This window comes from Litorivivens sp. (assembly GCF_041624475.1).
Taxonomy (GTDB): Bacteria; Pseudomonadota; Gammaproteobacteria; order Pseudomonadales; family Spongiibacteraceae; genus Litorivivens.
On the sequence record NZ_JBFJUX010000016.1, the window covers coordinates 1 to 57671 of the forward strand.

Annotated in this window: 47 protein-coding genes (1 of these 47 running past the window's edge); 25 read left to right on the plus strand and 22 right to left on the minus strand. The window is 54.9% G+C overall.

Annotated features, from left to right (window positions below; genetic code table 11):
• Positions 1-163 precede the first annotated feature (163 nt).
• Genes ABY734_RS14255 through ABY734_RS14265 form a run of 3 tightly spaced genes read left to right on the plus strand, consistent with a single transcriptional unit; the run spans position 164 to position 3221 of the window.
• Complete coding sequence (locus ABY734_RS14255; protein ID WP_372779977.1) at positions 164-1042, plus strand: type II secretion system F family protein; 879 nt, start codon at positions 164-166, stop codon at positions 1040-1042.
• Positions 1039-1884, plus strand: a complete 846-nt coding sequence (locus tag ABY734_RS14260) for a type II secretion system F family protein (protein WP_372779978.1) — start codon at positions 1039-1041, stop codon at positions 1882-1884. The genes ABY734_RS14255 and ABY734_RS14260 overlap by 4 nt, the downstream gene beginning before the upstream one ends.
• Positions 1885-1928: 44 nt before the next feature.
• Positions 1929-3221 (plus strand): hypothetical protein, encoded by a 1293-nt coding sequence (locus ABY734_RS14265; protein WP_372779979.1) that lies wholly within the window; start codon positions 1929-1931, stop codon positions 3219-3221.
• Between the two features lie 22 nt (positions 3222-3243).
• On the opposite strand, the gene ABY734_RS14270 is transcribed toward ABY734_RS14265, so the two are convergent.
• Positions 3244-4107, minus strand: a complete 864-nt coding sequence (locus tag ABY734_RS14270; protein ID WP_372779980.1) for an LLM class F420-dependent oxidoreductase — start codon at positions 4105-4107, stop codon at positions 3244-3246.
• A gap of 303 nt (positions 4108-4410) precedes the next feature.
• Here ABY734_RS14270 and ABY734_RS14275 point away from each other — a divergent pair, with 303 nt between their 5' ends.
• The gene (locus ABY734_RS14275; RefSeq protein WP_372779982.1) at positions 4411-5352 is read left to right on the plus strand and encodes a transglutaminase domain-containing protein; all 942 of its coding nucleotides are present in this window, start codon (positions 4411-4413) and stop codon (positions 5350-5352) included.
• Here the strand turns inward: ABY734_RS14275 and ABY734_RS14280 are convergent, their stop codons facing one another.
• Positions 5353-6792, minus strand: coding sequence for a sigma-54-dependent transcriptional regulator (locus ABY734_RS14280; RefSeq protein WP_372779983.1), 1440 nt, complete (start codon positions 6790-6792; stop codon positions 5353-5355).
• Positions 6789-7496 (minus strand): response regulator, encoded by a 708-nt coding sequence (locus tag ABY734_RS14285; RefSeq protein ID WP_372779984.1) that lies wholly within the window; start codon positions 7494-7496, stop codon positions 6789-6791. Before ABY734_RS14285 ends, ABY734_RS14280 begins: the two co-directional genes overlap by 4 nt.
• A 248-nt stretch (positions 7497-7744) precedes the next feature.
• Between ABY734_RS14285 and ABY734_RS14290 the strand changes: the two genes are divergently transcribed.
• On the plus strand, positions 7745-10360 hold the full coding sequence (locus ABY734_RS14290) for an ATP-binding protein (protein ID WP_372779985.1): 2616 nt from the start codon (positions 7745-7747) through the stop codon (positions 10358-10360).
• Here ABY734_RS14290 and ABY734_RS14295 read toward each other — a convergent pair.
• Positions 10357-11130 carry a putative bifunctional diguanylate cyclase/phosphodiesterase gene (locus tag ABY734_RS14295; protein WP_372779986.1) on the minus strand — a complete coding sequence of 258 codons (774 nt, stop codon included), beginning with the start codon at positions 11128-11130 and terminating at the stop codon, positions 10357-10359. The genes ABY734_RS14290 and ABY734_RS14295 overlap by 4 nt on opposite strands.
• 388 nt (positions 11131-11518) lie before the next feature.
• Between ABY734_RS14295 and ABY734_RS14300 the strand changes: the two genes are divergently transcribed.
• From ABY734_RS14300 to ABY734_RS14335, 8 genes are all read left to right on the plus strand, one after another.
• Positions 11519-12115 (plus strand): cysteine hydrolase family protein, encoded by a 597-nt coding sequence (locus ABY734_RS14300; RefSeq protein ID WP_372779987.1) that lies wholly within the window; start codon positions 11519-11521, stop codon positions 12113-12115.
• 17 nt (positions 12116-12132) lie between these two features.
• A complete protein-coding gene (locus tag ABY734_RS14305) occupies positions 12133-14682 on the plus strand; it encodes a PAS domain S-box protein (protein WP_372779988.1) in 2550 nt (849 codons plus the stop codon).
• Between the two features lie 230 nt (positions 14683-14912).
• Positions 14913-16145 (plus strand): WecB/TagA/CpsF family glycosyltransferase, encoded by a 1233-nt coding sequence (locus tag ABY734_RS14310; RefSeq protein ID WP_372779989.1) that lies wholly within the window; start codon positions 14913-14915, stop codon positions 16143-16145.
• A gap of 219 nt (positions 16146-16364) precedes the next feature.
• Positions 16365-17672, plus strand: coding sequence for a polysaccharide biosynthesis/export family protein (locus ABY734_RS14315; protein ID WP_372779990.1), 1308 nt, complete (start codon positions 16365-16367; stop codon positions 17670-17672).
• Between the two features lie 11 nt (positions 17673-17683).
• Positions 17684-19096, plus strand: a complete 1413-nt coding sequence (locus tag ABY734_RS14320) for a GumC family protein (RefSeq protein ID WP_372779991.1) — start codon at positions 17684-17686, stop codon at positions 19094-19096.
• Positions 19036-20328: an O-antigen ligase domain-containing protein gene (locus ABY734_RS14325; RefSeq protein WP_372779992.1), complete on the plus strand. Its 1293-nt coding sequence runs from the start codon at positions 19036-19038 to the stop codon at positions 20326-20328. The genes ABY734_RS14320 and ABY734_RS14325 overlap by 61 nt, the downstream gene beginning before the upstream one ends.
• A gap of 7 nt (positions 20329-20335) precedes the next feature.
• Positions 20336-21409 carry a polysaccharide pyruvyl transferase family protein gene (locus ABY734_RS14330; protein ID WP_372779993.1) on the plus strand — a complete coding sequence of 358 codons (1074 nt, stop codon included), beginning with the start codon at positions 20336-20338 and terminating at the stop codon, positions 21407-21409.
• Positions 21406-22344 carry a glycosyltransferase family 2 protein gene (locus ABY734_RS14335; protein WP_372779994.1) on the plus strand — a complete coding sequence of 313 codons (939 nt, stop codon included), beginning with the start codon at positions 21406-21408 and terminating at the stop codon, positions 22342-22344. Before ABY734_RS14330 ends, ABY734_RS14335 begins: the two co-directional genes overlap by 4 nt.
• A 76-nt stretch (positions 22345-22420) precedes the next feature.
• Here the strand turns inward: ABY734_RS14335 and ABY734_RS14340 are convergent, their stop codons facing one another.
• The 8 genes from ABY734_RS14340 to ABY734_RS14375 all read right to left on the minus strand — a co-directional run bounded on the left by ABY734_RS14340 (position 22421) and on the right by ABY734_RS14375 (position 30751).
• On the minus strand, positions 22421-23110 hold the full coding sequence (locus ABY734_RS14340; RefSeq protein ID WP_372779995.1) for a hypothetical protein: 690 nt from the start codon (positions 23108-23110) through the stop codon (positions 22421-22423).
• 2 nt (positions 23111-23112) lie between these two features.
• The gene (locus tag ABY734_RS14345) at positions 23113-24159 is read right to left on the minus strand and encodes a glycosyltransferase family 2 protein (protein WP_372779996.1); all 1047 of its coding nucleotides are present in this window, start codon (positions 24157-24159) and stop codon (positions 23113-23115) included.
• Between the two features lie 45 nt (positions 24160-24204).
• Positions 24205-24894: a sugar transferase gene (locus ABY734_RS14350; protein WP_372779997.1), complete on the minus strand. Its 690-nt coding sequence runs from the start codon at positions 24892-24894 to the stop codon at positions 24205-24207.
• A 288-nt stretch (positions 24895-25182) separates the two neighbouring features.
• Complete coding sequence (locus ABY734_RS14355; RefSeq protein ID WP_372779998.1) at positions 25183-26436, minus strand: oligosaccharide flippase family protein; 1254 nt, start codon at positions 26434-26436, stop codon at positions 25183-25185.
• Between the two features lie 164 nt (positions 26437-26600).
• Positions 26601-27098, minus strand: coding sequence for a hypothetical protein (locus tag ABY734_RS14360; RefSeq protein WP_372779999.1), 498 nt, complete (start codon positions 27096-27098; stop codon positions 26601-26603).
• Positions 27099-27219: 121 nt separating this feature from the next.
• The gene (locus ABY734_RS14365) at positions 27220-27711 is read right to left on the minus strand and encodes a hypothetical protein (protein WP_372780000.1); all 492 of its coding nucleotides are present in this window, start codon (positions 27709-27711) and stop codon (positions 27220-27222) included.
• A gap of 13 nt (positions 27712-27724) precedes the next feature.
• A complete protein-coding gene (locus ABY734_RS14370) occupies positions 27725-29818 on the minus strand; it encodes an LruC domain-containing protein (RefSeq protein WP_372780001.1) in 2094 nt (697 codons plus the stop codon).
• A gap of 171 nt (positions 29819-29989) precedes the next feature.
• The gene (locus ABY734_RS14375; RefSeq protein WP_372780002.1) at positions 29990-30751 is read right to left on the minus strand and encodes a hypothetical protein; all 762 of its coding nucleotides are present in this window, start codon (positions 30749-30751) and stop codon (positions 29990-29992) included.
• 107 nt (positions 30752-30858) lie between these two features.
• Here ABY734_RS14375 and ABY734_RS14380 point away from each other — a divergent pair, with 107 nt between their 5' ends.
• On the plus strand, positions 30859-31395 hold the full coding sequence (locus ABY734_RS14380; protein WP_372780003.1) for a DUF2058 domain-containing protein: 537 nt from the start codon (positions 30859-30861) through the stop codon (positions 31393-31395).
• Between the two features lie 27 nt (positions 31396-31422).
• Here the strand turns inward: ABY734_RS14380 and ABY734_RS14385 are convergent, their stop codons facing one another.
• The 7 genes from ABY734_RS14385 to ABY734_RS14415 form a co-directional block, all read right to left on the minus strand.
• Complete coding sequence (locus ABY734_RS14385) at positions 31423-33165, minus strand: potassium/proton antiporter (protein WP_372780004.1); 1743 nt, start codon at positions 33163-33165, stop codon at positions 31423-31425.
• A 48-nt stretch (positions 33166-33213) separates the two neighbouring features.
• A complete protein-coding gene (gene secD / locus ABY734_RS14390; RefSeq protein WP_372780005.1) occupies positions 33214-35733 on the minus strand; it encodes a protein translocase subunit SecD in 2520 nt (839 codons plus the stop codon).
• Positions 35734-35785: 52 nt separating this feature from the next.
• Complete coding sequence (locus ABY734_RS14395; protein WP_372780006.1) at positions 35786-36133, minus strand: hypothetical protein; 348 nt, start codon at positions 36131-36133, stop codon at positions 35786-35788.
• A 142-nt stretch (positions 36134-36275) separates the two neighbouring features.
• Positions 36276-37493, minus strand: coding sequence for an acetyl-CoA acetyltransferase (locus ABY734_RS14400; protein ID WP_372780007.1), 1218 nt, complete (start codon positions 37491-37493; stop codon positions 36276-36278).
• A 28-nt stretch (positions 37494-37521) separates the two neighbouring features.
• Positions 37522-39978, minus strand: coding sequence for a TonB-dependent receptor (locus ABY734_RS14405; RefSeq protein WP_372780008.1), 2457 nt, complete (start codon positions 39976-39978; stop codon positions 37522-37524).
• Positions 39979-39980: 2 nt separating this feature from the next.
• Complete coding sequence (locus ABY734_RS14410; protein ID WP_372780009.1) at positions 39981-40901, minus strand: NAD(P)H-dependent flavin oxidoreductase; 921 nt, start codon at positions 40899-40901, stop codon at positions 39981-39983.
• Positions 40898-42517 carry a class I adenylate-forming enzyme family protein gene (locus ABY734_RS14415; protein WP_372780010.1) on the minus strand — a complete coding sequence of 540 codons (1620 nt, stop codon included), beginning with the start codon at positions 42515-42517 and terminating at the stop codon, positions 40898-40900. Before ABY734_RS14415 ends, ABY734_RS14410 begins: the two co-directional genes overlap by 4 nt.
• 123 nt (positions 42518-42640) lie before the next feature.
• Between ABY734_RS14415 and ABY734_RS14420 the strand changes: the two genes are divergently transcribed.
• The 6 genes from ABY734_RS14420 (at position 42641) to ABY734_RS14445 (ending at position 49311) form a co-directional block, all read left to right on the plus strand.
• A complete protein-coding gene (locus ABY734_RS14420) occupies positions 42641-44080 on the plus strand; it encodes a carotenoid oxygenase family protein (protein ID WP_372780011.1) in 1440 nt (479 codons plus the stop codon).
• A 13-nt stretch (positions 44081-44093) separates the two neighbouring features.
• On the plus strand, positions 44094-45254 hold the full coding sequence (locus ABY734_RS14425) for an acetyl-CoA C-acyltransferase (RefSeq protein ID WP_372780012.1): 1161 nt from the start codon (positions 44094-44096) through the stop codon (positions 45252-45254).
• A complete protein-coding gene (locus ABY734_RS14430; protein WP_372780013.1) occupies positions 45251-45673 on the plus strand; it encodes a lipocalin-like domain-containing protein in 423 nt (140 codons plus the stop codon). Before ABY734_RS14425 ends, ABY734_RS14430 begins: the two co-directional genes overlap by 4 nt.
• Entirely contained in the window at positions 45673-47340 is a 1668-nt protein-coding gene (gene paaN / locus ABY734_RS14435; protein ID WP_372780014.1) for a phenylacetic acid degradation protein PaaN, read from the plus strand. Before ABY734_RS14430 ends, paaN begins: the two co-directional genes overlap by 1 nt.
• 33 nt (positions 47341-47373) lie before the next feature.
• Positions 47374-48312, plus strand: coding sequence for a winged helix-turn-helix transcriptional regulator (locus ABY734_RS14440; protein ID WP_372780015.1), 939 nt, complete (start codon positions 47374-47376; stop codon positions 48310-48312).
• Between the two features lie 180 nt (positions 48313-48492).
• Positions 48493-49311 (plus strand): lysophospholipase, encoded by an 819-nt coding sequence (locus tag ABY734_RS14445; RefSeq protein WP_372780016.1) that lies wholly within the window; start codon positions 48493-48495, stop codon positions 49309-49311.
• A gap of 95 nt (positions 49312-49406) precedes the next feature.
• On the opposite strand, the gene ABY734_RS14450 is transcribed toward ABY734_RS14445, so the two are convergent.
• Positions 49407-50804 (minus strand): nitrogen regulation protein NR(II), encoded by a 1398-nt coding sequence (locus tag ABY734_RS14450; RefSeq protein WP_372780017.1) that lies wholly within the window; start codon positions 50802-50804, stop codon positions 49407-49409.
• Between the two features lie 246 nt (positions 50805-51050).
• Here ABY734_RS14450 and ABY734_RS14455 point away from each other — a divergent pair, with 246 nt between their 5' ends.
• Genes ABY734_RS14455 through ABY734_RS14465 form a run of 3 tightly spaced genes read left to right on the plus strand, consistent with a single transcriptional unit; the run spans position 51051 to position 53647 of the window.
• Positions 51051-52550, plus strand: a complete 1500-nt coding sequence (locus tag ABY734_RS14455) for a wax ester/triacylglycerol synthase family O-acyltransferase (RefSeq protein WP_372780018.1) — start codon at positions 51051-51053, stop codon at positions 52548-52550.
• Between the two features lie 31 nt (positions 52551-52581).
• Positions 52582-52872, plus strand: a complete 291-nt coding sequence (locus ABY734_RS14460; RefSeq protein ID WP_372780019.1) for a hypothetical protein — start codon at positions 52582-52584, stop codon at positions 52870-52872.
• A gap of 55 nt (positions 52873-52927) precedes the next feature.
• Positions 52928-53647 (plus strand): spermidine synthase, encoded by a 720-nt coding sequence (locus ABY734_RS14465; RefSeq protein ID WP_372780020.1) that lies wholly within the window; start codon positions 52928-52930, stop codon positions 53645-53647.
• Between the two features lie 24 nt (positions 53648-53671).
• Here ABY734_RS14465 and ABY734_RS14470 read toward each other — a convergent pair whose 3' ends face one another.
• A complete protein-coding gene (locus tag ABY734_RS14470; RefSeq protein ID WP_372780021.1) occupies positions 53672-54703 on the minus strand; it encodes an SDR family NAD(P)-dependent oxidoreductase in 1032 nt (343 codons plus the stop codon).
• Between the two features lie 354 nt (positions 54704-55057).
• On the opposite strand from ABY734_RS14470, the gene ABY734_RS14475 reads away from it, so the two are divergent.
• Positions 55058-55264 carry a cold-shock protein gene (locus tag ABY734_RS14475; protein WP_372780022.1) on the plus strand — a complete coding sequence of 69 codons (207 nt, stop codon included), beginning with the start codon at positions 55058-55060 and terminating at the stop codon, positions 55262-55264.
• Between the two features lie 151 nt (positions 55265-55415).
• Positions 55416-57548 (plus strand): DNA helicase RecQ, encoded by a 2133-nt coding sequence (gene recQ / locus ABY734_RS14480; protein WP_372780023.1) that lies wholly within the window; start codon positions 55416-55418, stop codon positions 57546-57548.
• Here the strand turns inward: recQ and ABY734_RS14485 are convergent.
• A protein-coding gene (locus ABY734_RS14485) for a hypothetical protein (RefSeq protein WP_372780024.1) crosses the window boundary here: on the minus strand, positions 57509-57671 show its 3' end. Its footprint extends 1124 nt past the window's final position; only the last 163 of its 1287 coding nucleotides appear in the window; its start codon lies off the right edge, out of view; it ends in the stop codon at positions 57509-57511. The genes recQ and ABY734_RS14485 overlap by 40 nt on opposite strands.

Consider the following 57671-nt stretch of genomic DNA (forward strand, 5'->3'; position numbering starts at 1 on the left):
GTCCCGCGCAGACCTACCGCGAAGTGGAAATGGTGCAGGGCTTGTCTCGCACCAAAGTTAAAGTACGAATTTAAGATTACATACAATAACGGCCACGTTACAGGAGAGCCGACATGCAACTTGCTGCCAGGAAAGATGGAGCAAAAATACAAGGAGGTTCGGAATGTTAGACATTGCACTCCTTGCAGGCTGTGCGATTCTTGTATGCGCAGGAATTCTTTTGCTGAGGGGTGGGCAGCAGAAAGAAGCGTCTGAGGCGCCCCTGCAGATTGTGGAATCAGAGGTGCCTGAATATCGTGTGTCCTCGCTCAGGCAGTCTCTGCAAACACTGAACTGGCGCGTCGAGCCCTTGTTGCTGCTTGGTATACTCGGCGGGTCAAGCCTCTGCGTCGTCTTGGTGTTTCTGGAATTCTTCCCGGAGTCTTACCACCTTGCGTCGTTAGCCGGGTTGGCTGCTTTGGTTATGACCTATTTTCTGATAAATGATGTCAGCCGCATGATCCGGCACAAGTTTGAAGAAAAGCTTGTTGATGCGTTGGATCTTATTCACGCCGCGGTGGCCGGTGGTGTTTCTCCCCAGCGTGCTTTGCTGGTAGCTGCTAACGCCAGTAAGGGGGCTATTGCACGGGAATTGCGTGAAGTCGCGTCACGTCTGGATTATGGCCTGCCTATTGACCGGGCCGTCGAAAGGATGCAGTACCGCTACAATTCTGACGGTGTCAGGCTATTCAAGCAGGCATTACTTGCGAAATGGCAGTCAGGCACCGGATTTGCCCCACTTTTACAGTCTTTAAGTACGCTGCTGCGGGAGCGGACCAAGCTCAGAATCCAGATTGCCGCGCAGCTTTCTGGTTCGCGTTATGCGGCGATTTTTACGGGCGCTTTACCATATCTTCTAGTACCCCTTTTCCTCTGGAAGCAGCCCGAGTGGTTCGAGCCACTTAAAGCAAGTGAGCATGGTCCAATGTATCTGCTTGCGGCGGTAGTTTCCCAGGTGCTGGGCTACCTTTGGCTGCGTCGTCTATTAAGGGTTGAGTTATGAACGATTGGTGGTTTGATTTCATACTGGTTGGCCTTCTGGTAGCAATGGGCATCCTTGCCCTGGTGCTGCGAAGGTCTGACGCCCGTGCTAATGCCAGTGAGGATTTTTCTTCGAAGCTGGATTCGCTGCCGGCCCGCTCTAATCGCTGGAGCCTATATCCGAAGAACCTTGTTCGTCAGTGTGGTTTTTCAATAGAAAAGACCCGTTGGGTGTACTGGCCTTTAAAGGCGGGTATCGCGTTGCTCATTCCCATGGTTGCATTAGAAGCAACTAACGGAATGATCTCGATGATGTGGTTGTGTGGCCTTTCGCTGGCTTCCTTTCTTCTGGTGGATGCTTACTTGTTACTTCGCCGCAAACGCCGGCAGTCCCAAATCTCAGCGACCCTAAGTTTTTTTGTAAGCCTCCTAGTCGTTTATTTGCGATCAGGCCAAGGCCTGCGGTATGCCTTTGACAGTGCTGCCCGGTATGGTCTAGCTCAGGGCAATCCGCTTGCCAAGGAAGTTTCGCTGCTATTACAGGAGATTGCGGCAGGCCGCGAGCGTGATGAGGCCTTTACCTGTCTGGCAGAGCGAACTGGGGTAGACGATCTTCAAAAAATCGCAGCGGTAATGTCGGTGGGATTCAGTGTCGGCTCTCCTGTAGCTCAAACGCTTGAAGCGCAGGCCGATCTGCTATTGTCCAAGCAGCGTCAGCGTGGCGCACAAATCGCTAACCGAAAGACGATGGAAGCGATGCTACCGATGATTATGGTATGCTTTCCTATGTTTCTGGTACTGGTTTTTTACCCGGCGGGTGCGCAGATTTATGAGGTTCTTAACTTGTTAAAAGAACTCTTTTAACCAGATGAGTTTGCTGGAAAGCAATCATAACGGGGTCAATATATATGCGTGGTGTTTCGTTCTGCTCGGTAGATAGCCGACCACAGCGCCAGCGTGGATTTATTATAACTGTTGAGCTGATTCTGATAACAACCGTGCTGATCATCGGTACTCTGGTCGGTGTTGTTGCGATTCGTGATGCCCTCGTCAAACACTACGCCCAAAAGCAATCCAGAGAGGTGTACGTTAGTGATGCTAACGGGAGTGTGCTGGGTAAAGCGCTGGACTTTGATGAGCACGATGCTCCAAGAATTCCCTACATCGATCGAACCGCACCGGCGGGCAGTGACGGCGTTCAAAGAAATTTCCGGGCACTGATCGGTGTGCGCGATGACCGGTTTACCAGCCGCGAGCCGGTTTACTATCCAACAGCAAACTGCACAGGCACTCCCTGTATAAAATCCTCCAGCAATGAATTGTCGGACAGCTATGATATTGCAGGAGATGGCGCCGCTGGCGCGGTTAGTTATCTCAGTGCGCTGCAGGCAGGTCCGAATTACGCTATCGGTAACTCAGGGACAGACCTCAAGGGGTTCCTCTTTAGGGAGACTTCGGCAGCCTGCCCCTATACTCCCGAGATGGTCGGGTCGCGCTACGTATCGCAGAAGGTGGTGCCGGGTTTGCCGTGTGAAACGGTTGCGCCAGCCCGTGGTACCGCTGGGACAAGCGGCGGTGGCCAAACCGGTGCGTCGGGCCCAGACATAACAGATGCCTATACCGATTGTATTGTAGGAACGGATATTACCGGCGCGATTATCCCGTGCAGCTGTCCCTCTGGCTATAGTTCCCAGGGAGATGTAATAAGCGCGATTGATGCGGAAATCCAGAATTCTGTAAATGTGGGTATCGATGCAACACGAGGCTATGTAAAAAATCTGGTAGCCTTGGAAATCGGTACAATATGCTGTCAGGATGGCTATTCTCTGGCACCTTCCAATCTTGCCGATACGGTGGCTTTCGCTATTCTTGTTCCCAGTATTGAACTTGCCATGGGAAGCGTCGGGGGTGTAGACAGAAAAGTCCAGCAGACAATCGAATCGGTGGATGCTGTATTGTTTAACGAACCCACCCTGCAATGTGTCCGGGATGGCGGTTCTGGTACAACGGACCCCATTGCTCCGGTCATTGACGCATCGGTTGAACGGACCTTAGAGCTGCGTCTGGCAGAGCCAGTGCCTTCGGCCAACGATGTGTCACAGAATGCGCTGGCGCCTTTTGCCGCGCCTTTTCAGGTGAATTTACCGGAAAATGTCGCAAGCGAAGATTGGGTCTATATTCCACCGGATGGCGAGGGCTAAAGTCACCCGGTAGCGCAGAACGTCAGGTCGCGAGTTCAGGAATTACATCGGCAAAGCGTTCGATCATGGGAATGAACTGGTCCGGTTTGTCCCACATGTCCATGGACACTCCGATATTGCAGCGGTCAAACCCCAGATCGCGGTAGCGCTTGAGCTTGTCGGGGGTGGGCGAGTCCATCACCTGCAGGGTAATTTCCACGCTGTTCGGATCGCGCCCATTTTCCTCAACCATCTGCTTGAACTCGCTCACGGCGGTTTCGATATTGGGCAGGGCCACATCCACTGGGAACCAGCCGTCAGCCCACTTGGCCGCGTGCTTGACCCCAAGCGGGCCCATTGCCCCGAAAATGATTTTGGGGCCGCCGGCTTGAACCGGCTTGGGTGCGCTCCATACCGGCTCAAATTTCACGTACTCGCCTTGGTAGCTGGCTTCGTCCTCGGTCCATAGTTCACGCATGGCCTCGACGGTTTCCCGCATTACCGTGTAGCGTTTATTCCAGGGATGAGGGTTCACGTTGACGAATTCCTCCTGATTCCAGCCTACCCCGGTTCCAATGATGACCCGCCCATTGGATAGGTGATCCAGCGTGGCGATGGTCTTGGCTTGAGAGAACACGTCGCGTTCCATGAGCAGGGCAATACCGGTACCGATCTTCAGTTTACTGGTCACCGCGGCGGCGGCCATTAAAGACACATAGGGGTCCATCATCTGGCGATAGGGAGCCGGCATGTCACCGCCCGCTGGATAGGGCGTTTTCCGGGAGCAGGGGATGTGGCTGTGCTCGCCGTACCAGAGCGAGTCGTAACCCAGCTCCTCAAGGCGTTTTGCTAGGGTGATAGGGTCCGGGTCGTGAGCCGTGTTCATGGAACTGAAACCGAGATGCATGAGCGTGTCCTGTTATCGTCAAAACATTTCATTTGGAATGTAATATAGCCTGCTGCGCCAGCGGGCGTCAAAAGCCTGTCCAGCATCGCAGCCGCGGTCGCTCCAGGCTACACCCAAATGGCTTAGCTGAAGGGCAATTTCGTTAAGCTCGCTGCCGGGTGGCGTGAGTAGTATACTGAGGGGTACCCCGTTTTACCGGATTGAACCATGCGTCGACTTTTGGTTCTACTACCTCTACTTTTCTGCGTGGCTTGTGCCACGGGACCTGCTTCGTTGCCTGCCCCTGCCTTAGAGGCCGACCAATTGCTGGCCCGTCGAACCATTGGCCTAGACCCGCGCCCCTACCGCGACGAAGAGTTCTGGCTGAACCCCGATATGGTGATGCGTCACTTTGTCGACTTCAGCACTCGCGACGCCGACAGCGAAGATACCGCATTGGCGTTGATACGCTCTCTGCGCGAGGAATGGCCTTTGCTGAAGTATCGACGCGATGCCAACTACTCAGCTGCTGTGGCCTTTCACCAGGAACAGGCCAATTGTCTGAGTTACAGCGCGATGGTGGTCAGTCTGATGCGGCACGCGGGTGTCCAAGCCAGATTCCAACGCGTTGAGGCTGCTCCGGAGTGGGACCTCGAGGGTAGCTCGGTTGTCGCTTCGCTGCATATAAACGCTATCATCTTTCAAGAGGGCAAGCAGCTTGAAGTGGACTGGTTGCCACGGCGAAACCCTTCGGATTACGAGCGCCGCTTTGTGTTGAGCGACGACGAAGCTCTGGCAGAATGGCATAACAACCTCGGTGCCGAAGCCCTGTTAAATAATGATCTGCCGCTGGCTTTTGCGGAACTAAGTCGTGCTTTGAGGCTATCACCCAAAGCCGCACACATCTGGGTGAATCTGGGCGTGCTGTACCGCCGCGTTGGGCTGGACGAGCATGCGGAGGCGTCCTGGCTAATTGCCATTGAGTACAATCAAAGGCAGTTGCAGGCACTCAGCAATTTGCAGCGGCTCTATTTGGCTCAGGGTAGGGCGCAGCTCGCAGATGAGCTGAGCGCTGTGATTGCTTACTACCGTCAAAAGAATCCCTACTATTTCTACTTTTTGGCACGACAGGCTGAGAAAGAAAATCATCTTGAGGAAGCCCTGCGCCACATAAAGCGGGCTCGTCGAATGCACAGCGACGACCGCTTCGATCGCTTGCACGTTCGCCTGCGAGAGCGAGTTATGGAAGCGCGCGAATCCTCTTGATCAGTTCCAGCCCTTGAGTTTGCGATAGATGGTTGATGCGCTGACGCCAAGGCAAGCCGCCGCCAGTGGAATATTGCCATCACATTGTTCAATAGCCTGCTCGATAGCTTCTTTTTCTACCTGCCAAAGAGGTCTTATGCCCTGAGTTCCGTTCGGTACTGGGGGCGCACTCGCTGCCGTCGTCGCAGCGGCCGTTGAGATCTGGGCGGGAGTCGAAGCGGAAGGGGGCTGAGGACGGCTTTCACCAAAAACCGGCAACATATCCGCCGTTACTTCTGTGCCTTCGTTGATGACTACCGCGTTCTCGATAACATTTTGCATTTCCCGGATGTTACCGGGCCAGTCATAGTGTGTGATTTTTTTGATCGCGTCAGCAGCAAAACCGGTGAACTGTTTGTTGTTCGCTTTAGATTTGTCCTGAAGAAAATGATTGGCGAGCAAAAGAATGTCGTCGCCGCGATCACGCAGCGGCGGCAGCGAGACAGGAATAACGTTCAAACGATAGTAGAGGTCTTCTCGAAAACGTCCTTCTCCGACCTCTCTGGCGGGATCCCGGTTTGTAGCACAAACTATGCGGACATCGGCGGTCATGGCCTTCTGGCCACCAACGCGGCTGAAGGTACCGGTTTGCAAAAAACGCAATAGTTTGGCTTGCAGGTTCAAGTCCATCTCGCAGATTTCGTCGAGAAACAGTGTGCCGCCATCGGCCTGTTCAGCAGCACCCTTGCGCTGATTGACGGCACCGCTGAAGGAACCTTTCTCGTGGCCAAAGATCTCGGATTCGAACAGCTCGGCCGGTATCGCTGCGCAGTTGATTGCGATGAAGGGGCCTGAGCGTCGGGCGCTGGCGTTATGCAGTGACTGTGCGCAGACTTCCTTGCCGGTTCCACTCTCGCCCGTAACAAAAACACTGGCCTTGCTCTTGGCCGCGCTGTCCAGAAGCCTGAACACGGTGGACATAGACAGAGATTGGCCAACAAAATACTGTGCTACCGAATGGTCGCCGACATCTGGGGGCGCTACAGATGTGACGGCGGCAGCTGGCGCAGCGATTTCATCTTGTTTCTGGTCCAGTGCGCTTTTCACCGCCGACAACAAACGGTCTTTCGGAAAGGGTTTTTCGATAAAGTCAAAACCACCCAGACGCATGGCGTCAACGGCGGTATCAATTGTACTGTTTGCCGTAACGATGACCACGTTGGCTGGCGAGGGCTGTCGGTTTACAAACTCAAGCACTTCGAGCCCTGTAATATCCGGCAGGCAAACGTCCTGTACAATCACAGCCGGCATGCGGTTTTTAATGGCAACGAGTGCCGAGTGTCCATCAAGGAAATGCTCTGTTTTATAGCCCGCTTGTTCCAAATAGCCGCAGTACAGCGCACCGCTGGACTCACTGTCTTCTACAACATATACCAGTGGTTTGATTTCTGAATCGGTCATTCACTTGCCTCCGTGGCCAAGATTTGTCTTACGCCGTCTGCTGTACTTTGGCACAGAGCGAGGAGGCGCTGAGCTGCAGAGGTGGCATTTTCGGTTGTCAGGTCTGTGTTTTCGTTGAGCTCGCGCGCTACCTCGGCCAGTTCTAACGCTCCGTAGAGTGTTGCAGAGTTCTTGAGGATATGGCTCGCCGCGAGGGTCTCGGCGACAAGGTCGTCGGCCTCATCAAGCCGGGTTGATAAGTCGGACAATTCTTTCTCAAATAACGCCAGAAGCCGCCTAGCAGTCTCGTGCCCAAGATCGTCGGTGAGTGTGTCGATGGTTTGCTTGTCCAAAACAGCTGAGTTGCTCTTCAGGACGCCTTGCAGTTTTTTCAAAGACACGGGTTTCTCTATCAACTGGTTGATACCCGCCGCGAGAATCTTGCTTTTCTCACGGATGTCACTTTCACCGGTAATCGAAATTAGATAGGTGTCGGAATTGATTGTCTGGTTTTGCCGCAGGTATTGCGCGACTTCGCTGCCACGTTTTCCGGGGAGATGCTCATCGAGCAGAATAAGGTCATAGACTGCCTCGCAGGCCAGAGCCAAGGCTTTGTCGCCATTCTCTGCTGTTGTAACGTGATACCCAAGTTTTTCCAGCATGGCTTTGGTGGCAAATAAACTGGGCAGGCTATCGTCTGCGAGCAGGAGCTTTTCGCTTGTCATTCCCATTGCGTCCCGTAGTGTAGTAAAACTGTTCGTGGCGAAAGCTCGATCCTCGCTTACCACCTAAACAAAACTGCAAATTACGAACCATTTCGCCTTGTTTTTGAAAAAACCAGTTAAATCAGCTGGTTGTGTTCACAGACGAGTCGCTAAGCAGCTATATTGAGGCTGTACGACTAAGTTTATATGGAGATTTGCAAATTGCAAACCACAATGCAATGCAAACTGATCATCAGGGAGCTGATCTGATGGATCTGCCCACCCGTTCTCTTATCGTCCAATGTGTGGTGGACCAACATCGCCGGGTAAGAAAAATACTGTCTTGGCATGACAGATTGCCGGTCTCTAATCGTGCCGATGTCATTGAAGGGTGGTTGTCGCACCTTCTCGCTGATGTCGGGAGCGACCACGCTGAGCATTTGCTTCTCACCACAAGCCTGCCGGCCTTAATGAGCGGTAAGGAAGTGGACGTTCAACTGGAGCCCTTAGAGTCGGGAGCCCGGATTTCTATCTATTGCGACCTGTCGCAGGGCAGTTTCAGTTCGCGGTCTACGGATCGACTGGCTGCTGTTTTTGATTCGCTGTACCGGTCAAGCCTGGATGCACTGGTAACAATCGATACCCACGGAAATATTATTGAGTTTAATCAGTCGGCTGAAGCGATGTTCGGGTATCGGCGTGATGAGGTACACGGAACATCTGTGGCCGACGTGGTGATTCCACACGCGATGCGTGATGCCCATAATGCCGGGATGGATAATTATCTAAAAACGGGCGAAGGTCCTGTGATCAATAACCGGATTGAGGTGGAGGCCATTCGCCGCGACGGCTCGCTGTTTCCCTGTGAGTTAACGGTGGTGCCGGCAGAAATAAATGGCGAGACCGCATTCTTTACGGCATTTATTCGTGATATTTCAGAGCGCAAAGCGAATGAGACCGCTCTAACACGGGCCAAAGAAGCGGCAGAGGCTGCGAGTGAAGCCAAATCCCGCTTTCTGGCGCATATGAGTCACGAAATACGCACGCCAGCCAGCGCCGTCATTGGCTGTCTTGAGCTGCTTTCAGAGGCCGGGTTGGAGCATGAACAGCGTATTCTGGTGCAGACGGCCGATGATGCCGGCCGTAATCTGCTGGATATTATTGAAGACATATTGAGCTTCTCTAAAATTGAGTCCGGTACTTATCAGCTCCATTCCCAAGCCTTTAACCCGGTAAGACTGTTAGAGCAAGTCGTAGAGTCGGCTGCGGTGCGCAATAGTTCAAAGGACATTCACATTGGTTGCTGTGTGGCGCCCGATGTTCCTCTGAGCGTTGTGTCAGATCCGGTGGCGATACGGCAGGTCGTAAGCAATCTTGTTGAAAACGCCATGAAGTTTACGCAACAAGGAGGAGTCAGCGTTCGTGTCTACCTGCAGGAAGGTGTGACGGGGGCTGATCACGTTGATTTGCGTATCGTAGTGCAAGACTCCGGCGCGGGAATAGACGTCAGCCAGCAGGACAAGATATTCGATGAGTTTGGACAGGTTGATAGTAGCGACCAGACGACCGCTGGTGGCACGGGTCTTGGGCTGGCAATTTGCAAACGCCTGCTGGACGCTCTGGGTGGGCACATTACCGTAGACAGTGAATTGGGCAAGGGGAGTCGTTTTCAGGTGCTGCTTCCCTGTGACCTGACGGATACTCATGAGACTTTCATGGCGTCGGGTCAGCGCATCCCTGCATTGGTGGGTGTGGAAAGCTGCAATGCCAAATTTACAGAAGATGTGACTGAACAGTTGACGCTGCTAGGTGGCAAAGTCTGCCCCGCTATTGAGGTAGCAAAGGCGACCGCCGTCCCGTTGGTCGTAGAGGTTCCGGCCAATCTGAAACTGAACCAGGTTATTGCCCAGTGGGCAGAGCGTGGCGTCGAAGCTGAACGTTTGATTTTGGGCTTACAGAGTGCCTTTTCCGAGGAGGCCATCGAAGCGCGAAAGGCGGGCGTAAAAGGGGTGATTGCGCGGCCTTTCACCGGGTCTGCGCTGATTGGCGCCCTGACTGCTGAAGGCCCGGGACCTGACGTCAACACGGCGCAGGGAGAGCCGGAGGATGCTGCTTTAGAGGGGTGTCGCATTCTGCTGGCAGAAGACAGTAAAGCCAATCAACTGATTGCATCTGCGATGCTGCAACAAGAAGGCTGTCTCGTCGATGTTGTGGAGAATGGAAGTGAGGCCATTGCGGCCGTTGCCCAGCATCACTATGCGGCGGTATTGATGGACCTTCGAATGCCGGTGGTTGATGGTTTGGCAGCAACCCGGGAAATCCGTAAAACCCACAGTAAAGAACAACTTCCTATTATTGCGCTTACAGCTAACGTGTTTGGTAGCGATGTTGATCGCTGCCTGGATGCGGGAATGAATGATTTTATGGGCAAGCCAGTCAATCGGAGAAAATTGTCCTCCATCCTGTCTCACTGGATATACGGAGCTTCTGAGCAGAGTGAGGGTGCTGACCCGCACAGTGAAACTGAGGTGGGTGACTTTATAGACAGGTCGTTATTAGAGCAACTTCGACAGGATACTTCTGACGAGGCCGTCGAGATCATTCTAAAAGCCTTTGAGGCGGAATTGACGGGCTTTGTGGCGCAATTGCAATCGTTTGATGGTTCAGCTACTCCAACCGCAGCGGAATTAGGTCATCTCCGGGAATATGCTCATCGCTGCAAAAGCAGCGCGGGTTACTGCGGTGCTACACACATTCAGGCGCTCGCTGCCTCGTTGGAAAAGGCGTGTTCCGATAATGCGCTTGATCGCGTCACCGAGTTGTTACCGCAATTAGTTGTCTGCGCCGAAAAAACGCAGGTAGCGATTGACGAACTGCAACCCTAAGCGCACTGCTTTTTGCTGGCAGGGTTCCAGAATTGGCTGCAGTCTTCGAGAGTGGCTGGTTTGCCGGTCAGATAGCCCTGAACGCTATCGCAACCTAGCTGAGAGAGTATTTGCAGCTGTGGGTCTGATTCTACGCCCTCGGCTACCGTGCTTAGCCCTAGCCTTTGCGCCATTGCCAGAATCGCGCTGCAAATTGTAAAGTCGTCTTCGCTGCTGTGGAGCCCATCGACAAAACTTTTGTCGATTTTTAGTCCGTCAATCTTGAATTCGCGCAGCAAATTGAGAGAAGCGAAGCCCGTACCAAAGTCGTCCAGCCAAATTTTTATTCCGTCTCCCTGAAACGCCTTGAACGTTCGCGCGATAAGCCCTGGATTTTGAATCAGCGCCGTTTCGGTCAACTCCAGTTTGACGGCTTGTGGGGGTACATTCAGGTCCATAAGGGCTTTCATAAATGTCTCATAAATGTCGCCGGCCTGAACTTGCCGTGGAGATACGTTTATTGACATATAGAGAGGCATCCCAGAATGCTTTCTCATTTTTGCCAGATCATGAATGGCTTGCCGCGTAATCCAGCGCCCCAGCTCCACAATATCTCCACTTTCTTCAGCAAAGGGAATGAAGTCGGCGGGTGAGATCAGGCCGAAGTGCGGTGACTGGCAGCGGACAAGAGCCTCAAACCCTTTGAGCTCACCGTCGCCAAGCCCAAATTGCGGCTGGTAAACGAGGTAACAATGCCGCTCAGCTATGGCCTCTGTGATGATTGCCTGCATGGGCAAGTTTGAGGTGCCGGGCATTTTTGGGTGGTTCATGTCATTACTCCAAACGTGAATACTGCGTTGGTAGCTTCCTCGCAACTATCGGGCCACGATGGGTAAATCGTCTGGGAAAACAGGTAACTGATTGTAAAAAAAGATAATTTTAAAGATTGATGGCAGCGCACCGTATCGCATTGGTCTATGTAGATCGCTGAACGAAGCAATTGCAATGCATATTGCCTTTCATATTGGTTTTCAAAATGCGAAAAACGTTGCGGTTTTGTGAAGGGAAATAAAAAAACATATTAAAAACAAAGACATAAGTTTCTAGTTGAATTTGGTATGGCCTTTGCATTTTAGGATTCAAGCACTTTGAAGATGAAATGTAAGCGGAGTTAAACCGATGAACGACCTTTCGAAAACAGCTTTGATACTTATTGGTTTCCAAAATGACTACTTTGCGGAAGATGGGATTCTGCACTCAGTCATTGAGGAGTCATCTCGGGTAAGCGGTGTCCTGGCGAATACCTTGTCTTTGCTGGATGAGCGCGGCAGGGATTTTGGCTTAGTAGTGGCTACCCCGATTCACTTCACCCCAAATTACGATGAATTGACGGAGCCCGTGGGAATTCTGCAGACGATTCGACAGGTCGGCGCTTTTAAAGCCGGGTCTCGGGGGGCTGAAACCATTGCGGAACTTAAGCCCTATGAGTCCATTATTCGCGAGGTGCCCGGTAAACGGGGCCTAAATGCCTTCTCCAATACGGACCTTGAGGAAATGTTGCGCGATAACGGTATCGAGCGGATTGTGTTGGCCGGCACTGTGACCTCCATATGTATTGATTCGACCGGGCGCCATGCGGCGGAACTCGGTTTCAAAGTCATGGTGCTTAGCGACTGTACCTCGGGAAGAACGGTATTTGAGCAGGAATTTTATTGTGACACAGTATTTCCGCTCTATGGTGAAGTCGCGACATCCCGCGTGTTGAAAGCGGCCTAATTAGGGAGGGCACTGTTGTGGCGGCCACAGATCAGGAATTGCAGCTTCAGATTCAGGCGAAAATGTTCGAAGCACTTCATCTGCGCGAGAAGGAGTTTTCCACACTCACGTCATTGCTGGAAGATATTGTCTTTAGATGCGACAGCTCCGGTAAAATCCTTCTGGTAAACGAGGCATGGGAACGGCTTCTTGGGTGGAACATCAAGGAGTCGGTGGGTAAAAAACTCACGGACTTCTTTTGTGAGTCTGGGGCGCCGCTACTGCTTCCTGATCAAGCGGCACAGGATGCTTACACCGATGAGGTCTGTCTGCTCGACCGGAAAGGACTAAAGCTTATTTTCAATATGAAAGCGACCTATTCGGGCGGCAGTTGGTATGGCTCTCTGACCGATGTTACCGCCTACCGCAGTGCTTTATCAGAACTTGAAATTGTCAGGGAAAATGAGCGCAAGTTGTCACTGGTTGCAAGCCGGACCGACAATATTGTCATCATTACTGATGCTCTTGGCTGTATTGAATGGGTTAACGGCAGCTTTGAGAAAGAAACAGGGTATACATCTGAGGAGGTATTGAGAAAGTCACCGGGTGATCTTTTGCAGGGCCCAGAAACCTCGACTGAAACTATTGCGGTGATGCGTGAGGGGGTGAGTAAGGGCGAGGGTTTTAATGTTGAGGTGATTAACTACAACAAGGACGGCATTCCTTATTGGGTCGGTGTCGATTGCACCCCCGTATTTGACGACAATGGAACTATCCGCAATTTTATAGCGATTGAACGCGTTATTACCGAGCGAAAAAATACAGAACAACGTTTACGCGAAAGTGAACAACACTTTCGGAGCATACTGGACACAGTCAGCGAAGCCATATTCTACTGCGATTCTTCACTGCAAATTCGCTACGTCAACCCAGCCTGGAGCGGCATGACCGGCCATGAACTCGGCGCCGGCGAATTCATAGAGCTTACCGAATTTGTTCATTGTGACGATGCAGAGTTGCTCGAAGGTATGCGTAAACAGATACATCATCAACCGGGGCAAATCAGGCGGGAAATGCGAGTGATCAGTCGGGACGGCGGGTGGCGCCATGTCGAGGTCATCCTTTCCAACAATGGGTCGCAGGGGAATCTCGCCTATACCGGTGCGCTGATTGATATAGACGAACGCTGGCACGCAACGCAGGCGATGATGCAGGCGAAAGAGAAGGCCGAGCAGTTGTCTGAGGCTCGAACCCAGTTTGTTGCCAATATGTCGCACGAGATTCGCACTCCGCTCAATGCGATCATTGGTATGAGTAATGTGCTGAGGCACACCACTCTCGATGGCGAGCAATCCGCCTACGTGGATACCTTGCTTAATGGCGGGAAGGCGCTGTTGGCGCTGGTTAACGATATCCTTGATCTGGCGAAGCTTGACTCAGGTGAAATGGAGCTTGAGAGGAAACCCTTTGATCTCTGTTCTCTCGCTGAAGAATGTGTCGACGTTATGGCGAACAGTGTTATGGAGAAAAACCTTAGGCTGACGTTGGAAGTAGGCGCAGAACTAAGCCGCGAACATATAGGCGACGCGCATCGAATACGACAAATCCTGCTTAACCTGTTATCCAACGCGATAAAATTTACTGAACAAGGTGAAGTCCAGATATCTCTAGATGAGGAACGACAGGGAGATGAACGGTTGCTTAAACTACGTGTCGAGGATAGCGGTATCGGCATAGCGCCGGAGAAACTGACTAACCTGTTCGATGCTTTCAGTCAGGCTGACCCTTCCATTACACGCCAGTTTGGCGGAACGGGCCTTGGCCTCTCGATCTGCAAGCAAATTGTCGATCATATTGGAGGCCGAATATGGGCTGAAAGCACTCAGGGGGTGGGTGCCGTATTTCACTGTGAACTGCCGACCCGAACGGTAATCGCCTCTCAGTCCGGGGACACTATTCACGCCTACAATCTCGATGATCATGCCTTGGACTACGTTAAAAATGTGGCTCATGTCTACGGTTTCTGCTTCAAGTCGCACGAGATTGACGGGCATGCTGGCTTTGCGCTGCAATTAGCCGGATCGGCGGTTTCGCCGCGCTGTGCCTATCCTGAAAGCAAGATTCTCAGTCCGAGGCGCTTGCTCGATCTGCTCCGTCATCGCTCCAATGCGGCCGCTCCGCAGAGCGATAAAGGACTGCGCAGAGAACAGAAGATCCTTCTTGCTGAAGACGTCGTTGCAAACCAGCTGGTTGCAAAAGCCATGTTAAATCAACTCGGGTACCATGATCTGACCGTTGTTGAAAATGGCCAGCTTGCGCTTGAGAAGGCCCGGGAAGAACATTTTGATATCGCGTTGCTCGATATTCATATGCCGGTAATGGATGGCTTTACTGCAGCTTCAGGCTTGCGCAAGGAAAGTCTGGCGTCGGTCATCATAGCGGTGTCTGCGGATGTCACCACTGCTGCCAAAGCCCAGGCCACGGAGGCGGGCTTCGATAATATGCTGCCCAAGCCGTTTACTCGCGATAGCCTGTCAGACATGCTTGACCACTACTGCAACCAGAGCGCGGTTGCGGCGGCAGGTTGATGGCGTCGCAGCCCGTGCTGTCATTCTCTTCACGACTCAGTAAATCCCCCTTGAGCTGAAAGCTTGGGAAGTAGGTCATCTCGCGACTCAACCTGCGTTGCAATTTGCGAATGATTGCCCGGGTGTGAGTGTGGAGTTTCTTGAAAGTATAACAAAAACAACATGTTAGGTTGATTTTTCGGGTTGGCATGTTCGTCGCAATAGCTCCTGTAACTGAAAGGAGAATGGCGATGAAAGCAACTAACAAAAACAACGTTCCGGTCAGCGATAGAGTTATCGCGAGTCTGTTGCTGGTATTTACAGGGCCAGTTTTACTGGCCCGGGTGCTGCTTCAGGCGCTCGGACTGTCTGTTTACCTCGAAGACAAAGCGTACCACCTGGGGCTCTACAAAGTGCGCAGTTTGCGGGTTTATCGCGACGGCACTGAACGTAAAGCACCATTGCTGCTTGAGGTAGTGAAGGGTCGTATCGCACTTGTCGGTTCGCGGCTGGTAGCGGCTGACGAAATCGCCGATGCGAATGACATCGCCTTCGCCGATATGCATTTCGCCGCTACGCCGGGTGTTTTCAGCCTGTTTGAACTGCGTCGTCATACCGGGCTCGATTTTCTCACCGAGCAGGAATGTAACCTGGAATATCTGGAAAACTGCGGACTGGCCGCTCGCTTGAAAATTGTTGTGCGCAGCGTGCTGGCCAGTGTTTTGTACCGTGGTGGACAGGTGCTGCGTGACGTTGCCCAGTTTGAAGTGCTTGGCGTACGCATCGATAACTGGTCGATGACCGACTCGCTGACTGATATCGGTCGCGCCATCGAGAGCAAATCGCAGAGAACAATTTTCTTCGCCAACGCGCACACGCTCAATCTCAGCTATGAAGACGCTGCTTTTCGAAAGATTTTGAATGATGTCGATGTGCTTTTGCCCGATGGTTCGGGAATTGAAGTGGCGTGTCGCCGTGACGGAATCCGCCGCAAGGGCAATGTAAACGGGACCGACATGCTGCCGCTGCTTTGCGAAGCTCTCGGGAATAGCGGTGGTTCGGTGTACTTGCTGGGGGGAGAAGAGGGGATTGCTGAAACCGCCGCTGGCAACCTGCGCTCGCGTGTACCAAGCCTGCGCGTGGCGGGTACTCGCAACGGATTTTTCAATCAGGCCAATTGCGATGATGTTATCGCACAGATTAATGAGGCGAAGCCGGATGTGCTGTTGGTAGGTATGGGGCAGCCCCTGCAAGAGCGCTGGGTTGCTGCTAACCGCCATCGTCTCGACGTGCCGGTCGTGATGGCTGTAGGTGGCTTGTTCGACTTCTACGCCGAAAAGGTGTCTCGGGCGCCAGTATGGCTGCGTGAATTGGGGCTGGAGTGGATCTGGCGTCTGCTGCAGGAACCTGGCCGTATGTGGAAGCGCTATGTTATTGGCAATCCGCTGTTCCTTTTGAGAATTCGCAGAGCCGCGCCGCGCTAAGATTGCGAAAAGCTTTGCAAAATGCGAAAAGCGCTGATTGCAAAATGCAAAACTTCCTTCAATAACTCCTGCCCGGTATGCCGGGCTTTATCTCAAGTATATGATTTTAAATAACTAATAAGAGATTTCTCGGGTTGGCATCGCCTGTGCATTAGTCCATATAGAAACTACAAAGGTGGATGCGAAATGCCTCCACATTTACCTACTCGGGACAAGACAATGAGCATTAACCAGGTCATCAAAGGCGCTTCTCGAACTCTACTGGTCGCCTCATCCATTATTGTGATGAGTGGCTGTGCGGTACACAGCGGAGTGAAAAACCCGGAAGCCGGCGTGAAACGGGATTTTTATGTACCTGCGAAACGCGAACAATCCAGCGTTGACGCACGGGCCGACGCGGCTAACGAGATTCTGGCACGCAATCAGAGCCTGGCGCGCAACGATGAATGTCTGGGTGGTGTGTCAGGCTTTAGCAATACGCAGCGTAATTTTTGGGTAGATCAACCCCTGCCGGTGCAGCTTCGAAGCGCAGGTGCCAAGCGCTCCGACACCGGGATGAACCGACGCTTGCTGCCGCTGTCCCCCGGCGATCGTATTGAGGTGCTCATCCATGAAGGTGAAGAGTTCTCCGGACAGTATGTGGTCAACCACGATGGGACGCTGGAGCTGCCATACCTGCCGCCGATTACCGTTTCAGGTCTGGACACCGAGGAGATCGAAAACCGCTTGGAACTGCTGCTGGTTCGGGAGAACTTCTTTTTGGCTCATAACCTGCGCATCAGTGTTCGCCCACTCCAGTGGGCGCCGGTGATGGTTTCTGTCAGTGGTGCAGTCTTTAATCCGGGCCGGATATTGATTAACGAGCGTCTGCCGGAGCAAATCGAAGAGTCCAAAACGCGTATCGCAGGAGACTATCCGACCCGCCGCTATCTGAGCGAAGCTATTCGCGCAGCCGCCGGCGTACGTCCGGATGCTCGCATCGATAAGGTTGTGTTGATTCGCGACGGCTGGCATCAGGAAATTGATCTGAGTGGCATTTTTACCGGAGCCGAAACCGGGGATGTGCCCTTGATTGCTGGTGACAAGGTGGTTGTACCGACGGCGGGTTGCTTCCAGCGAGAGCTGGCCCGGCCTTCACAGATAACCCCAAAAGGTATTCGGGTGTTTATTTCCAACCTGGCTTCCGGTAAAGATAATGCGGCGGCTGCGGTGGGCAACTACGCGACGAGCATGCCTTACGGGACCCGACTGCTGCAGGCGGTGGTGTCCGGTAACTGCGCGGGTGGCACACAATTGACTAATGCCTCGCGATTTGCGGTACTTGTCAGTGAAAATCCGATTACTGGTCAGTCAGAAGTGGTGGAACGCAGTATTGAAGAGTTGATGCGCAATCCTGAGCGCGATAGCTTTAACCCATACTTGCAGCCCAATGACTCTGTGGCCTGCTATGACTCTTCGGTAACGAACATTCGCGACATAGCGCGCACGGTTATCGATATCGTCAGCCCAATCAAACTGCTGCGCTAAGGGGACTCGAGATGTCAGATTACACGCCGATTCCCGACGAGCTGGCGCCGGTTCCCTACCGTCGCCCCGTGGACAAGCCCCGGTGGGCGCGCTACATCTTTGTTGGCCTCGCGGGGTTTATGCTGATCTGGGCGATGGTGGCAGCCTACGTGCTCTCTTCACCGACTTACAGCAGCAAATTCTCCTTCGTGCTGCCCGGTAAAGGGGTGAATACCAAAGTTAACCTGCAAAGCATTGGGGAGGCGAGCACCAGTAGTAGTTCCCCGTTCGGTAACAGCGGTATTAATCCTCGGGTGAACTATAAAGAGATACTGGTTTCCGATCTGGTTGTTCGCCGTGCGGCTGACGTCTTGGATATTGAAATTCAAGATTTTGGCAAACCCACGGTCAAGCTGGTCGATCAAACGGCGATAATCCATGTTGAGAATAAGGCCGGCTCGCCTGAAGCCGCACGCAACAAAGCTCAAGCGCTGGTTGAAGCTTTCGACAGTCGTATTGAAGAGCTGCGCAAAGATGAAATGGCTCGACGTGAAGAGGGTATCCGTCGTGCGCTATCGGTCTACCAGCAAAGATTGGACGATGCTCAGGATGCTTTGCTTGAGCATAAGCAGAACTCACAGTACGTGTCAGCGCGACAGTATGAAGAGCTGACTATGCGTCTGGAGCGCCTGAAGGAAGAGCAAGTCAGGACTAGCGGTGAGCGAGACAATATCTCCGGCTATGTACAACAGTTATCAATGAATCTTGGGATCACCCCGCGGATGGCGGCGAATGCCTTTATGCTGCAAGCCGATGCCCAGTTTTCACGTAATCTTGACGATTATCAGGAAGCCAGTGCGAATCTCGCCGTCTACCGTTCAAAGTGGGGAGGAGCGCACCCTGCCATCGTGAAGGAGGAGGCAAAGCAAGAGTCCACACTGGACGCAATGCGCCAGCGCAGCCTGGAGCTTATCGGCGAGCAGGATCTCAATATACTGCGTCTGATTAATATCAGTAGTTCCAACGAGCGTGGAACCCTGTTTCAGGACCTGCTCGTAAACTTTGCAAAAGCCAAAGGCCTGAACGATAAGATTGATCAGCTGGGCAAAGCCATTGATCGTCACGTCGACAACCTCAAGCGTTATGCCCGTGAGGCTGCTGAACTGGAAAACCTTGAACGCAACTACGAAATTGCCGAGGCTGTGTATACGTCTGCCGTCACCCAGATAGATACCAGCAAAACCGACGTTTTCGCGTCCTACCCGCTGGTACAGGTATTGGCCGCGCCTTCGCTTCCGACCAAGCCCGTTTCACCGAATAAGCCGCTGGCGATTATCGGCGGGGTACTCGGTAGTATGATGACTATGTTTGGACTCTTTCTGCTATGGAAGCGCAAACAATTAATCCAGAAAATATTATCGAAAAGTGGATTTGGTACGCTTTAATACTCACCTATCCGTTTTATGTTATCGGCGCAGTCTACATCGTTGCGCCGGTATTGGGCTGGATCCTGATTTTATACTGGGCCTACAACCTGTGGCTGCCCGAGCCGTTGCGGATAAAATCTTTTCAGCTGGAGATACCCGCGATTGCCTGGCTGTGGATCGCCGGCATGGTGGTGATGGAGGTGGCGCTGATCGCCGGTCACGTCGACTTCCAGCTGGGACTTCCCGCAATTATAAAATCCAGTATTGGTTGGGCAAAGGGCTGGGCTCTGCTGGCGGTCTTTGTCATGGTCGGCGCAACGCTGCCGGTTCGTCCCGAATTGATTTACCGGGCATGCTGCATTATCTGTCTGCACACCCTGATTCTGATTCCGATTTTCGTCGGTGCCTACTATATCGGTTTGCCCGGCAAAATATTTGTCTCGCCACTGAAAGCGATTGGCGGTCCGGGGCCGGAGTTTTTTGAGTTTCAGCTCTATGGCATTAACCCCGAGTCTCATGGGCCGCGCTGGCGTTTTTTTACGCCCTGGGCACCAGCGGCTGGATTGTTGGCTAACTTCTATCTGGTTTTTGCCTTGCAGGAGCGGGAGAAGTTCTGGCGCTGGTGTGGCATTGTCGGCAGTATTGCAATGGTGTTGATGTGTCAGTCACGAGCGGGCCTTGTCGCCATGCTGTTTGTTTCACCTGCCGTGTATTTTGTCTCGCGCCTGAACAATCCGGTTTTATGGATGACCGGTGGCGTGGGAATGGCCGGCGTGGGCGTGGCCTTCACGAATTTGTTGGAACTGGCGGATATCACGGTGACCGAGTTCAAGCAGGCACGGGCTGGATCCAGTCGGGTCAGGGCTGCTCTGGCGAGAATTGCCATTCAGCGCTGGCGCGATGAGGCGCCTGTCTGGGGGCATGGCGTGGTAGAGCGTGGTCCGCATTTGGTGGAGTATATGCCAATCGGCTCGCATCACAGCTGGTATGGCTTGTTGTTTGTTAAAGGGGCGGTAGGTTTCGTTGCTTTGTTTTTGCCTATGGCGGTGACGCTGGTCGCGCTCTTTATTCAGGCGCAGCGTTGTGTCACGTCGCGTGCAGGCCTGGCCTGTATGCTGATTTTGATTATGTTCAGTTTCGGTGAAAACCTGGAAATTCTTGCCTACCTTTTCTGGCCTGCGCTGGTCATTATCGGTGCGGCTTTTCGCAATGACATAGTAGAGAAGTCTTATAATGCCAAAAAAATATGATGCCCTGTTGGTCGGCTACTACGGCATGCTCAACACCGGCGATGATATGTTGATGGCGGCGACGGCGGAGGGCGCGAAAAAGCTGTTTTCTGCAGCTGCGCTAGCAGCGACTTGTCCTGTGGGTAGTGGCGTGAGTCAGTGGTTGCAATGTACTCCCGTTCAAAGTCGGCAGCAGCGCTTTCGGGCACAGGATCGTATCCTTAAATATGTTGCTGCCTGGCGCAGTCGTCATATTTTGATCGGTGGAGGCTCGGTGTTTCACACCGCCAAGGATATTGCCCAGAAACGCCATTACTTAAAACTGGCTGGCGATGCCGAGCATCGTGCAGTTGGTGTAGGTTTGGGCCCCTTTGTTGATACGGAAGCAGAGCAGCAATGCGCCGCCTTTCTCAATGAAGTAGCGTTTACGGGAGTGCGCGATAAAGAGAGCTTCGATATAGCCCGCAGTATCGCGCCGAATGCTCGTGTTGCACTGACCTACGATTTGGCTCCCGGATTAGTCGATAGTGAAGCCTTTCAGGCATCACTTGCCAGAGAGCGGGACAATGCTATTGGCTTTGCCTTGTGCCCGAAAGAGCGGTTTGCGAATGATAGCGAATCTGAAAACAAGCGTTTGCAGAAATTGGCCGTGGCGGTAAAACGCTGGCATCAGGAGACCGGTGCCGAGATCCGCTTGTTTGATTTTAATGGTCACCCCAACCTGGGTGACGAACAGGTGCACCGGGAGTTTCGCACAATGTTGGATGGCGTTCCGGTCGAGCATATCTCTTACCACGCCAACCCTTATCATTGCATAGCCGCAATAAGCCAAACTCGAATGATGGTTGCAATGCGTTTACATGCCGCTATATTTTCGTTCCTGACCCAAACTCCCTATCTCAGTCTCAATTATCACCCTAAATGTGAAAACTGGTGTCGTGACAGCGGGCACGATACGCGGTATGCGTTTGACAGTACAAATTTCGATCCCGATGACCTTGCGCAGGTGGGGGGCGAAATCTTGGGGGGCAGCTATCGCCAGCCGACACTGCCAATAGCAGCGGCGCGCGATGAGGCATTAAAGAACTGGGAGGCGCTGTGACAATACCTGAATTTTCAGTCATTGTTCCCCTTTATAACAAGGCTGCCCACATCGTGGACACGCTTAACTCTGTTCGCGCGCAGACACTGCCGCCCAAAGAAGTGATTGTGGTTGACGATGGTTCGACTGATCAGGGAGCGGACCGTGTTGAGACTTTGATTCAGGAGGGTTTTCCAGGATTAAAGTTGATCCGGCAGGTTAACGGCGGTGTCTCGGTTGCGCGCAATACTGGCATTGCCGCCAGTTCAAGCGATTACGTTGCCTTTCTGGATGGTGATGACCTTTGGTTGCCCGAACTTCTGGCCGAAATGGCCCAGTTGATCAAGGATTTTCCCGAGGCAGGTGGCTTTTCAACGGCCTTTGCACATTTCACTCCAGCGGGTAGCATCACGCCTATTCAGCCGCACTTTCCAGCCCGCTACCAAAAGCAGACGCGTTTTCTATACGACTACTTTGAAGCCGCAGCGACCGGGGAACTGCCCGCGATGACATCGGCAACCTGCATACCCAAGCGGGTGTTGAATGAGGTAGGGGGGTTTCCGCCAAGGGAAAAAATTGGTGAGGATCAGGATGTCTGGATTCGCGTGGGGCAGCGGTATTCCTTTGCCTACAGCCGCCGTGTTTGCATGCATTATCTAATTGAGGCTGAAAATAGAGCTTCCGTTATGCACGTTCCGGAATGCGAATGTCCTTTCAGTTTGCGTTTGAAAAACTATGCCGAATCATCCGGTGATCCACGTCGGGAGCTTATGCTCAAGTTGACGGCCAACCATCTTCTGCATTTGGCTCAATTGAATATCAGGGCCCGAAAGTTTCCTGTAGCTCGACGTCTGTTAGCTGAACAGAGAACCTGGATGCTACCGCTAAGACGAATCAAATGGGAGGTGGCTTTCTGGTTTGCTCGGTGTGGCTTGATGTTTCGTCGTTCGGCGTAGCGCTAAGCTGTTGCTCGTAACATCAGGTAGCTGCAGGTGAGTGTCACTGCAGCTACCGAAGGGTTTCTTTTCTTGTCTAATAGCGTTTTGCCGCCTGTGCTGTTATCGAGCGGGCCGAAATCACATCGACAAAATAGCGATTGGCCAGATCGAGGATAAAGGCGAACCACAAAATGATACCGAGAAACTTGCTTCCGTCCTCAATCAGAAGAATGGCAGGCATTGATTCGCTTGACAGCATATCGGCGCTAACCGATACGGTCCAGGCGACCAGTGCCGGTGCTGCGTAAATAAACGATGGGCCTATCGCGCGGAAAAACACCAGTAGTGTTGCGATTATTATCAGGCCCACTATTGCCTGAATGACCGCCTCTGGAATGATGGGCAGCGTTTGGGCAACGGTTTCGTGAATCATCAGTGAGTCGTCGGCAAGTAGCATAAGGCTGCAAACTGATAGCCACATAAGAGCACTGTTTTTTCTCGGCCCACCGTGAATCTTCTTGCGGAAATTGCCTGCGAAAAATGCGATGCCCGCCGCTGCGGCCAGCAGGCAAATTCCCGCGGTAGAGATTAACCCTAAAAACCAGGCGTTTCCTTGGAGCGAGCTTGCGTCCTCGGTCAGCATCTCCAGGCTTATTCCCTTGGATTGCTGAACTGCCAGCGCAACCATAAAGACAAGCAAAGTAACGATTATCGGCATCATAAGTGCCGACGCATTGAGGTCTGGCCATGAACGCTTGCGTCGTACCACAAGTTTGGTATGCATGGTTATGCCGCCAGCAGGCCAACGACCTGTCTCTCAAGGTTGTCGTAGCGCTGTGGACGCAAAACGTTGAGCAGGACTGCCGCGCCCAGAGTTGCCGTGGTGCGCCCGAATTCACGCAGCACAATGCTGGCGTCTGAGTTTAATGCGCGTTTTAACAGTTCGGCGGCAGCTTGCGCATCGCGAGACTGAACAGCGCGACGGGCCAAATATCGGTACTGATAGGCGCGAGCCAAGTTTTCCCACTTGACGATGAAATCTACGTTGATGCGTGCGTTGTTGCTAACCGAGCGCTCCCAGGAGGCCAGCTGGTTCTTCCAGTTTGCTGACAGGCCCTCTCCGTTGACGCGATAGTTGGTCAGCGCGGCACTTAGCCCTTCAAACTTCCACTGAGTCGACAGAGCTATCCGGAGCCAGCACTCTACATCTTCAGACTGACGGAAGGTCTCGTCGAAATACTGGTGGCCGTAGTGACCGCTGGTTTCGGGGCGAATAAATTTAATCGCGTCGAGTACTTCACGGCGAATCACCGGTGCAGAACCGTTGCCGACCGGGTTTCGGCAGAAAATATCCTGGGCTTTGACAGCGCGGGTTTTGGGCGTCTGAAACAGGCCCAGAGGTTGGCTGTCCTCACTGATAAAAGCAGAGGCGCTGTAGCTTACGCCAACATCTTTACGGTGGTCGAGGTGACCGACGTGGCGCTCCAGCTTTTCAGGGTGCCAGCTATCATCGGAGTCAAGAAACGCGACATAGCGACCGCGCGACTGGCGAATTCCGGTGTTGCGGGCTCCTGCGAGACCGCGATTCTGTTGCCGCACCAGGCGGATACGCGGATCGTCGTAGCTCTCGATGATGGCAGCACAGTTGTCGGGAGAACCGTCATCGACTGCGATGATTTCGAAGTCTTTGTAGGTTTGAGCCAGAACTGAATCAACGCACTCATTAAGGTATTTGGCGGCGTTGTACATCGGGATGACAACACTCACTGCCGGGCGCTTGCTGAAGGGGGTGTCGGTTTTACGGGTCTTAGTGTCTGTGTCGTAGAAGTTCATGGCTATGTCTCCGGTTTTGGTTCTATCGGTTAATAAACAGTCTTGTTAGTAAGCGCCTTTGCCCATCAGGACGGCAGGAACGGTCATGATCGTGATGTACAGGTCCATCCAAAGGTTGCGTTGCTGGTTGTATCGGATGTCCAGTTCCACTTGCTGTTCGAAATCGAGATCAGCGCGACCGGACACCTGCCACAGGCCTGAAATGCCGGGTAAACCCTCAAGACGCTTGCGGTCGTAGTCGCTGTACTGCTCAACTTCACTGATCAGGGCCGGGCGCGGTCCGATCAGTGACATCTCGCCTTTCAGTACGTTGATCAGCTGCGGTAACTCATCGATCGAGAATTTGCGGATGAAATTGCCGACGCGGGTTACGCGAGGGTCGTTAACAAACTTTTTGCAGACGCCGTCACGATCACTCTTCATGGCCGCGACCTGGGCGTGCAGCTTGGGGTCATTGCTCATTGATCGGAACTTGATCATTTTGAAAGTTTCACCGTTCAGCCCTACGCGAACTTGGCGAAAGAACACGCCACCCCGGCTTTCCATCACAATGGCCAGCGCGGTGATCAGCAGCAGGGGGGACAGTGCTGCGAGCAGTGCAAGTGACAGGGTAATGTCGTAAGCGCGTTTGTAGCCGCGCTCAATGAAGTAGCGGTAGCTTCCCAGTGGCGCGTTGTAGAGCGCGTTAAGCTGGGCGGCGATTGAAGTAATCAGTGTGTTGGCGATTGTTTGCATGATGTTTCCTCCTAAGTTTCAGAGGTAATTGCAGCCGCCGTGCCAAACCAGTTAAAAATTTATAAGCTATTGAAAAATAAGGGTAAAAATGATTTTTCTTAGTTTTTTGAAGCCGGGGTTTGCTGTGCTATTTGCATTTTGCAAATCACGTTGAAGGGGTGGTTTGCAAAATGCAAATCGAAAGAGCGGCGGTGGAGACTTTCGGAAATCGTGGGTGCCGCGGGCACGCTTTGTGGCAGTGAAAGAAACAGGGAAGCGCCGGCAAACCCGGCGCAAGGGAGAGTTAAATCAGGCAAGGGCGAGTTGGCGATTGCGGGCCGTCCAGATCTCAATCATGGCACCTGTGCTGGCAGCGCTGTAGGCAGCGATCATGGCCAGCGCTACCGTGTTTGCACCCCATTGCGCGGTCAGGGCGATCATCAGGCTAAAGCCCAATGTGAACACGAGGGCAAGGCGGCTTTCCGCGGCAATCCTGTCGCTGGCTCGGTAGTAAACACTCGTGGCCTCAAACAGCATGCGTGGCAGGGCTGACAGGCACAGCAAGGTGACAAGCCAGCTGGCTTCGCGCCATTGCTCGCCAAAGACGATGGGGACGTAAAACGGCGCGGTGAGTGCCTGCACCAGCAGGGCTGGTGCGATGAAGGACATCCCCATCTTGAGGCTCTCGGCGTAAGTTGCTACCACATCTTTGCCCTCGCGCATGGCATCGCAGAGGCGCGGAAACAGGGCCATATTGAAACCGTTGGTAATTGAGAGGCTGATACCCAGGCCAGCATTGCGGGCAAAGGCATAAAGCCCAAAGGCCTCGGCACCAAGCACCCGTCCCAGAATGAGCAGGTCTATCTGGTTACGGCCGTTTTTCAGCACTTCAGAAAACATGACATGACGCGAGTAGTCGCGCATGGTGCGCAGATCTTCACGGGAGAAGTGTAGCGCTGGCAGCCAGGTTTTACGCAGGTTCAGCCCGACCACCCACAGTACGGCTGCCGCAATCTTGGCGTAGACCACACCCCATACGCCAAAGCCTGCAATAACCAAGGCTGCCGAGATCAGGTTGTCTGCGCCAACAGTCATTGCCATCAGCAGGCTGGTTTCCCGCATCCGGCTGGCCCGTTGCAGCAGGTTGAACTGCACCATCGCAAAGGGGTAAATCAGGTGGGTTACCGCCAACACGGTCAGCATCTCTGTCAGCATGGGCGAGTCATAAAACGTGCCTATCCAGCCAGCGCCAAAATACTGTAGGGCGAACATGATCAGCCCCACCCCCAAGTTGGCCCAGAACACAGAGCTGCAAATGGAATCCAGACGTTCCGGTGTGGTTTTTACAATCAGGTTGCCGATGCCATTACTGGCAAGAATGCGAACGAGCTCGGCGCTGGCGATGGCCAGGGCGGCGAGGCCGTAGTCTGCTTGCGTCAGAAAGCGGGCCAGAATCAGCGTGGTGACCAGGCGTGATATACGAACCACCAATTCGCCGGCAGCCATCCAGCTGAAGTTGCGCATAAAGGGGTGATTCAGAAGATATTGTAATTTCGTTTTCACTGTATTGCTCTCATAGCTGCAGCTTGTTGATCAGGCGGTTGATGTGTTTGCTTGCCAGAACAAGAGCAAGATTGATGCCAGAAAAAAACCTTTAAATTCAATGGCTGGCATGGCCTGGTAGCGCTGCTTTTTGCAAGGTGCTTTGCAAAATGCAATTTAAGTTGCTATTCGATCATCAAGGTCCACGCCCCGGTTGCACGTTCCCACACGGAATACTGGGGTTCGAGTGTTTCTGTATACCGCCAATTGACGGCGATGAGGCGGTCGGTGTCGTCAGGGATCATCAGGCGATAATTAGCCACACCGCTGGTCGATGTATTTAGAAGACAGCCGTCATAGTTCACCTCAAATCCGTTGCTGAGTCGCTCAAATTCCGAACAAACAGACAGGTAGCTGTCCTGGTCGGGTCTTTGCTTGATCACGATTTCCAGTACCCGGTCTGGCGTTTGGTCACCCTCGGGTAGAACGGTCATTGTCGACTCTGTTGAGTACTCAAGCCTCGGTTGCACGTTGAGGCGGCTGTTGTCGACAGGGGAGGTGTAGGGAAGGGTCTGGTCGATAGCGTAATTCACGTCAACTTTATCGTTGATATTTTCATTGCCGCCAACGGCTGCGAAAGCAAAAGCCAGTGGCAGCAGGGCCAGATGTTGCCGTGTTGTCATGACCAGTCACTCCATTACTCTGTCTTACACTTGTTGCGTTGCGTGTATGGTCGTTTAATTCTATTAACTGACGGTGGAGATGCGCACTGCGCGGGAAGCTCCACCATCACGACGTGAATCATCATTCAACAATCCAGCTCTGTGCGGGTTCTCCGCTACTTTGTCTGGTGCGATAGATAGGTTCAGCGGGGGTGTCAAGGAGAAGGATAACTGCCACCAGCGATTCAACGTCACCGGGTACGGCCACTGTTGCTGTTACGTCAGGTGCGATGTTGGTTTTAACCAGGCAGCTTGAGAAGTCTACGGCGATTTCGCCGTTTTCCTCTGTATAGTCAGTGCAGATCGACAAATGTGCTGAGCTGGCGCCAAAAGAGCTGGTGCTGGCTGTAACGGTAAGGTCGTAGTCCTGTTCGAGGTTGTAATTTGAGGGGACGACAAGCTCAGCTGTCGTGGCCGCCTCTTTGGGTATTGTCGGCGTTTCCTCAACTACGGTGGTTGTGACTGTCGGCTGCTCAGCCGCGGGGGCACTGGCTTCTCCGCCGCCGCCGCCACCGCCACCGCAGGCTGCCAATATCAGGGTTAGTGAGCTAATCATTAAATGTTGAGTTTTCATTGTCATGTCCTTTTTACTTGCGGAAGATATTTTTTGAGCGAGCGTTGCTTTTCTTGTACCAACCTTTATTGCTGGTGCCGCTGCTGGTTACGTGTTCATGGAATTGTGGATAGGCCCACTTGATGTCCATGTATTCAAGGGGATGGTTCCAGTCGTAGGGGATATTCAACGCCCAGGGCATACCGTTTTCGTTGACGAAGTACTCGTCGCGAGCCGGATCAGAGGCGTCGTCGCCGCGCCCAAAGAAGTTTTGTTGAAAGGCTTCAGTTGGAGCTTTGTCTTTCAGGTGAATCTCAAAGCGGCGTCCAGGAGCCTCTCCGAAAACGTAGTTTCTCTCATAGCCTTCGGTCGCGAACAAAAAGGGGTCAAAGGGGAATTCATCGATGTCATCGGCCTTAATGGCTCCGCTGACAGGGATGTTAATTTCGAAGCTCATTTGAATCCCGGAGCCACAGCCATCTTCGGTGCGGTAGTATTTACAGGCTTCACCAGACGTTACGTAGTCTTGCAAATCCTGCGCAATAATCACGGTGGCATCTCGGCGTTCCGGCTCTACCGGGGAGTAGGGCTGCAGGAAGCCGTTCACGGTCAATGTGGTAGCGAGCGAATTAATTCCACTGGTAGGCAGGCCCGGAATGCGGAATGCAAAACCGTTGTGGTAGCTCGCCCCCATGGCAGCCACATGGCCGCTGATTTTGATGCTGGCGATATTATCCGCAACAGTGACAGTCTTGATGTTGTATTTAATAACGACATCATTCATGTCGTAGTCACCGGTGAGCGGCCAGTTGTCTTCAAACGCGAGTGTTGCGTAGCGATTGGCGCCCGGGTAAAAGGTCGTCAGCGTGTCTGCAGCCTCTACCGTCACTTTGTAATCTTCCACTTCCCCGTCTGCGACACCACCCGTCGCGGTCACGTGGTCGGGTGAGCTCAATCTAACCCGAAGCCAGGTCTCGCCAAGCAGTGTTTCTTTGGGTGCTTTGAAATGAATCAGGTGTTTACCGGCATCAATGGTCTTATCGCTGATGACCTGTTCGTCGTCATCGAAAACACCGTTCTGATTCCAGTCTCCCCAGATGTTCAGCTCGCCCTTGGCGGAAGCTGTGACCTCAAAGTACGTATAGCGGTAGGGGGCGATGTTATTGATCAGGGCAACACCATCGTTTTGTTCGGTGGCTGACGCGCCGCCCTCCAGGTAGGCGTCAGGTTCGTAATTTACAGCCTCACCCAGGTACAGCGTGCCGTCACCGCGCCCGTGACGTGCGCCATTATTAGCGAATGAGGTGCCGTAGCTGTCTGGCGCACTGCCAAAGTCTGTGTCGGGCACTTCACTGACGTTAACCGGAGCAAGTGGGCATCGGGCGCCATCGTTGTTGCTGGATGACGGGCCATAGGAAAAAAGTTCTGCTTTGGGGGTGGGCTGTTGAGTGTCGATGCGATAGATATAGCCATCGCTATTGTTAGCAATGTAAAGGTTGCCGTTGATATCGAAATAGGTGCCACCGAAGTAGCCGTTAACGCCGGTATTGCCAACGTTGATTGCCGTTGCGGTCGCCACATTGATTTTCCAAAGATCACCATCCTTGTCGACGGTGTAAGCCATTCCATCATAGGGGTGGAAAGACAGGTCAAAAATATCCAGCTCGAAGGCTTTTCCGGTGATAACCTGCGATGCCTTTAAAAAATCGGCTGCCGTGGGGTCGAGACTGATACGGTAAAGGCCCTTGTCGCTGCCTTTGCGATAAACGTAATAAGCATTTTCTGCGACAGCAATGTCGCCAGCGATGAAGTCGTGATCCGGTAAATCGCTGGGGAATAACAGCTCAGTGCGGTATTCAGCGTCGATTTTCACAATGGCCCGCAGTTTGTCGTTGTACGCATACAGATATTGGTCGTGGGTGTTGAACGCCAGTGCATTCAGCTCCATGTCCGTCCACTCGGTTGGTGCAACATTCTGATAGAAGCCAGTCGACAGCTGAATGCCGTAGAGTTGGGCGTATTTGTCTTGAATCAGGAAGGCTTCGTCTGGGCAGGACGAAAAGGGCGTTGCCAGTGTCGGAAGGGCGCTAGCCAGTAGAAGCGCCGGTATCAGTTTTTTTGGTTTCATTGCAGCCTCACAGTTAAGTGTGTGTTTCGATTTGAGCACTTGTTTGCACGAGGCGTGCCAGAGAATAAAAAACTAGTTATATCAGTTGGTTGCGATATTTTTGGGTGGTGTTTATTTGCAATTTGCAAATGCACAGGGGGAGAAATACCCTCGGGAATTGCAATTTGCGAATCATTTTGCGTTGGTGGGGTTTGTTAACAGGGGAAAGTGGCTCAATGCACAATCGGTGAGTCGGGGCAGTTGTTGCTTAATGGTCCTGCGATTATTTTCCAATCGCTTCACTCGTCTGAGCAGGTTCGCCAATTTGCCGAACAGGACTGCAGGTATCTGGCGGGAGGGTGGCACCGGGAATTCTGCGCGCAGCGGGCCTGCGCTGTAATGGCGAATATAATCCGCGAGTTCTGCACTGTGGTTATTGTTCCACAAGGGTGGGAGTTCCTGGAAGCCGTCCCAGCGGGTTAGAAAATGAATGATGTGGCCGTTTTCGCCCCAGCCAACGTCATCGGCTTCTGGCAGGGTGCAATCGATGTTGTCGAGAATCTGACTAAGCATAAGCTTGGCGGGCCCTGCCGACGTAAACAGCAGCACACCTGAATTAATTCGTCCGCTGAAGCCCTGCGCCGCGTAGATATACTTTCCGGGCTTGATCAGGGTGTCGAGCGATGGAGTGTTTTCACGAATTCGGGCATCGGCGTCTACATAGAAAACGCGATCGTAGCCTGCTTCCAGTGCGTTCAGCGCCAGGCTGAGTTTAAGCCAGGCCGTTTCCAGGCCAAGTGCATTGATTCGGGGGCGGTTTACGCATACGTATTGATAGCCATGGCGTTGGGCGTAGCGTCGCTGGCTGCGGATCAATTCTCCATAGCGCCAGTGATAGCCATTCAGGGCTACCGTAAAAACCAGAGTTTTGCTGGCTACCGGCGTATTCATCATTTAATCATTGCTGATTTGTCAGGTTGCGGCAAGTAACGCTTCGGCTTTTAACCGATAAATGCAGTAGAATTTAACTTTCTAAATCAGTTTTAGCGCGGGTAGTTCATATGGCAACGCTTCAGGAGCAGTTACTCAAGGCCGGTATCGTTGACGAAAAAAAGGCCAAGCAGCTCAAGAAAGAAAAACGCAAGGCCGCCAAGCAGCCTAAGGGGCAGGTTCAGATCGATGAAAGTAAAGCTGCGGCCGCACGCGCTTTGGCAGAGAAAGCGGAGCGTGACCGCGAGCTGAACCGGAAGCGTCAGGCCGAGGTCGAGAAAAAGGCGATTCAGGCACAGATCACGCAATTGATAAGCACCCACAAACTTGATCGCAGAGGCGGCGAGCTGTCCTATCAGTTTGTGGACGGTAAAAAGATCAAAAAGCTCTATGTCACCAATGACCTACAGACCCAGTTGACGCGCGGTCAGATAGCCATCGTCAAACAAGGCGAGACCTACGAGCTGGTGCCGGCAACTGTGGCGGAAAAGATCAAGCAGCGCGATGAAAGCCGGGTGCTGGTGTTGCATGACAAGTCTGCCAGTCAGACGGTGGACGAAGACGATCCCTATGCGGATTACCAGATTCCCGACGACCTGATGTGGTGAGTTTGCGTTTGGGTGCCGGCCGCTGAACTATTGCTGATCCGGTGGCGGCGAGAGTTTCAGGCCCACCGCGCTGATGCCACTCGCGTCCAGCTTTCTGACCACAAAACGCAGGTGCCCCATCGACAGCCTGTCGCCTACCACCGGGCGATTATGGAAATGCCGGCTCAGGTAGTGCCCTATGGTTTCCTGTCGATCCTGTGCCGCCACGCGCACGCCGTATATCTCGGCCAGATCGCCCAGCGTTGCCTGGGGTGAGATAACAAATTCCCCGAAGAACGAGGTTTGGGCCTGCTGTTGGCTTTCCAGTGTCTCGAGCGGCGCAAACAGGGCGCCGATGGCGCTGATTGGCTCACTGGCGAGTATCATCACATGATCCTCGGGCTCCAAAGTGGCTTTCTGCGCGGCACTTTGAAAAACACCATCGCGAACAATGCCTATCGTCTGGGTACCTTCACCGGCGGGCAGACGATTAATCGCCATGCCATTGGCCTTGCAGCCGGAAATGACCTGGTAGAGATGCAGTGTCTTACCCTGTTCACTGGGCAACACCACCTGAAAATGGGCCGGATCATTGTTCTGCTCTGGCACCAGAATACGCAGGGATCTAGCCACAGCGGCGATCGACCAGCCCTGCAGAATCAGCGACACCAGTACCACCACAAACACCAGCTCAAACACGAGATCAGTGCTTTCCAGCCCGGCCAGTGAGGGATAGAGGGCGAGAATGATGGGCACCGCACCGCGCAAACCACACCAGCTGATAAACAGTTGCTCGCGCACTGGAAAGTGAAACGGTAGCAGCGACAGGGCCACGCTGAGGGGGCGGGCGATAAAAATCAGCACCAGCGCAATGGCAATCGCCGGCGCAATAACCGGCGTCATATGGCTGGGTGTAATCAGCAGGCCCAGCATAAGGAACATGCCTATCTGACTGAGCCAGGCAATGCCGTCGTGAAAACGGTGAATATCCTTGCTGAAGGGTAGCGAGCTGTTGCCGATGATCACTCCAAATACGTATACCGCGAGAAACCCACTGCCGTTGATCAGGCTGGTCAAACCGAACACGCTCAAGCCTGCGGCCAGCACGGCAAGTGGGTAGAGAGAGCTGGGCAGTTCCAATCTGAGCAGTAACCAGCGGAAGCAAAATCCACCGGCCAGCCCCAGAACCATGCCCAGGCCCATTTGCTGAATAAAAAAGGTGACGAGCGCGCTGAAGTTCAGTGCGCCACCTTTTGACAGCAGCTGCACAAGAATGACGGTCAGAAAGATAGCCATCGGGTCGTTGGTGCCCGATTCAACCTCCAGTGTGGCACTGGTTCGCTCTTTCAGGTGAATACCTGCAGAACCTAACAGGCCAAAAACTGCCGCCGCGTCGGTTGAGCCGACAATGGCGCCCACCAGAAAGGACTCCGGCCAGGGCAGGCCCAGAATCCAGTGCACGGCGAGGCCGGTGATGGCGGCAGTACCGATTACCCCCACGGTGGCCAGCGACAGGGCGGGTTTCAGGCTGACCCGAAAGGCTTCGCGGCGTGTGCCGAGGCCGCCGTCCAGGAGAATAATAGCCAGCGCCAGGTTGCCCAGCACAAAGGCCAGACCAACGTCATTAAAGTGAATGCCGCCGGGGCCGTCTTCGCCGGCGAGCATACCCAGCACCAGAAAGACCAGCAGAATCGGCGCACCCAGTTTGCGCGACACCACGCTGGCAAAAATGCTCAATAGGGCCAGCAGGGCACCGACAAAAATAATCTGGCTGGAAAACTCAAGTGTCATGCCGGGACAAATCCAAAAGCGGGCACCGCCGGGCGGCGGTGCGCAAAATCAGGGTAGCAGATCGAGCTCGCTTTGTATTTGCTCGCGCGTGGCGCGGAGCTGGGAGCGCCCTTGCTTGATACGGCGCTGTCCAAGCAGATAGACAATGGGCGCGGCAATCAATACAGAGGAGCTGGTTCCGACCACAATGCCAAACAGCATGGGCTGGGCGAAGCTCGCGACTGCGTGTCCGCCGGCTATGGCCATTGGCAGCAGAGCGACAAAGGTCGTAAGCGACGTAAACACCGTGCGTGTAAGAGTGGCGCTTATGCTGCTATTGAGGAGTTCCAGCAGGGCTTGATCGGGTTCCGCACGAAGGTTTTCCCGAATGCGGTCAAACACAACTACCTTGTCGTTGATGGAGTAACCGATCAATGCCAGCAGGGCGGCCACTGCGGTCAGGTTGAACTCAATACCAAACAGGGCGAAAAAGCCCAGGGTTTTGGTCAGGTCGAGGGCAATGGTCAGCGTTGCAGCGAGCGCAAAATGCGATTCAAAGCGCAGCCACAGATACAGCAGCAGACCGCCGCAGGCAAGGATAATGGCCAGCACGGTGTCTTCGCCAAAACTGGCGCTGATCTTGGGACCGACCTGATCAACCCGATCGATACTGGCCGCCGAATGCGTATCGCTAAGCAGAGAACGGATCTGCTCCACGGTGTTGCCGCTGGTCAGTTCAGTCTCGCTGGCGCTATGGCTTGGCAGCCGCAGCAGATAGCGGTCGCTGCTGTCATCACTGCCAATGCCCTGAACAGCTGCAGAAGCAATGCCGTTGTCGGTGAGCAGTTGGCGTAGCTCGCCCTGAGTGGAATTAGGTAATTGCAGTTCGATAACCGTGCCACCGCTGAAGTCCACGCCGTAATTGAGGCCGGGGTTTATCACCAGCAGGATGGAGGCCAGCGATAACACCGCCGAGCCGATTAATCCGGCGCGACGACCTTTCATTAGATTTAACGGTTGGCGCGTTAACCGATCAAGCAAATGCTCTTTTGGCAGCGGCAAGGGTCTTCTGGGCCTTCCCGCAACTACCGCCTGCATAATCTGGCGTGTAACCGCCACTGAGGTAAACAGCGAGGTCAGCAAACCGATGGCGATGGTTACCGCAAAACCACGAACTGGTCCGCTGCCGAACAGGAACAGCAGGCTGACGGCGATCAGGGTGGTCAGGTTGGAATCGAGTATGGTTGCGTAGGCGCGGTCAAAGCCTTCCTGCAGGGCCAGTTGTGCGGATTTACCACGCCGAGTTTCCTCGCGAATGCGCTCGTTGATCAGGATGTTCGCGTCTACCGCCATACCGATGGTAAGGATCAGACCGGCAATGCCCGGCAGAGTCAGGGTGGCCCCTAGCAGACTGAGGATGCCGAAGATCAGCACCACGTTGATACCGAGGGCGGTACAGGCAATCAGGCCCCAGCTGCGGTAGCTCAGTAACATGAAGGCAATCACCAGTCCGGCGCCCAGCAGGCCAGTGCTCAGGCCCATGGCAATGGAGTCGCTGCCTAGGTCGGGCCCGACTGTACGTTCTTCAATCACATGCAGTTTTGCAGGCAGAGCGCCGGCGCGCAGCATCAGGGCCAGATTGCTGGCTTCGGGCACGGTGAAATTGCCGCTGATCTCGCCGTTCGCGCCAATCATTGAGCGAATGACCGGAGCCGTTAAAACGCGATCATCCAGCACAATGGCCAGTGCGCGACCGATATTGTCGCCGGTGAGTTTACTGAAAATATTGGCGCCGCGAGAATCCAGTCGAAAGTTGATAACCGGCTGGCCGGATTCGGGGTTAAAGCCGAGCCGGGCATCACTGATGTGTTCGCCGCTGAGTACCTGTTCCTGTTCCAGTCGGAAACGCTGGCCATCCTCACCCGGCAGGTTTTTGGTCAGCGTGCTGCCGCGCCCGTCAGCAACCCAGTGAAAGGACATTTTGGCTGTTGTACCCAGAAGCTTTCGAATGGACTGCGGGTTATCCACGCCGGGCAGCTGCACCAGTATGGCGTCGCTGCCCTGTCGGGTAATGCTCGGTTCCACCAGCCCACTTTCATCCAGGCGCTTGCGCAGAATATCCAGACTGCGTTCGATGGCATCGTCGAGTAACTGGGCTCTGTGTTCGGGTTTTAAGGTCACCGTTACCTGCGCTGTTTCGCGGTGCACGCGGTAAAATGCTTCCTGTCCCGGTTCTTTAAGGCTGCCAGCCACAACTTGAGCCACACTGGCCAGCTCCGATTCAGTGTGAATGACAACGCTCTGCTCGCTGGCCGTAATGCGGTCAACGCGTAGCTTGTTTTCGCGCAGGGTGCGGCGCAGTGAATCCGCCAATTGCTGGTGGTGTTCGCCCAGTAACTGGCGTTGATCTATTTCCAGCAAGAGGTGAGAGCCGCCGCGCAAATCCAGGCCGAGCTGGAACGTGTTATTGCGGTACCAGGAGGGCAGTTCATTGCTCAGGCGGTCGGGTATTACATTGGGCAGGGCGCATAACAGGCCCAGCACAACAATCAGGCTGTAGACGACAGCCCGCATTCGTGACGTTTTCATAGATTTTCCTCTGTCGGCGCGCCAAATGCAGGCCGGTTAATCGATGGTGTGCTTATATCGATCGCGAGGTTGGGGGGGCGCGACTGGCCGGGCGCCAATGATGCCGGCTGGTGGCAAAGGCCCGAAAAGCCTTGCTGGAGGCGTGGCCAATCTGGCTTGCGGGTGAATACGAAACCTCAGAAACGGCTAAAGCGTCGGAGTCATCCTGCTCATCCACACTTGCGGGACGAACCTCGCTGAGCCGGTTGTACAGGCCATCTGCCAGATCATGCAGCGTCAGCAGTTGTGAAGGCTGGTCAGGTGCAGTAAAAGGCGCTACAGAATTACCCGCTAAACCGCAGCAAAGCAGCAGTACCAGCGTCAGGCCGGTTAAACTCCATCGGTGGGCGGGGACAGTCATTGCGAACCTGGTAGCTTGGCTGGCACGGGCGCGATTATAGCACCGCGCCCGTGCCAGCCACTGCGACATTTGTGTTGCTTTTAACGAAACGAAGTCGCTCACACAGCTCTCTCGGGAGCAGGGCGGCGTTTGGATGTAATGGCTAATAGCCCACCACAAAACTCGCAATGGTTGTCGCGCTGCCGCCCAGGTTCAAAGTCTGCGCTCGCTTTACCCCTTCAATCTGCGCGGCGCCGGCTGTCCCGGTCACCTGTCGCGCGGCATCGGCCAGCATACGAATACCGGTTGCCCCTACTGGGTGTCCCTGTCCCATCAAACCGCCGCCGGGATTGATCGGTATGCTGCCGTTGCGGGTAATACGGCCATCTTCTATTGCCTGCCAGCTCTGGCCCGGGGCGGTAATGCCAAAGTGATCGATGGCCATGTATTCCGTGATCGTGAAGCAGTCGTGGGTTTCGATGATATCGATCAGGCCGGTATTGGGCAGGCCGGCGCGGTGCTGTGCGTCGGAGATGGCTTTGGCGACGTGGGGAAAAATCAGGGGTTCATCGGCGCTTAGAGCCAGTTTGTCTTTCTGGCGTAAGGTGGCGGTGGTGTGGCCCCAGCCGAGAATACGTGGCAGCGTTTCCGGATCGGCCCCCAGCTCTCTGGCCTTGTCGGCGCTGACGAGTAAGACCGCGGCAGCGCCGTCAGTAAAGCCGGCGCAGTCGTTGCGCCGCAGTCGTCCCTCTACTAAGGGGTTGCGCGCGTCGTCGGCGTCGAAGCTGCCTTCGGCGAATTGCCAGTCGCGGGTTTGGGCACGGGGATTGTCTTTGGCGTTGCTGAAATTGATTTTGCCGATCTCGCGCATGGCGGCTTCGTTCAAACCGTAGCGCCGCTCATATTCGCCCGCGAGACCTTCGAACATCCACGGCCAGCAGAAAGTGGCGGCTTCGGATTCCTCACCCGCCAGGGCCGCGACGGCCATATGTTTGGCGGCCTGTTCGCCGCTCAAGTGGCGTTCCTGTTCCACACCCAGCGCCAGCACACAGTCGTAGCGGCCGGCTTCGATCTCCGTCATGGCTGCCAATACAGCCATGCTGCCCGAGGCGCAGGCGGCCTCGTGGCGGGAAATGGGCAGGCCGTGCAGGGCAGGGTCAACGGAAGCCAGCACGCCCCCCAGTTGTCCCTGACCATTGGTCAGCTCCGCCATAAAATTGCCGACGTGAGCTGACTGAATTGCCGATGCAGGAATGCGCGCGTGCTCAAGCACTTCTTCCAGTGCTGCGCCCATGATGGCCGAGAGGCCTTTGTCTTCGCGGCCCCAGTGCCGGGCAAAGTCGGTTTGCGACCAGCCGAGAATAAATACGTCCTTGCTCATTCTGTTCTCCGTCTTTCCCAAGCAGCCCTTACCAGCGATAGGTAAACTGCGCTGCTATATTGCGTGGCCTTTCGATAAAGGCGTAGTGGCCGATGGCACCAAACACACTGTTGGCCAGTGACATGCTGTTGGCGTAGGTGATGATCACCTCGTCGGTCAGGTTCTTGCCAATCAGCGCAAACTCCCAGCCTGCTGCTTCGTCGGCAAGGGCCGCCCGCAGATTCAGTTTGTAGTAGGCATCCTGCAGCAAACGCGGGTCAAGATCCTGTGTCGGATTGTATTCCCCGGAAAACACCACATCAAAGGCGCCGCGCACAGTGAGCCCGTTAGCTAGCGGATTTTCATAGGCCAGCGACAGATTGCCGGAGTAGTCCGCTACGTACTGGTTGGTTTTGCCGGTAAAGTCGCACAGACCGTCGCCGTCCGGATCAGGCTGCTGCTGAAAGCACTGGCCGTTCTCAAATTTGGTGAATTCAAAATCCAGTAGGGCCAAGGCTCCGCTCAGGGTGAGGCTGTCGGTCAGAGCGACGCGCCCGTCGACTTCGATGCCCATGGTGCGGGCAGCACCGGCATTGCCCACGTTAAAACCCAGAGTGCCATCAAAAATACTGACCTGCAGATCGTCATACTCGGTTATAAAGGCAGTAGCGTTCAGGTCGGCGCGGCCATCCCACAGGGTACTTTTGCTGCCAAGCTCCAGGGTAATGGCTTCTTCCTCTTCGAACTCAAAGGAACCGATAAACTGCTCGCTGGGATCGTCGCCGTAGTTGGGGTTGTGCGGCGCCGGGTCATCGGCGGCGGGAGATTGGTTGGATCGCGCATCAAAACCGCCCGACTTGAAGCCCTGACTCAGAGTCGCGAAGAGCATGGTGCTGTCGAATTCGTATTGCAGAGTAAACAAGGGTGAGATATTGGTCGAAGAGCGGCTGCCTTCGAGATCCTGCTCTTCAACCGAGAGCACCTTTGCCAATACGGTGCGAACTTCCTGCGGGTCCAGCTGGCTGCCGTCGTTGGTCAGTTTAATGGAGCGACTGCCGTCCTTGGTTTCGTACGACAGCCGCGCGCCGAAGGTGGCACGCAGGTTGTGGCTCCAGTGCCAGGTTCCCTGAAAGAAAACAGACCACAGCTCGGTGTCGGTCGTAAATTCACGTGGGGTGCGCAACTTGCGCAAGTGTTCACCGGCATCGCCCACGCCCGCTGCACCGCCAAACACATCTCCATCGGCTGGCCGGTCGCCTAGATCGCCACCAGCTGCGGCGTCGGCCACGTTCAGAAGTTCGGGTAAAATGGTGCTGTCTATGCGCACGGAATCAAAATAATCCAGATCGCTTTTTTGAAAGTAACCGCCGGCGATGTATTCAAAATTGTCGCCCAACGGAGATACCCAGCGGAATTCCTGGCTGAACTGTGAATACTCCTCCTGCAGCAAGGCATCAAAAACTTCGGCGCCGGTAAAATCCACATCGGCTACTTCTTCAAATTCGTAGGCCATAAACCCCGTGATAAACGTCAGTACGTGGCCGTTGAGGTCGTAGTCCGCCTTGAGGGTGAGGTTGCGGGTATCGTTGTGGCTGTAATCGCCGTTGGAAGAGCGTTTGTAGTCCTGAAAGTTGTTTAGCACCGACTCATCGGCGTCGATATTCAGCACGCCGGGTATCTGTGTATCGTTGAGTATTTCAGCATAGGTGCGACCGGCGAACAGCAGGTTGGAGGAGTTCGATGGCACATCCGTTACCACCTCTACTTGCCGGCCGGTGACGTCGAACTTGCCGGCCTCAAGTTTGGTCAGGATTTGCAGCCGGTCGGATGCGGCCCAGTCAATCAGCAAGCGGGCCGTGACTTCATCGCGAGCCGGCTCATCGCGATTCAGGGTCAGATTTTCAATATAGCCGTCCAGCTGGCGATAGCGTCCGGCAAAGCGCACGCCTACGGTATCACTGAGCGGCCCGGACAGAACCAGATCGATCACTTCCTCACCGTGATCCGGTTCATAGAGCAGAGAGACCTTGCCCTCGCTTTCCTCGCCGGGGCGCCGCGAGTGCAGGCTGACAGCGCCGGCAATGCTATTTTTGCCGTACAGAATATTCTGCGGGCCGCGCAGCACCTCCACCCGTTCGAGGTCGAGAAAGGGAGCCCGGGAAAGCTGTGCGCGGCCGTAGTAGATACCATCGAAGTACATGCCCACGGATTGCTCAAAACCCTGATTAATCCCACTGCCCAAACCGCGAATGTAAATGTTGGTGCCGATCCCGGTTTCCGACATGGTGAAATTGGGGATGTAGGCCTGCAGGTTTTCGATCTTGTCGATACCGGCTTCCTGTATTTTGTTGCCGCCCATGGCGCTCACCGATACCGGCACATCCTGCAGGCTTTGGGTGCGCAGCTGGGCAGTAACAATTACTTCCTCCAGGATTGGAGAGTTGGCGTGCACAGTGGCACTGCCCAGCAGAACCAAAAGGGTGGCAGTAGTTTGGCGACGGTTCATTATTATTTTCCTCCGCGACCTGTTGTGTACTGTTCTGACAATTCGTCAACGATTTCCTGTATGGACTGCAGCTGCTTGACTGGTCCGACAGACTGCCCTGCAGCCCAGATATCTTTCCAGCGCTTGGCGTCTACACTGGCGCTTACATCCATCTGTGCCTTTTGGGGCATGTTGCTCGGATCAAGCCCGGCGCTCTGCAGGGAGGCGCGCAACCAGTTGGCAGCTACGCCGGTAATGGCGTCTGAGCAGACAATGTCATCCACACTGCTGTCGATAACCATCTGCTTGTAGCCATCGGCCGCCATGCTTTCGCGGCTGGCCAGAAAACGCGTACCTAAATAGGCAAGATCTACCCCGAGCGCCTGTGTGGCGCGAATGCCGCGACCGCTGGCTATGCCGCCGCCGAGAATCAAAGGGCCACCCCAGAACTCTCTCACGGCATCTACAAAGGCAAAGGGACTGAGCGGGCCCGTGTGGCCGCCGGCCCCGGAGCAGACCAGTACCAGCCCATCGACGCCGGCATCCACCGCCTTGCGGGCAAAGGTTGGGCTGATGACATCGGCGAATACCAGCGAGCCGGCTTTATGGGCCTGTTCGATAATATGTTTGGGGCTACCCAGTGCGGTCACGATCAGGTCAGGCTGGTAGTGCAGCAGCAATTCCAGGTCCGCATCCCGGCGCTGGAAGGTAGGGTGCACGATCAGGTTGGCTGCCCAAGGTTTTTCCCCACAGCCCTTTTTTATGGTGTCCAGCCAGTCTTTAAGCTGCTCGCCGGTGCGTGCATTCTGAGTGGGAAAAGAGCCCATAATGCCGGCATTGGCTGCGGCAATAACCATCTCCGGCCCGGAGATCAGGAACATCGGTGCCTGTACAACAGGTAGAGTGAGGCGCGAGCACAGCGCTTCAAAACGGGACGGGCTCATCCTTCGCTACACTCCAAATCTTTAGCCAATTCGTGGCGCAATACTTTACCGAGTGGGTTGCGGGGCAGAGCCTCGATCGCGACCACTTTTTCCGGCCATTTGAACTTTGCCAGCCCGCAGTTTTCCAGATGCGAGCTGAGATCTTCTACCGAGACGGGTTGGTCACTGACGACGAATGCGGCGATACGCTGGCCGAGATGTTCATCGGGGTAGGGCGCAACGGCGGCTTCCTGTATCGACGGGTGCCCCGCCAGCAGCTGATCGATTTCTTCCGGTGAGATTTTCATACCGCCGCGCACGATCAGGTCTTTGCAACGGCCAACGAAACGGTAAAAGGCATCGTTTTCACCGGTTATTTCAAACAGGTCGCCGGTGCGGAAATAGCCCTCGCTGTCAAACAGTGCGGCATTGGCCTCGCTACTGTGCCAGTAACCTTCAAATACGGTATCGCCTTTGATCACCAGCTCCCCCGGTTGACCGGCTCGATCGATAACCTCGCCGCTGTCCACATCGAGCAGGCGGGTATGAAAAACCTCGGCAATGCGGTTGTGCCACTTAAGGTTGGGTGCGCCAAAGCGTGGAAACAGACTGGCGCGCGCCTGTGGGTCTGGAACATCTATGACGTCTGAAACCAGGCAGCAGCCCTCGTTGGAGCCGAACATATTTACCACGTCTACGCCGAGCTTTTCCTTGAAACCGGAAATCATGGAGGGCGCCAGTGGTGCACTGCCGGACCCGATGACCTTAAGACTGGACAGGTCGCGACTGTTCATCAGCTCCGGCTTGGCCAGCAGGAGGGAAAGCAGGGCCGGCGGCGCTACGGTGTAGAGCGCCTTTTCCTCTTCAATCTGTTGCAGGAAAACCGGTAGGTCCAGCGGGTGGTGCAAGGCGAGTTTGCCGTGTACCGAAAGCCAGTACACCAGAAACACGCTGATGGCTGCCATGTTCACCATGGGGAAGGGCGCAACCATCGCCGCGCCTTTCGGCAGCGCGGTCGCGTCTTCAAAGGCAGGAATCATGGCCAGCCAGTGGCGGTGGCGGCGGGGCACGCCCTTGGGGGTGCCGGTGGTGCCCGAGGTCCAGCACAGTGTGAACAGGGCTTCGCGGTCGGGTACAGGAAGCTCTGTCAGCTCACCGCTTGCCAGCGATGTATCAAGCGCAATCCAGCCGTCGGTGTTGCTATCAATACTGAATTTCAGGGTGCTCTTTGGTGTTAAGCCTTCAAAATGCGCCTGCAGGTTTTCGTCTTTAAAGCGACTGCAACTCACCACCGCCCGGGGGTGGGTGCTGTCGATAATCATGCGCAATTCGTGGGATTGGTACTGCACTGGCGCGGGGGAAATGATTAAACCAAGTCGCGCTGCCGCGAGATACAGAAGGGGCAGCTCCACGATGTTAGGTAATTGCACCAACACAATATCGCCGGCGCGCAGACCGCTGTCGTGAAATTGCGCGGCGATACCCAGCGCAGCCTGCTGTGCCTCGCTGAAGTTGAGGCGCTGTGCCGGTGTGCCGCAGAGAGCCGCCCGGTTGGGTGGGTCCAACAGGGCTTCCTGCTGCGGAGCGGCGCTAACAGCCTGCTGAAACAGTTGCCAGAGTGAAGAGACCTCGGCCATTGTCTTTATTCTCCCTGCATTACAGGTGGCTATTGACAGTTGTCTTTTGGGTTCTACAATGAAATCCTACGCTTGCATTACAGAACCTGTCAACAGAAGCTGCTTAACGCACCGGAGAATGCCATGAGCGCGGTCGACCCCCTTCAAGATTCCAGAACCAAACCCCTGCCGGGGCCTAATAATAAAAACCCCTACCTGCAAGGGCTTTACGCGCCGGTTACCGAAGAAAGCACCTGCGTGGACTTAAAAGTTACGGGTGAGATACCGAAAGACCTCTGCGGCAGCTATCTGCGCAATGGCCCCAATCCCCTGAACACGCCGGTCGGCATGCATCACTGGTTTGATGGTGACGGCATGATGCACGGCGTCTATCTGGAAAATGGTAGAGCGGAGTATCGAAATCGCTACGTGCGCTCAACAGATTTTATCGACGACGCCAACGGACACTGTCCGGTCGCCGGGGTAATGGAGCCGGCGACCATGAAGCGGGAGCCCAAGGTCTATAAAGACACCGCCAACACCGACGTGATACTGCACAATGGGGAGCTGATGGCCCTGTGGTATATCAGCGGCAACCCGGTGCGCCTTGATCCACGGAGCCTCGATACCCTGCGCGAGGAAAGTTTTGGCGGAGCCCTGCCACGCCATGTTTCCGCCCATTCCAAAACCGACCCGCGTACCGGCGAGTTCCTGTTTTTCGACTACGCCTTGTACGAGCCGTGGATGAGCTGCGGTGTGGTGAATGCTGATAATGAACTGACCGGTTTTCAGACTATTGAATTACCCGGGCCGCGTCTGCCTCATGATATGGCCTTTACCGAAAACTATTTTGTCTTGCACGACCTGCCGGTGGTGTTTACCGAGCAGGCTTTGCGGCAGCGCCAGTGGTCGATCGAAATAGCTAACCAGCCCACCCGCTTTGGTGTAGTGCCGCGCAACTGCAAGGGTGAGGTGCGCTGGTTTGAAACCGACCCCTGTTATATCTATCACGTCATCAATGCCTGGGAAGAGGGCGACGAGATTGTGATGCTCGGTTGCAAAATGGTGCCTAACCCGCATGTGAATGGCACGGCCTTTGGCCCCTATCGCGCCATGGTGGAAGTATTGGCACTCAATGCCATACCCAGCGAATGGCGTATGAACCTGAAAACCGGCAAATGCACTACCCGCGATCTCGATGATGCGATTGGTGAGTTTCCGAGTATTAATCTGGGTGTAAGTGGTCAGCCCAATCGCTATGCCTATGTGCAGGCCATTGCCAAAACCGACACGCTGAAATTCGAAGGGTTTTATCGCTACGATTTTCAGCAGGGCAATAAAACGGCGTATTTTTACGAGCCCGGTATGTGTGGCTCGGAAGTGGCCTTTGCCCCGCGCATCGGCGCCACGGAAGAAGACGATGGCTATGTGGTGGGGCTGTGCAGCCACGAAGGCACGGGGGAATCGGAGTTCAGAATCTGGGATGCGCGGGCCATCGATAGCGGTCCACTGGCCCGGGTGCACCTGCCGGTGCGCGTACCCGCCGGTTTTCACGCCACCTGGGCCGATGCCCACGACTGGTAAGGAATAAAACATAATGGAAGCTTACGTAATTGACTGTCTGCGAACCCCGCGCACGAAAGCTCGTGAAGGCGGCAGCCTGGCGGAAATGCCCCCCGCAAAGCTGGTCAGTCGTTTGGTCGATGCGCTGCGCGAAAATCAGACGCTGGACAAGGTGGCGGCCTTAACCCTTGGCTGTGTTGGTCAAATTGGAGCCCAAGGCGGCAACCTTGCGCTGCAGAGTAAACTGCATGCGCGCCTGCCCGAACACTGTACTGCCATGACACTGAACCATTTTTGCGCCTCTGGGCTGAGCAGTATCGGCCTTGCCGCGAACGCCTGCGCGCTGGGTCAGTATCCACAGGTGTTGGCGGGCGGCGTGGAATGTATGTCGCAGGTGCCCTTTATGGCTGACAAGGCCCGCTACTATCGGGATGCGGAGCTAGCGTTAGAGGAGCGTTATATTCCCGTTGCCCTGTCTGCCGATATTCTCGCGACCAAAGAACAGGTAACGCGCGACGAACTTAACGCAGTCACCCTGCGTTCTCATCAGCGCGCGGCGCAGGCAGAGGGCTATCAGCAATCGCGAATAGCCGTGCGCGACGCCGACGGCAAACTGCTCGCAGAGCAGGATGAATGCATTCGCGCGAATACCACCGCAGCCAGTCTGGCAGAAATGCCGGCCGGCTTTGAAGCCATGGCTAAACCCTTTCAGGCCATACTGAGCCAGCGTGAAATTGACTATCGCCACAGTTTTGCCAATGCCCCACCCATGGTCGACGGCGCAGCGCTGGGCTTGATTGGCGGGGCGGCGGAAAAAACGAGGGCGCGCGCTCGCATCCTGGGTTGGTTGGACGCCGCTGCCAGCCCCGCCGATTCACTTACCGGGGGCATGGCGGCGATGGATGCCCTGTTAACGCAATTGGGTTTGTCATTGAGAGATATTGATCGCATTGAATTTATGGAGGCCTTTGCGGTGGTGCCCGTGTTGTTCGAGCGGCGCTACAGTGTTGATCCACAGCAGGTAAATGTGAGCGGCGGGCATCTGGCCAAGGGCCATCCGATGGGAGCCACTGGCGCCGTGTTGCTTTCAACACTGTGTGATGTGCTCGAGCGGGATGACCAAACCCTCGGCCTGGTGGTCGCAACCGGCGCCGGTGGGGTGGGTTCGGCCATGGTGGTGGAGCGCATGAAATGAAGCATCCCATTTTAGGCGGCTGGAAACTGGAAAGCTGGACGATCAGTCTCAATAGCCATGTCACTTATCCCTTCGGTGAAGCCCCGGTGGGCCGCATTCTGTACACGGTAGACGGTCAAATGAGCGCGACGATTGCCCGCGCTGAGCGGCCGGCACTGTCCCATCCTGTTCCCGCGAAAGCGCCTGTGGAAGAAAAGCTCGCTGCGTTTGACAGCTACTTTTCCTATGGCGGATCGTTTCACATTGATGGCGAAGAAGTAGTGCACCGGGTCGAGCTGTCGTTGAACCCCAATTTTGTCGGCAGCGAACAGCGCCGGCGTATGCGTTTTGATGGCGACACATTGACGCTGTCGGCCGATGAGGAAACGCCCAAAGGCAAAAAACATCACAGCATTCGCTGGAGGAGGGCACAGAACTGATGGAACTGTTTGAAAAGCACGAGGCGCGTTTCAATGCTGCGCGTAAAGCCTGCAAAGGGCGCTTCCACTGGTCGCCCTTTCCGGAAGCGGCGGCCCAGGTTGCCGATGGCGAGGCCTTGAATGCAGAGGCTGAACAAGTCTTCGCGGCGCTGTGTAACAAACACTTCGAGCTGGATCTGCCCGGTGTTGTGGGGCAGGTCGGTGATGAGGTCTCGCCCTATACCTGCAAACCTTTGGGTATCAGCTACCCGCGCTGTGATCCCGACGAGCTGTTTAATGCCGCTGAGGCAGCCATGCCGGAATGGGCTGCGCTGACGCCGGAGCAGCGCATCGGGCTTTTACTGGAAGTGATCGATGCACTGGAAAAACAGTTATTTCTTGTTTCAAAAGCGGTGATGCACACCGCCGGGCAGAGCCCGAATATGAGCTTTACCGGTAGCGGCGCCAATGCACTGGATCGGGCGATCGAAGCGCTGGTCTATGCCTATGAGGCCATGCGCTTTACGCCGAGTACGGCGCACTGGGAGCGACAGTTCGGCAAGGCCACCATTTCGCTTGATAAAACCTACCGCCTGGTACCGCGGGGTGTGGCGGTGTGCTTTACCTGTGCCAGTTTTCCTACCTGGAATGCCTGGCCGTCGATGATGGCCAGCCTTGCCACAGGTAACCCGGTAATCGTAAAACCCCATCCCGGTTCAGTATTGCCCATGGCACTCAGTGTAAAATGCTTTCGCGAGGTGCTGGCAGCCAATGGCCAGAACCCGGATCTGGTAACCTTGCAGCTGGATACCCGCGACCAGCCCCTAGGCAAGATACTGGTCAAGCACCCGCAAACTGCGATTGTGGATTTTACAGGCAGTGCCCAGTTTGGCAGCTGGGTCGAGCAGAATGCTCATCCGGCCCTGTGCTTTACCGAGACGGCCGGGGTCAATACGGTGGTGCTCGATTCCTGTAAGGATCTGGACGCGGTGATTCGCGCGTTGGCCACCACCCTGTGCATGTTCTCTGCGCAAATGTGTACCAGTCCCCAGAACATCTACCTGCCCAAACAGGGTGTACGTGAGGGCGATACCTGGATACCGGGCGGCGAGGTACGTCAGCGTCTGGCAGATGCCGTGCAGGCTATCGCCTCCAATCCGCGCAAGGCGGCCATGATACTGGCGACGATCCAGTCGCCCGAGACCGAAACCCTGCTGGACCATCTGGCCGGGCAGGCCGAAGTGATGCTTGCCAGCACTCGCTACGAACACCCAGACTACCCGAATGCACGCACACGCACGCCGCTGATGCTGAGTGTTAAAAAACAGCAGCGAGATCTTTACTTGGGTGAACGCTTCGGTCCGGTAAGTTTTGTTATTGACTGTGACGATGCCGCCGACGCCCTGCAGCAGGCAACGCAGGATGTGCGCGACGCAGGCGGGTTGACGGCCTTTCTCTATTCCACCGATGAACGCTTTATCGCACAAGCCGAGCAGGCCTACGCCCGTGCCGGTTCACAGTTGACCATTAATTTGACCGGGCCGATGCCGCTGAACTTTGCGGCGGCCTACAGTGACTTTCACGTAACCGGCTTGAACCCCGCGGGCAATGCTTCACTCACTGAATTGGGCTTTGTTGCCCAGCGTTTTCGGATAACGCAAAGTCGGCGGCCGAGCGGCGATGCCTGAATACAAGCTGGTACGTGGTGGTAGAATACGCCGATGATTCAGATCACGACGCCGGGCCGGCCGGTTTCTACCGAGCAGCCTCTCGACAACCCCTTGCTGCACGCCCGCGCCATCAGTCGTGCGTTGGGTGTGGTGGGCGATCGCAGCTCGCTGCTGTTGACCTACTGGGTCTTTCTCGGCCGTTTTCGCTTTACGGAGCTGGTGAAATGTACCGGGCTTTCCAAAAGTCTGGTTAGTAATCGTTTGAAGCGGCTGGCAGAGCAGGGGGTAATTGAACGCCGGGATGTGAATGGGGCCAATGAATTTCACCTCACCGACATGGGTAAAGACCTCTACGATGTCGCATTGGCCATCATCTACTGGGACAAGCGCTGGCATTTCACCGAAGGCTGTCTTACCCATCATTTGACGCACGCCGCCTGCGGTAAGGAGTTCAGCCCCGTTCCCAGTTGCGCCCAGTGTGAAGCTCCTTATGATGCCCGTGCCTGCGACTGGCATTACGGGCCCGGCGCGCCGGATTCCACACTGGCCAGCGATATGCCTTCGCGCCGATCCCGCATTGCACCCTCGGCGCTCGATGCCAAGCACCCCATTATGGACCGCAGTCTGGAAATACTAGGCGACCGCTGGACTGCACTGACCATCGCCGCTGCTTTTTATCGGGTGCGCACCTTCGGCGGCTTTCAGCAGGCCTTGGGCATTGCTACAAATATCCTGAGCAGCCGCTTAAGTCGTCTCACCGAGCTCGGCATTTTCACCCGCAATGAACAGGGCCGCGGCGAATACCGTCTCACAGAAGAGGGCCTTTCCCTCTTTCCGGTTATCGTTACCCTGATGCGCTGGGGCGATCGCTGGTTTTGTGACGAGCCAGCGTTGGTGCTCAGTCATCGCAGTTGCAACCAGCCGCTGGTCAGTATGATGGTGTGTGACCAGTGTGGTGGTCGGGTTGGGTTTGGAGATTTTTATGTGTAATACCCTTCGTGTTCATCTGATAAAGCAAACGCGAGTGTAGGGTTCAATGGCTGATAGCGACAGTAACTGAATTCTGTGGTCAACAGCTGTTTTTATCATCGTTTCCGCTAAGTCATTGCGGCCGTCGCGAGGGCGTGGCAACCTGGTTTAACTAAGCTAATAAATATAAATGGCACTCCCATGCAGCAAACTACCTTCAAAGAAAACGGAATACACTATCGCAACTGGCCCATAAGCGGTGATGCCCGAGCGCTTGTGTTGATTGTTCACGGCCTGGGGGAGCATTGCGGACGCTACGATACCTTCGCCGGCGCGTTGAACGCAGCGGGCTATGCCGTGGCAAGCCTGGACTTGCCGGGACACGGCCAGTCTGACGGCCGTCGCGGCCACATCGACCGCTTCAGTCAATACTGCGATGCGGTGTTGGCTCTGTATGAAAAAATCTCTAAGGCCTATCCGGATCTGCCAGTCTTTCTGCTAGGTCACAGTATGGGAGGGTTAATTTCTACGCAGCTTTTATTAAAGCATCAAGGCAAGTTTGCCGGCGCTCTGCTCTCCGGCCCCGCTATCCAAAGCCCGCAACAACCGCCGGCTTTTCAGGTTGCGGTGATCAAAATGATTGCTGCGCTGTTCCCCAAACTCGGTGTGTTAGTACTGGATGCCTCCGGCATTAGTCGGGACCCTGTGGTGGTGGAAGACTATATGCAGGACCCTCTGGTCAACAAGGGGAAGCTGTCGGCGCGTCTGCTGGTCGAGATGTTCAAGGCTATGGAGGAGTGCAAAGCTAATGCTGACAAGATCACCCTTCCTATCCGGATCATGCACGGCGGCAGGGATGATATGACCTCGCCGGAGGGCTCGGAGCTGTTGTATAAGCGGGTGGGTTCAAAGGATAAAGAGCTCAGAATTTACAATGGCCTTATGCATGAGATTCTAAACGAGCCGGAAGGGCTGGAAATTACGCAGGAAATAATCGCGTGGATGGATGGCCATCAATAACAGCGGTTAGCCCAAAATATTATCGCGTACGTGCTCCCAGCCATCGATGTATTTGGTGTCGAACTTGGCTCTCGCTAATTCTTGGCGCGAGGAATCTATTGCAGCGGCAGCTGCATATGAAAGGTTGTACCCACGTCAACGCCGGAGGTCACTGCAATATGACCCTTGTGGTGCTCCGTCACAATAAAGTGTGAATACGAAAGCCGGTGTTCAACCGGGCAGGCGGGGCGATCAGAGGTATTGGAGAAAAAGGGCTCGAATACGTCCTGCTGTTCCTCCGGTGACAGGCCGATACCGTTGTGTTGAATTTTTATCCATACCGATTCGTAGAACTCACCGACTTCCACGTTAATGACCGGCACAAACTCTGGGTGCTGTTGTGCCTTATCGCAGATTGCATGATAGGCGTGACGCAACAGACGCAGAAATACCTGCTGCATTTCGCTGGCATAGCAGGGAATCTGCGGGGTGTCCGCGTCGTAATTCCGGCGAATGGCAATGTCGTTGAAGCGAAGCCCAGTGGGCGGAGAATAAAGTCTGCCGGCCACGGTAAGGCTGTGATCCAGCAGTTCAGCCATGTTGGCCGGGTTTTTCGTACCCCGGTGGCTGGCCGCGAAGTCCAGCAGGTTTTGTACGATGGCTGTTGCCTGGTCGCCGCTTTCTTCCGCTTTTTTGATGATGGGGATCAGCGCCTGATGCTGATTGTCATTGAGGTCATTCAGCTGCTCATGAAGCTTGTCGATAGCATTGCCAATACTTTGCAAGGGTATATTGATATCGTGCGCCATCGCTGAAGCCAGTTCGCCCATCGCCGACATTTTATTGCGCTCCACCAGCTGGTTTTCCGCTTTCATCTGCTTGGTGATGTCGTCGATCAGAATAACGAGGCCGGTATCGGTACCGTCGGCGAGGGTATACATGGTGATATCAAAATAGTATTGCCCGCGTTGGCTGTGCTTGATCGTGGTGGTCTTTTTACTCTCAAGCACTTTTTCAACCTGTGCCTGAGTGAGGGTTATGCGCGGATAGGCGTCCCACAGGGCAAGACCTTTTACATCTTCAAAAGTGCGCCCGGTTATTTTTTCGGCGACGTGGTTCCACTGGGTCACTTCCAGTTGGTTGTTTAACCCGATGAGCATGACCGGCATCGAGTCGACAATGCTTTTGACATAAGCCTCGCTGTGCGCGAGTTGGGTGGTTGTGGCTTGCAGGCTGGCGGTTCGCTGGGCGACGCGGTCTTCAAGCGTAGCTTTGATGTCGGTGAGTTCGCGATTGGACCGGGTCGCCTTGCGGTGCGCAAAGAATAGAAAAACTGACACCAGCAGGAGTGTAATAATCAAAACACCGCTGGAGAAATTCGCGACGTATTGCCACTTGGTTTCGCCGTCTTCATCCTTAAAGGGCGAAAGCAAATCCGCCTGAGCGTAGGCGCCCAGCAAGATGATCGGGCAGGCAGAAAGCAATTTGGCGATGGTTTTCACAGTTAAACTCATTCAGTACAGCGTGGCGAAGTTGGGTGATTTTACCAAAATGTCGTGGCTCCGAGGGCTTTCTTTTGGCTCTTTTAAGGCCGGTAAGTTCCTGAGTGCCGCAGCGTAGGCCGAATTACAGGTGGCATGCCTGTCTCAGGCGTCTCACAGCAGCAGGTTTAGCTCCAATAAGCTACCCTGTTAAGTGCTGTACATCACAGGCAGCCAAAACAATAATCGATTTACACACAGCACATGGGTCAGACAACGATGAAGAAACTGAGCATGGTCGACAAGGGCTTTCTGCTGGCCGAGAACCGGGAAATGCCCATGCACGTAGGCGGGGTGTCTCTGTTTACCCTGCCCGAAGGTGCCGACGAGCAGGAATTCCTGCATGAGCTGGCGCGCGCGATTCGCGATACCGACGCCTTGCTGCCCCCCTTCGGTGATCGCCTGAAGATGGGGCGGGCCGGATTGATGGGCAATGCCTACTGGGAGCCGGATCCGGCGCTGGATATGGAATACCATGTGCGCCATTCGGCGCTGCCAAAGCCCGGGCGTTATCGGGAGCTGTTTACCCTGGTATCGCGGCTGCACGGCACCCTGTTGGAGCGCAGTCGGCCATTGTGGGAAATGCATCTGATTGAGGGCCTGCAGAACCGCCAGTTTGCGGTGTATACCAAAACCCACCACGCGGCGGTGGACGGCGCCCGCTCGGTGCATATCTCCCGCAGCATGTTATCCCCCGATCCGGATCATGTGTTGGAGAACTCGCCGCTGTCTCTTGAATCCTGGCAGCGCTATAAGGATGCGCTGCTTATTGGCCAGCGCGATATCCCCACAGAAGAAGAATTGCGCAATGTGGCCGACATGCTCAAATCCACCTTTGACAGTAGCGCCAATCTGTTTAGGGCACTCAAGGGCTTTACCCAGGCCTGGGTGGGGCGTGGCGGTAATCTGACTCTGCCGCATTTGCGTGTGCCCCGCAGTGTGCTCAACAACCCGGTGGACGGGGCTCGACGATTTGTTGCCCAGTCGTGGCCCTTTGCCCGCATTCACCGTCTGGGCAAGGCCTTTGACGGGACCTTTAATGACGCGGTACTGGGTATGTGTGCCGGTGCCTTGCGCCAGTATATGATCAATCATGCGGAGTTGCCCGAGCAGGGCCTGAAGGCAATGGTGCCGGTGTCGCTGCGCCAGAAAGGTGATGTGGATTCCGGCAATGCGGTCGCGGCGATCAGCGCCGACCTGTCGACCCATATTGCTGATCCGGCCCAGCGGATGCAGTCGATTATGGCATCGGTTAAAGCTGGCAAGACCTTTTATCAGGGCATGTCGCCCAAGGAGGTTGAGCTGGTCAGCATGCTGATGCAATCGCCCTCGGCGCTGCTGATGCCGCTGGGGCTGATTCCGCGGCTGCCCCCCTACAATGTTGCGATCTCCAATGTGCCCGGTATCCGCGAAACCATGTACTGGAACGGCGCGCGGATGGACGGTTCTTACCCACTCTCCATTGTGACCGATGGTATGGCGATGAATATCACGCTGGTGACTTATGGTGAGAATGTGGATTTCGGCATCATCGCCTGCCGTCGTTCGCTGCCACAGGTGCAACGTTTGATCGATTATATGGAAGATGCGCTGGCAGAACTTGAAGAGGCCGCCGGGATTGGCGCAGCGCCCAAGGCTGGAAAGAAAGCTCCGGCGAAGAAAGTGCGCAAGGCAGCGCCTCGCAAGAAAAAAGTAAGCAAAGCCAAGACGACGGCTTGATGCTTTTGGCGGCGACGGCAAGGGTTATCGCTTGAACGGCTGGCGCAAGCTGAATCTGGGCGATACGCTGCTGGCCGGTGATCAGCGGGATTGCATTGCGGCGGCGATTGGTTCGGCCTACAGCGCAACAGGCGATGCTGAGATGGCTGCGTTTGTCCGGCATGAGTCCGGTGCACTGCATTGCGACTTCGTCGTTTATTTTACGCCGGCAGCGGCTAGCGTCGGCCGCCGTATGGGCGCACAACCCTGTGCGGCGCCGGCTACCCGTGAACTTACCCTGCTGGCTGGCTCAGAGAGGGCTTTTGAGCTGCTTTCGCCCTGATACCCAGTAACGTACTATCTCAGCCCTCCAATGAACCGCTACCGGACGCTAATCCATGTCCCTGTTATTTGAAGAAATCGACAGCCAATCCTCACCGCTGGGTGAAATCTCTCTGCGGCGTCGCCGCATTCCGGCCTTTGGTGATCGAGATATTTACGAGGTAAAGCTCGGCGAAGAGTTCCTGATGTCGAGCATGTTTGTGGAGGCAGAAGAAGCGCTGGCCACATTGGGTTTGGCGGCGACCGAAGGCGACAGGCTGGATGTGGTTGTCGGCGGCTTGGGGCTGGGTTACACCGCAGTGGCGGCACTGAAAGACCAGCGCATTGCCGAGCTTTTGGTGGTGGATGCCATTGATACGGTCATTCACTGGCACAAGAGTGAGCAGGTGCCGCTCGGCAAAATGCTCAATGCAGATCCGCGCAATCGATACGTACTGGGCAGTTTTTTTGATCTGGCCACCGATCCGGCGACAGGCTTTGATCCGGACAAGCCCGGCAGAAAGTTTGACGCGATTTTGCTGGATATTGATCACTCGCCGACAGAGTTTCTGAATGCTGCCAATGCCGGCTTCTATACTCCGGTTAATCTGGGCTTGATGGCTGAGCAGCTGAAAGATAGGGGCGTGTTTGCCATGTGGTCCCAGAACCTGCCCGAGGCGCCCTTTGAAGCCCTGTTGGCGGAGGTTTTCCCATCGGTCGAGTCGCATGTAATCAAATTCTACAACCCGCTGCAGAACCGGGAGTCGACCAATACAGTGTATGTCTGTGTGAAATAAGTGCTGGCTGGTCAGGCGATAATGTTACAGCCTGTCGGCAAGCCTGCCCAAATGCTTACGCTGAATATGCCCGGCCTTATAGAGCGAATGCAGGCTGTCGGCAAGGGTTTCCCGGTGGTCGCGGAAGTTCAGTCCAAGCAGGTTTTCAAACTTGCTGTCGTCGGTGCATACCCAGCGGGTGGCGTACTGCATACCTTCTGAGGTAAAGGGAATATCCACGCCGGTAAACCCGATAACGTAATCTCCCAGCTTCCCCATCATGCGCAACAGCGGCCCTGGAATCGGTGCGTAGGGGACGCGGCGTCCGGTCAGATCGTAGAGTGTGTCGATCAATGACTTCCAGGGATAATAGTGACCGCCGAGGGGAATGCGCTCGGGGCCGTCGAGCTTTTCAATGATGGCAACACAGGCGTCGGCGATATCGCGCACATCGATAAACTGGTTGCCCCGGCTGGTCACAACACCCATCCGCGCCGCAAAAATCCGCAGGGCGTTCATGGGTTCTGACAGGCCCGGATCGTGAGGGCCGATGATACTGGCCGGGTAGACAATGCTGACCGGGTAGCCTTGTTCCTGCAGCTCCCGAACGTAGTGTTCGCAAGCGGCCTTGGAGTGCCCATAGGCCGAGTCAGAATCAGCCGGAGGCTCGTCCCCGGTGAGTACGGGCAGGCTCGGATCGTAAAGCGCCGCAACACTGGAGATGTGGATCAGATGCTTCAACCCCAGCTCACAGCCTTGGCCGATCACGTTGCGGGTGCCGCCCACATTGGTGCTGATTACCTTGTCCGCGTCTTTTTTGTGGGTAGAAACAAAGGCAGCGGTGTGAACCACGCCGTCGCAGTCTTCAAGTGCCTTTCTGACGGTCTGTGCGTCGGTTACATCGCCCGTCACAATGTTGTCAAAGGTCTCCTTCAGCGAAAGTCCGTGCAGGGCCAGCACCCGCTCAAGCTTAACGGGGGAGCGAATCAGCAGCCGAACCTGATGCCCTGCTGCCCGAAGCGCCAGGGCAGTGTGAGAGCCGACAAAACCGGTGGCACCGGTAACCAGAATGCGCATTGCTGGATCCTTTTAGTGGCGGGAGGATTCGCTCAAACCCTCCCTCAGCAGTTTACCTGTTTGATTTATAGGCGAAAGTACGTAGGCCGCCAGCGATTTGGATTTTTTGCGGCGGATAACGGCAGGCCCCTGAGATTAAATGATAAAAGTGTTTGACTTCTTTTTGGGGGCGGGATATTGTGCGTTTCAGCTAGAAAGAAAGACTAATTTTTGAACACCAGTTTCGTCGCACCTTAGCAGTTCTTCGTCCTGTAGTTTCTAAATCTCAGCCTAGTATTTCCCGCTACTACTGCCTGTTAAGCCACTAATTGGTTTACGGGCGCTTTGATCTAATTTCCTACAGGAATGATTGTTATGTCACGAGTTACCGGTACTGTTAAATGGTTCAACGAAACTAAAGGCTTCGGCTTTCTTGAGCAGCAAGGCGGCCCTGATGTGTTCGCACACTTCAGCGCAATCAGCGGTTCAGGCTTTAAAACACTGGTTGAAGGCCAGGCTGTTGAGTTCACTGTGACTCAAGGCCAGAAAGGTCCTCAAGCTGAGAACATCGTCGCCGTTTAATCGCCGACCAGGTTCTTCGAAAAAGGCAGGCCCGTAAGGGTTTGCCTTTTTTTATGCCCGTCGATCGGGCAGACGCGGCCCAGCCGCCTCCCTGACGTTTTCTTTAGCTCACGAATTCGCGACAATAGCGGCTTTTCTCCAGGGATGAACCATGTTGTTTTCTTCTAAAAACGCGTCCAGCCCGGCACAGGAAGTGCTGCGCAGCGTTTTCGGTTACGAGCAGTTTCGCCACCAGCAGCAGGCTATCGTCGATCAGGTGATTGGCGGTGGTGACGCCCTGGTGCTGATGCCTACGGGTGGCGGTAAGTCGTTGTGCTATCAGGTGCCTGCTTTGGTACGCGAGGGCACGGCGGTGGTGGTGTCACCGCTGATCGCGCTGATGCGCGACCAAGTGCAGGCTTTACAGCAAAACGGGGTTCGGGCGGAATACCTCAATTCATCGCTGGCTGCAGACGAGGCTTTTCGAGTCGAATCCCTGTTTCGGCAGGGCGACCTCGATCTGATCTATGTCGCCCCGGAGCGGCTGGTTACAGCGCGCATGCTGGACCTGATGGGGCAGACAAACATCTCCCTGTTTGCGATCGACGAGGCCCACTGTGTATCCCAATGGGGGCATGACTTCCGGCCCGAATACCAGCAGCTTTCCATTCTGCATGAGCGATTCCCGTCGGTGCCACGGATTGCGCTGACGGCTACCGCTGATTTGCCCACCCGTCGCGAAATTATAGAGCGGCTGAACCTGCAGGATGCAGAGATCTTTAACGGCGGCTTCGACCGACCGAATATTCGCTATCACATCAGTGAGAATCAGGGGAATGCCCGGGATCAGCTCAAACGCTTTATTCTGAATAACCACGAGGGCGAGGCAGGCATCGTTTACTGCCTGTCGCGCAAGCGGGTGGATGACACGGCTGAGTGGCTGTCCAAACAGGGTTTTACCGCGTTGCCTTATCACGCCGGTCTCAGTACTGAGCTTCGCCAGCAGAATCAGGAGCGTTTTCTGCGCGAGGACGGTGTGATTATAGTGGCTACCATCGCCTTCGGTATGGGTATCGACAAGCCGGATGTGCGTTTCGTAGCACACCTGAATCTGCCGAAAAGTATTGAAGCCTATTATCAGGAGACAGGTCGAGCTGGTCGCGATGGTCTGTCCAGTGATGCCTGGATGGCCTATGGTCTGCAGGATGTGATTACCCTGCGGCAGATGCAGGAGCAGAGCGTCGCAGAGGAAAGCCGCAAGCGGGTAGAGCGGCACAAGCTCGATGCCATGCTGGGCTTGTGTGAAACCCACGCCTGCCGCCGGCAGGTACTGCTGCGTTACTTTGATGAAGCGCTGGACCAGCCCTGTGGTAATTGCGACAACTGTATAACGCCGCCGCAAACCTGGGATGCCACTGTGGCCGCGCAGAAAGCGTTGTCCTGTGTCTATCGCACGGGCCAGCGTTTTGGTGTGAACTATGTGATCGATGTGTTGCGGGGCGCGGACAGTGGGCAGGTGTTTGAGCGCATACAGCGCTTTGGTCACGACAAACTATCAACTTATGGTATCGGCAGTGAGCTGAGCCAGGGGGAGTGGCGCACGCTATTCCGGCAGCTGATGGCGGTGGGTTTGCTGGGCGTGGATTACGAAGGACACGGCAGTGTATTTCTGACCGATGCGGCGCGCCCGGTTCTGCGTGGCGAGCAAAGCCTGACCCTGCGCAAAATGCCGAAACCGGAGAAGCAGCGCAGCCGAAAAGCCTCCTCTACGTATGCTGGCGAGAACAGCAAGTTGTGGGATGCGCTGCGCGCCCACCGCAAAACTCTGGCTGACGAACAAGACATACCGGCTTATATGATTTTTCACGACGCCACCCTGGCCGAGATGGTTGACCGCGCGCCCCAGACGCTGGAGCAGCTGGGCCGAATCAGCGGTGTCGGAGCTAGAAAGCTGGACGCCTACGGCGAAGGATTTCTGGGCGTGATCGCAGAGTTTGCTGAGGCGCCGGCGGTGAGCAATACCGTTGAAGAAACGATTGTCCTTAGCTGCGAAGGCTTGAGTCCGCTGGAAATAGCGCATCGTCGCGATCTGACGATTGGTACGGTATACCGGCATCTGGCGCAGGGTATTGCCCGTGGCGAGCTGGAGCTGGAAGACGTGCTGTCGATGGAAGCCAAAGAGCTGGAAAGCCTGCGCAACGCCATGGCGATGCAGGATGGTCCTTCACTCAAACCGGTATTTGAATTGTTCGATGGCGAGTACGACTACGGCGTACTCGGTTGTGTGCGTGCCAGCCTCGGATAGCTGCTGTGCCTGCGAAGCTCTGTGTCGTCACGGAAGGTAGCGGACCGGATGCGATAACCGACTTCCAGTTTCTCGGTTTTGTTTTCCAGCGCAGCAAGCAGTTCCGGGTGGCCGCTGTCCAGG

What these genes read in the sequence shown, in the direction of transcription:
- ABY734_RS14445 (WP_372780016.1), top strand. Translation starts at nt 48,493, where the DNA reads ATGCAGCAAACTACCTTCAAAGAAAACGGAATACACTATCGCAACTGG.
- ABY734_RS14455 (WP_372780018.1), top strand. Translation starts at nt 51,051, where the DNA reads ATGAAGAAACTGAGCATGGTCGACAAGGGCTTTCTGCTGGCCGAGAAC.
- ABY734_RS14440 (WP_372780015.1), top strand. Translation starts at nt 47,374, where the DNA reads ATGATTCAGATCACGACGCCGGGCCGGCCGGTTTCTACCGAGCAGCCT.
- paaN (WP_372780014.1), top strand. Translation starts at nt 45,673, where the DNA reads ATGGAACTGTTTGAAAAGCACGAGGCGCGTTTCAATGCTGCGCGTAAA.
- ABY734_RS14310 (WP_372779989.1), top strand. Translation starts at nt 14,913, where the DNA reads ATGAAAGCAACTAACAAAAACAACGTTCCGGTCAGCGATAGAGTTATC.
- ABY734_RS14375 (WP_372780002.1), bottom strand. Translation starts at nt 30,751, where the DNA reads ATGATGAATACGCCGGTAGCCAGCAAAACTCTGGTTTTTACGGTAGCC.
- ABY734_RS14280 (WP_372779983.1), bottom strand. Translation starts at nt 6,792, where the DNA reads ATGACCGATTCAGAAATCAAACCACTGGTATATGTTGTAGAAGACAGT.
- ABY734_RS14320 (WP_372779991.1), top strand. Translation starts at nt 17,684, where the DNA reads ATGTCAGATTACACGCCGATTCCCGACGAGCTGGCGCCGGTTCCCTAC.
- ABY734_RS14420 (WP_372780011.1), top strand. Translation starts at nt 42,641, where the DNA reads ATGAGCGCGGTCGACCCCCTTCAAGATTCCAGAACCAAACCCCTGCCG.
- ABY734_RS14385 (WP_372780004.1), bottom strand. Translation starts at nt 33,165, where the DNA reads ATGACACTTGAGTTTTCCAGCCAGATTATTTTTGTCGGTGCCCTGCTG.
- ABY734_RS14340 (WP_372779995.1), bottom strand. Translation starts at nt 23,110, where the DNA reads ATGCATACCAAACTTGTGGTACGACGCAAGCGTTCATGGCCAGACCTC.
- ABY734_RS14285 (WP_372779984.1), bottom strand. Translation starts at nt 7,496, where the DNA reads ATGACAAGCGAAAAGCTCCTGCTCGCAGACGATAGCCTGCCCAGTTTA.
- ABY734_RS14370 (WP_372780001.1), bottom strand. Translation starts at nt 29,818, where the DNA reads ATGAAACCAAAAAAACTGATACCGGCGCTTCTACTGGCTAGCGCCCTT.
- secD (WP_372780005.1), bottom strand. Translation starts at nt 35,733, where the DNA reads ATGAAAACGTCACGAATGCGGGCTGTCGTCTACAGCCTGATTGTTGTG.
- ABY734_RS14405 (WP_372780008.1), bottom strand. Translation starts at nt 39,978, where the DNA reads ATGAACCGTCGCCAAACTACTGCCACCCTTTTGGTTCTGCTGGGCAGT.
- ABY734_RS14450 (WP_372780017.1), bottom strand. Translation starts at nt 50,804, where the DNA reads ATGAGTTTAACTGTGAAAACCATCGCCAAATTGCTTTCTGCCTGCCCG.
- ABY734_RS14260 (WP_372779978.1), top strand. Translation starts at nt 1,039, where the DNA reads ATGAACGATTGGTGGTTTGATTTCATACTGGTTGGCCTTCTGGTAGCA.
- ABY734_RS14475 (WP_372780022.1), top strand. Translation starts at nt 55,058, where the DNA reads ATGTCACGAGTTACCGGTACTGTTAAATGGTTCAACGAAACTAAAGGC.
- ABY734_RS14415 (WP_372780010.1), bottom strand. Translation starts at nt 42,517, where the DNA reads ATGGCCGAGGTCTCTTCACTCTGGCAACTGTTTCAGCAGGCTGTTAGC.
- ABY734_RS14315 (WP_372779990.1), top strand. Translation starts at nt 16,365, where the DNA reads ATGAGCATTAACCAGGTCATCAAAGGCGCTTCTCGAACTCTACTGGTC.
- ABY734_RS14325 (WP_372779992.1), top strand. Translation starts at nt 19,036, where the DNA reads ATGGAAGCGCAAACAATTAATCCAGAAAATATTATCGAAAAGTGGATT.
- ABY734_RS14255 (WP_372779977.1), top strand. Translation starts at nt 164, where the DNA reads ATGTTAGACATTGCACTCCTTGCAGGCTGTGCGATTCTTGTATGCGCA.
- ABY734_RS14265 (WP_372779979.1), top strand. Translation starts at nt 1,929, where the DNA reads ATGCGTGGTGTTTCGTTCTGCTCGGTAGATAGCCGACCACAGCGCCAG.
- ABY734_RS14465 (WP_372780020.1), top strand. Translation starts at nt 52,928, where the DNA reads ATGTCCCTGTTATTTGAAGAAATCGACAGCCAATCCTCACCGCTGGGT.
- ABY734_RS14350 (WP_372779997.1), bottom strand. Translation starts at nt 24,894, where the DNA reads ATGCAAACAATCGCCAACACACTGATTACTTCAATCGCCGCCCAGCTT.
- ABY734_RS14380 (WP_372780003.1), top strand. Translation starts at nt 30,859, where the DNA reads ATGGCAACGCTTCAGGAGCAGTTACTCAAGGCCGGTATCGTTGACGAA.
- ABY734_RS14345 (WP_372779996.1), bottom strand. Translation starts at nt 24,159, where the DNA reads ATGAACTTCTACGACACAGACACTAAGACCCGTAAAACCGACACCCCC.
- ABY734_RS14400 (WP_372780007.1), bottom strand. Translation starts at nt 37,493, where the DNA reads ATGAGCAAGGACGTATTTATTCTCGGCTGGTCGCAAACCGACTTTGCC.
- ABY734_RS14395 (WP_372780006.1), bottom strand. Translation starts at nt 36,133, where the DNA reads ATGACTGTCCCCGCCCACCGATGGAGTTTAACCGGCCTGACGCTGGTA.
- ABY734_RS14360 (WP_372779999.1), bottom strand. Translation starts at nt 27,098, where the DNA reads ATGACAACACGGCAACATCTGGCCCTGCTGCCACTGGCTTTTGCTTTC.
- ABY734_RS14365 (WP_372780000.1), bottom strand. Translation starts at nt 27,711, where the DNA reads ATGAAAACTCAACATTTAATGATTAGCTCACTAACCCTGATATTGGCA.
- ABY734_RS14270 (WP_372779980.1), bottom strand. Translation starts at nt 4,107, where the DNA reads ATGCATCTCGGTTTCAGTTCCATGAACACGGCTCACGACCCGGACCCT.
- recQ (WP_372780023.1), top strand. Translation starts at nt 55,416, where the DNA reads ATGTTGTTTTCTTCTAAAAACGCGTCCAGCCCGGCACAGGAAGTGCTG.
- ABY734_RS14425 (WP_372780012.1), top strand. Translation starts at nt 44,094, where the DNA reads ATGGAAGCTTACGTAATTGACTGTCTGCGAACCCCGCGCACGAAAGCT.
- ABY734_RS14410 (WP_372780009.1), bottom strand. Translation starts at nt 40,901, where the DNA reads ATGAGCCCGTCCCGTTTTGAAGCGCTGTGCTCGCGCCTCACTCTACCT.
- ABY734_RS14290 (WP_372779985.1), top strand. Translation starts at nt 7,745, where the DNA reads ATGGATCTGCCCACCCGTTCTCTTATCGTCCAATGTGTGGTGGACCAA.
- ABY734_RS14300 (WP_372779987.1), top strand. Translation starts at nt 11,519, where the DNA reads ATGAACGACCTTTCGAAAACAGCTTTGATACTTATTGGTTTCCAAAAT.
- ABY734_RS14470 (WP_372780021.1), bottom strand. Translation starts at nt 54,703, where the DNA reads ATGCGCATTCTGGTTACCGGTGCCACCGGTTTTGTCGGCTCTCACACT.
- ABY734_RS14430 (WP_372780013.1), top strand. Translation starts at nt 45,251, where the DNA reads ATGAAGCATCCCATTTTAGGCGGCTGGAAACTGGAAAGCTGGACGATC.
- ABY734_RS14295 (WP_372779986.1), bottom strand. Translation starts at nt 11,130, where the DNA reads ATGCAGGCAATCATCACAGAGGCCATAGCTGAGCGGCATTGTTACCTC.